The sequence below is a fragment of the Rhodanobacter glycinis genome, from assembly GCF_900114325.1.
Lineage (GTDB): Bacteria > Pseudomonadota > Gammaproteobacteria > Xanthomonadales > Rhodanobacteraceae > Rhodanobacter_A > Rhodanobacter_A glycinis.
This window is the reverse complement of the sequence record NZ_FOSR01000002.1, coordinates 1-55,776: the sequence shown is the minus strand read 5'-3', so window position 1 is coordinate 55,776 and position 55,776 is coordinate 1. Positions and strand designations below refer to the sequence as shown.

52 protein-coding genes and 1 riboswitch (1 of these 53 only partly in view) are annotated in these 55,776 nt (G+C 66.4%); of the genes, 22 read left to right on the top strand and 30 right to left on the bottom strand.

Annotated elements, in window-relative coordinates; genetic code table 11:
- On the bottom strand, window positions 1-183 hold the beginning of the coding sequence (gene cysI, locus BMY90_RS02605) for an assimilatory sulfite reductase (NADPH) hemoprotein subunit (protein WP_092701196.1). The gene continues 1,521 nt to the left of window position 1, outside the view; the window shows 183 of its 1,704 coding nt (coding positions 1-183); the start codon lies at window positions 181-183; the stop codon falls past the left edge of the window.
- Window positions 184-253: 70 nt separating this feature from the next.
- Window positions 254-2,080 carry an assimilatory sulfite reductase (NADPH) flavoprotein subunit gene (locus BMY90_RS02600; protein WP_092701193.1) on the bottom strand — a complete coding sequence of 609 codons (1,827 nt, stop codon included), beginning with the start codon at window positions 2,078-2,080 and terminating at the stop codon, window positions 254-256.
- 189 nt (window positions 2,081-2,269) lie between these two features.
- Here BMY90_RS02600 and glnE point away from each other — a divergent pair, with 189 nt between their 5' ends.
- On the top strand, window positions 2,270-5,119 hold the full coding sequence (gene glnE / locus BMY90_RS02595; protein ID WP_092701190.1) for a bifunctional [glutamate--ammonia ligase]-adenylyl-L-tyrosine phosphorylase/[glutamate--ammonia-ligase] adenylyltransferase: 2,850 nt from the start codon (window positions 2,270-2,272) through the stop codon (window positions 5,117-5,119).
- A 49-nt stretch (window positions 5,120-5,168) separates the two neighbouring features.
- Here the strand turns inward: glnE and BMY90_RS02590 are convergent, their stop codons facing one another.
- Window positions 5,169-6,167, bottom strand: coding sequence for a mitochondrial fission ELM1 family protein (locus tag BMY90_RS02590; RefSeq protein ID WP_092701187.1), 999 nt, complete (start codon window positions 6,165-6,167; stop codon window positions 5,169-5,171).
- A 131-nt stretch (window positions 6,168-6,298) separates the two neighbouring features.
- On the opposite strand from BMY90_RS02590, the gene BMY90_RS02585 reads away from it, so the two are divergent.
- From BMY90_RS02585 to BMY90_RS02555, 7 genes are all read left to right on the top strand, one after another.
- Window positions 6,299-6,892 carry a malonic semialdehyde reductase gene (locus BMY90_RS02585; RefSeq protein WP_008213881.1) on the top strand — a complete coding sequence of 198 codons (594 nt, stop codon included), beginning with the start codon at window positions 6,299-6,301 and terminating at the stop codon, window positions 6,890-6,892.
- A gap of 4 nt (window positions 6,893-6,896) precedes the next feature.
- Window positions 6,897-7,610: an MgtC/SapB family protein gene (locus BMY90_RS02580; protein ID WP_092701184.1), complete on the top strand. Its 714-nt coding sequence runs from the start codon at window positions 6,897-6,899 to the stop codon at window positions 7,608-7,610.
- A 14-nt stretch (window positions 7,611-7,624) separates the two neighbouring features.
- Complete coding sequence (locus BMY90_RS02575) at window positions 7,625-8,209, top strand: YceI family protein (protein ID WP_008209432.1); 585 nt, start codon at window positions 7,625-7,627, stop codon at window positions 8,207-8,209.
- 177 nt (window positions 8,210-8,386) lie between these two features.
- Window positions 8,387-8,596: a zinc-finger domain-containing protein gene (locus BMY90_RS02570; RefSeq protein WP_092701181.1), complete on the top strand. Its 210-nt coding sequence runs from the start codon at window positions 8,387-8,389 to the stop codon at window positions 8,594-8,596.
- A 97-nt stretch (window positions 8,597-8,693) separates the two neighbouring features.
- Window positions 8,694-9,818 carry a glycosyltransferase gene (locus BMY90_RS02565; protein ID WP_037098876.1) on the top strand — a complete coding sequence of 375 codons (1,125 nt, stop codon included), beginning with the start codon at window positions 8,694-8,696 and terminating at the stop codon, window positions 9,816-9,818.
- A 92-nt stretch (window positions 9,819-9,910) separates the two neighbouring features.
- A complete protein-coding gene (locus tag BMY90_RS02560) occupies window positions 9,911-11,236 on the top strand; it encodes an O-antigen ligase family protein (RefSeq protein ID WP_092701178.1) in 1,326 nt (441 codons plus the stop codon).
- A complete protein-coding gene (locus BMY90_RS02555) occupies window positions 11,226-11,996 on the top strand; it encodes a glycosyltransferase family 2 protein (RefSeq protein ID WP_092701175.1) in 771 nt (256 codons plus the stop codon). Before BMY90_RS02560 ends, BMY90_RS02555 begins: the two co-directional genes overlap by 11 nt.
- On the opposite strand, the gene BMY90_RS02550 is transcribed toward BMY90_RS02555, so the two are convergent.
- Both BMY90_RS02550 and lpxL read right to left on the bottom strand, forming a co-directional pair.
- Window positions 11,982-12,917 carry a VirK/YbjX family protein gene (locus tag BMY90_RS02550; protein WP_092701173.1) on the bottom strand — a complete coding sequence of 312 codons (936 nt, stop codon included), beginning with the start codon at window positions 12,915-12,917 and terminating at the stop codon, window positions 11,982-11,984. The two genes, BMY90_RS02555 and BMY90_RS02550, sit on opposite strands and share 15 nt — an antisense overlap.
- A gap of 97 nt (window positions 12,918-13,014) precedes the next feature.
- A complete protein-coding gene (gene lpxL / locus BMY90_RS02545) occupies window positions 13,015-13,932 on the bottom strand; it encodes an LpxL/LpxP family Kdo(2)-lipid IV(A) lauroyl/palmitoleoyl acyltransferase (RefSeq protein WP_008210117.1) in 918 nt (305 codons plus the stop codon).
- A 72-nt stretch (window positions 13,933-14,004) separates the two neighbouring features.
- On the opposite strand from lpxL, the gene waaA reads away from it, so the two are divergent.
- On the top strand, window positions 14,005-15,309 hold the full coding sequence (gene waaA / locus BMY90_RS02540; RefSeq protein WP_172624099.1) for a lipid IV(A) 3-deoxy-D-manno-octulosonic acid transferase: 1,305 nt from the start codon (window positions 14,005-14,007) through the stop codon (window positions 15,307-15,309).
- A 111-nt stretch (window positions 15,310-15,420) separates the two neighbouring features.
- On the opposite strand, the gene BMY90_RS02535 is transcribed toward waaA, so the two are convergent.
- From BMY90_RS02535 to BMY90_RS02525, 3 genes are all read right to left on the bottom strand, one after another.
- Window positions 15,421-16,755: a TolC family outer membrane protein gene (locus BMY90_RS02535; protein ID WP_008210111.1), complete on the bottom strand. Its 1,335-nt coding sequence runs from the start codon at window positions 16,753-16,755 to the stop codon at window positions 15,421-15,423.
- A gap of 31 nt (window positions 16,756-16,786) precedes the next feature.
- Window positions 16,787-17,446 (bottom strand): protein-L-isoaspartate O-methyltransferase family protein, encoded by a 660-nt coding sequence (locus BMY90_RS02530; protein WP_092701171.1) that lies wholly within the window; start codon window positions 17,444-17,446, stop codon window positions 16,787-16,789.
- A 134-nt stretch (window positions 17,447-17,580) separates the two neighbouring features.
- Window positions 17,581-17,931 carry a hypothetical protein gene (locus tag BMY90_RS02525; RefSeq protein ID WP_092701168.1) on the bottom strand — a complete coding sequence of 117 codons (351 nt, stop codon included), beginning with the start codon at window positions 17,929-17,931 and terminating at the stop codon, window positions 17,581-17,583.
- Window positions 17,932-18,014: 83 nt separating this feature from the next.
- Here BMY90_RS02525 and BMY90_RS02520 point away from each other — a divergent pair, with 83 nt between their 5' ends.
- Window positions 18,015-18,665 carry a TetR/AcrR family transcriptional regulator gene (locus tag BMY90_RS02520; RefSeq protein WP_008210106.1) on the top strand — a complete coding sequence of 217 codons (651 nt, stop codon included), beginning with the start codon at window positions 18,015-18,017 and terminating at the stop codon, window positions 18,663-18,665.
- Window positions 18,666-18,811: 146 nt separating this feature from the next.
- Window positions 18,812-18,906: riboswitch (TPP riboswitch) on the top strand.
- Between the two features lie 95 nt (window positions 18,907-19,001).
- Complete coding sequence (thiC, locus tag BMY90_RS02515) at window positions 19,002-20,879, top strand: phosphomethylpyrimidine synthase ThiC (protein ID WP_092701165.1); 1,878 nt, start codon at window positions 19,002-19,004, stop codon at window positions 20,877-20,879.
- Window positions 20,880-20,971: 92 nt separating this feature from the next.
- Here the strand turns inward: thiC and BMY90_RS02510 are convergent, their stop codons facing one another.
- From BMY90_RS02510 to lipA, 3 genes are read right to left on the bottom strand one after another with little or no spacing between them, the layout of a single operon-like run.
- Window positions 20,972-21,313, bottom strand: a complete 342-nt coding sequence (locus BMY90_RS02510; protein ID WP_008210103.1) for a carboxymuconolactone decarboxylase family protein — start codon at window positions 21,311-21,313, stop codon at window positions 20,972-20,974.
- A 25-nt stretch (window positions 21,314-21,338) separates the two neighbouring features.
- A complete protein-coding gene (locus tag BMY90_RS02505; RefSeq protein ID WP_092701162.1) occupies window positions 21,339-21,533 on the bottom strand; it encodes a hypothetical protein in 195 nt (64 codons plus the stop codon).
- A 58-nt stretch (window positions 21,534-21,591) separates the two neighbouring features.
- On the bottom strand, window positions 21,592-22,596 hold the full coding sequence (gene lipA / locus BMY90_RS02500) for a lipoyl synthase (RefSeq protein ID WP_245734826.1): 1,005 nt from the start codon (window positions 22,594-22,596) through the stop codon (window positions 21,592-21,594).
- A gap of 171 nt (window positions 22,597-22,767) precedes the next feature.
- Between lipA and BMY90_RS02495 the strand changes: the two genes are divergently transcribed.
- The gene (locus tag BMY90_RS02495) at window positions 22,768-23,382 is read left to right on the top strand and encodes a ferritin-like domain-containing protein (protein ID WP_008210100.1); all 615 of its coding nucleotides are present in this window, start codon (window positions 22,768-22,770) and stop codon (window positions 23,380-23,382) included.
- 63 nt (window positions 23,383-23,445) lie between these two features.
- On the opposite strand, the gene BMY90_RS02490 is transcribed toward BMY90_RS02495, so the two are convergent.
- Window positions 23,446-24,462 carry a zinc-binding alcohol dehydrogenase family protein gene (locus BMY90_RS02490; protein WP_092701159.1) on the bottom strand — a complete coding sequence of 339 codons (1,017 nt, stop codon included), beginning with the start codon at window positions 24,460-24,462 and terminating at the stop codon, window positions 23,446-23,448.
- 171 nt (window positions 24,463-24,633) lie between these two features.
- Window positions 24,634-25,842, bottom strand: coding sequence for an MFS transporter (locus BMY90_RS02485; RefSeq protein ID WP_092701156.1), 1,209 nt, complete (start codon window positions 25,840-25,842; stop codon window positions 24,634-24,636).
- A 99-nt stretch (window positions 25,843-25,941) separates the two neighbouring features.
- On the opposite strand from BMY90_RS02485, the gene BMY90_RS02480 reads away from it, so the two are divergent.
- Entirely contained in the window at window positions 25,942-26,916 is a 975-nt protein-coding gene (locus BMY90_RS02480) for a LysR family transcriptional regulator (RefSeq protein ID WP_092701153.1), read from the top strand.
- Window positions 26,917-26,969: 53 nt separating this feature from the next.
- Here BMY90_RS02480 and ppa read toward each other — a convergent pair whose 3' ends face one another.
- The 5 genes from ppa to BMY90_RS02455 form a co-directional block, all read right to left on the bottom strand.
- Window positions 26,970-27,506 (bottom strand): inorganic diphosphatase, encoded by a 537-nt coding sequence (gene ppa / locus BMY90_RS02475; RefSeq protein WP_008210090.1) that lies wholly within the window; start codon window positions 27,504-27,506, stop codon window positions 26,970-26,972.
- A 102-nt stretch (window positions 27,507-27,608) separates the two neighbouring features.
- Entirely contained in the window at window positions 27,609-28,466 is an 858-nt protein-coding gene (locus BMY90_RS02470; protein ID WP_092701150.1) for a 2OG-Fe(II) oxygenase, read from the bottom strand.
- Window positions 28,467-28,770: 304 nt separating this feature from the next.
- Window positions 28,771-30,891: a prolyl oligopeptidase family serine peptidase gene (locus tag BMY90_RS02465; protein ID WP_092701148.1), complete on the bottom strand. Its 2,121-nt coding sequence runs from the start codon at window positions 30,889-30,891 to the stop codon at window positions 28,771-28,773.
- 147 nt (window positions 30,892-31,038) lie between these two features.
- Window positions 31,039-33,123: a sodium-translocating pyrophosphatase gene (locus BMY90_RS02460; RefSeq protein WP_092701145.1), complete on the bottom strand. Its 2,085-nt coding sequence runs from the start codon at window positions 33,121-33,123 to the stop codon at window positions 31,039-31,041.
- Between the two features lie 188 nt (window positions 33,124-33,311).
- Window positions 33,312-33,707, bottom strand: coding sequence for an RcnB family protein (locus BMY90_RS02455; protein WP_092701142.1), 396 nt, complete (start codon window positions 33,705-33,707; stop codon window positions 33,312-33,314).
- Window positions 33,708-33,999: 292 nt separating this feature from the next.
- Between BMY90_RS02455 and BMY90_RS02450 the strand changes: the two genes are divergently transcribed.
- Entirely contained in the window at window positions 34,000-35,646 is a 1,647-nt protein-coding gene (locus BMY90_RS02450; protein WP_175481478.1) for a MutS-related protein, read from the top strand.
- Window positions 35,647-35,782: 136 nt separating this feature from the next.
- On the opposite strand, the gene BMY90_RS02445 is transcribed toward BMY90_RS02450, so the two are convergent.
- Complete coding sequence (locus BMY90_RS02445; protein ID WP_092701136.1) at window positions 35,783-37,051, bottom strand: 6-phosphofructokinase; 1,269 nt, start codon at window positions 37,049-37,051, stop codon at window positions 35,783-35,785.
- Between the two features lie 168 nt (window positions 37,052-37,219).
- Here BMY90_RS02445 and BMY90_RS02440 point away from each other — a divergent pair, with 168 nt between their 5' ends.
- On the top strand, window positions 37,220-37,804 hold the full coding sequence (locus BMY90_RS02440) for an adenylate kinase (protein WP_092701134.1): 585 nt from the start codon (window positions 37,220-37,222) through the stop codon (window positions 37,802-37,804).
- A gap of 210 nt (window positions 37,805-38,014) precedes the next feature.
- Complete coding sequence (mpl, locus tag BMY90_RS02435) at window positions 38,015-39,475, top strand: UDP-N-acetylmuramate:L-alanyl-gamma-D-glutamyl-meso-diaminopimelate ligase (RefSeq protein ID WP_092701131.1); 1,461 nt, start codon at window positions 38,015-38,017, stop codon at window positions 39,473-39,475.
- 36 nt (window positions 39,476-39,511) lie between these two features.
- Here the strand turns inward: mpl and BMY90_RS02430 are convergent, their stop codons facing one another.
- On the bottom strand, window positions 39,512-40,927 hold the full coding sequence (locus BMY90_RS02430; protein ID WP_008210077.1) for a hypothetical protein: 1,416 nt from the start codon (window positions 40,925-40,927) through the stop codon (window positions 39,512-39,514).
- Window positions 40,924-41,859, bottom strand: coding sequence for an ABC transporter ATP-binding protein (locus tag BMY90_RS02425; RefSeq protein ID WP_092701128.1), 936 nt, complete (start codon window positions 41,857-41,859; stop codon window positions 40,924-40,926). Before BMY90_RS02425 ends, BMY90_RS02430 begins: the two co-directional genes overlap by 4 nt.
- A 159-nt stretch (window positions 41,860-42,018) precedes the next feature.
- Here BMY90_RS02425 and BMY90_RS02420 point away from each other — a divergent pair, with 159 nt between their 5' ends.
- From BMY90_RS02420 to BMY90_RS02410, 3 genes are all read left to right on the top strand, one after another.
- A complete protein-coding gene (locus BMY90_RS02420; RefSeq protein WP_092701125.1) occupies window positions 42,019-42,621 on the top strand; it encodes an LON peptidase substrate-binding domain-containing protein in 603 nt (200 codons plus the stop codon).
- Between the two features lie 87 nt (window positions 42,622-42,708).
- On the top strand, window positions 42,709-43,527 hold the full coding sequence (locus BMY90_RS02415; RefSeq protein WP_092701122.1) for an SDR family oxidoreductase: 819 nt from the start codon (window positions 42,709-42,711) through the stop codon (window positions 43,525-43,527).
- A 204-nt stretch (window positions 43,528-43,731) separates the two neighbouring features.
- On the top strand, window positions 43,732-45,060 hold the full coding sequence (locus BMY90_RS02410) for a sigma-54 dependent transcriptional regulator (protein ID WP_092701119.1): 1,329 nt from the start codon (window positions 43,732-43,734) through the stop codon (window positions 45,058-45,060).
- Between the two features lie 196 nt (window positions 45,061-45,256).
- Here BMY90_RS02410 and BMY90_RS02405 read toward each other — a convergent pair whose 3' ends face one another.
- From BMY90_RS02405 to BMY90_RS02380, 6 genes are all read right to left on the bottom strand, one after another.
- Window positions 45,257-46,630, bottom strand: a complete 1,374-nt coding sequence (locus tag BMY90_RS02405; protein ID WP_245734824.1) for a transporter — start codon at window positions 46,628-46,630, stop codon at window positions 45,257-45,259.
- 46 nt (window positions 46,631-46,676) lie between these two features.
- Window positions 46,677-47,441: a hypothetical protein gene (locus BMY90_RS02400; protein WP_245734822.1), complete on the bottom strand. Its 765-nt coding sequence runs from the start codon at window positions 47,439-47,441 to the stop codon at window positions 46,677-46,679.
- 11 nt (window positions 47,442-47,452) lie between these two features.
- A complete protein-coding gene (locus tag BMY90_RS02395; RefSeq protein WP_008210516.1) occupies window positions 47,453-48,154 on the bottom strand; it encodes a C39 family peptidase in 702 nt (233 codons plus the stop codon).
- Between the two features lie 124 nt (window positions 48,155-48,278).
- Entirely contained in the window at window positions 48,279-49,166 is an 888-nt protein-coding gene (locus BMY90_RS02390; protein ID WP_139201668.1) for a serine-rich family protein, read from the bottom strand.
- Between the two features lie 50 nt (window positions 49,167-49,216).
- Window positions 49,217-49,873, bottom strand: a complete 657-nt coding sequence (locus BMY90_RS02385; RefSeq protein WP_008210511.1) for a hypothetical protein — start codon at window positions 49,871-49,873, stop codon at window positions 49,217-49,219.
- 11 nt (window positions 49,874-49,884) lie between these two features.
- Complete coding sequence (locus BMY90_RS02380) at window positions 49,885-50,433, bottom strand: hypothetical protein (RefSeq protein WP_008210510.1); 549 nt, start codon at window positions 50,431-50,433, stop codon at window positions 49,885-49,887.
- Between the two features lie 342 nt (window positions 50,434-50,775).
- Here BMY90_RS02380 and BMY90_RS02375 point away from each other — a divergent pair, with 342 nt between their 5' ends.
- Both BMY90_RS02375 and BMY90_RS02370 read left to right on the top strand, forming a co-directional pair.
- Window positions 50,776-52,011, top strand: a complete 1,236-nt coding sequence (locus tag BMY90_RS02375) for an acetylornithine/succinylornithine family transaminase (protein ID WP_092701113.1) — start codon at window positions 50,776-50,778, stop codon at window positions 52,009-52,011.
- Between the two features lie 159 nt (window positions 52,012-52,170).
- Window positions 52,171-52,590 carry a VOC family protein gene (locus tag BMY90_RS02370; RefSeq protein ID WP_092701110.1) on the top strand — a complete coding sequence of 140 codons (420 nt, stop codon included), beginning with the start codon at window positions 52,171-52,173 and terminating at the stop codon, window positions 52,588-52,590.
- Window positions 52,591-52,635: 45 nt separating this feature from the next.
- On the opposite strand, the gene hemL is transcribed toward BMY90_RS02370, so the two are convergent.
- Both hemL and thiE read right to left on the bottom strand, forming a co-directional pair.
- Window positions 52,636-53,919, bottom strand: a complete 1,284-nt coding sequence (gene hemL / locus BMY90_RS02365; RefSeq protein WP_092701107.1) for a glutamate-1-semialdehyde 2,1-aminomutase — start codon at window positions 53,917-53,919, stop codon at window positions 52,636-52,638.
- Window positions 53,916-54,548, bottom strand: coding sequence for a thiamine phosphate synthase (thiE, locus tag BMY90_RS02360; protein ID WP_092701104.1), 633 nt, complete (start codon window positions 54,546-54,548; stop codon window positions 53,916-53,918). The genes hemL and thiE overlap by 4 nt, the downstream gene beginning before the upstream one ends.
- Before the next feature lie 86 nt (window positions 54,549-54,634).
- Here thiE and BMY90_RS02355 point away from each other — a divergent pair, with 86 nt between their 5' ends.
- On the top strand, window positions 54,635-54,829 hold the full coding sequence (locus BMY90_RS02355; protein WP_037099400.1) for a rubredoxin: 195 nt from the start codon (window positions 54,635-54,637) through the stop codon (window positions 54,827-54,829).
- 226 nt (window positions 54,830-55,055) lie between these two features.
- On the opposite strand, the gene BMY90_RS02350 is transcribed toward BMY90_RS02355, so the two are convergent.
- A complete protein-coding gene (locus BMY90_RS02350) occupies window positions 55,056-55,517 on the bottom strand; it encodes a DUF192 domain-containing protein (protein ID WP_092701101.1) in 462 nt (153 codons plus the stop codon).
- Between the last annotated feature and the right edge of the window lie 259 nt (window positions 55,518-55,776).

Sequence of the window (55,776 nt, the reverse complement as noted above, 5' to 3'; positions counted from 1 at the left end):
CCGGCGTTCGTCGCGCAGGTCGCGGTCGTCCTGCATGTAACTGCCGTGGAACTTCAGCAGCTTGGTGTCGTCATCGCTGATGGCACCGGTGGTGCGATTGGCCAGGCTCTCGGCAATGGTGCCGCGCAGGTAGCGGCTGTCGGCCTTGAGCTGTTCCATCGCGGAAAGGGGCTTGTCGGTCATGGCGCGGGCTTCATGGGGAGGCGGCTGGCGTTGGGCGCCGGCCGTGATGGCCTTTCGGCAAAGTGGGGATTCAGTACACGTCGCGGACGTAGCGGCCTTCGTCCAGCAGGGATCTGAGCCAGGTTTCGGCGTCTTCGTGCGACTTGCCGCCGTGTGCCACGGCGATGTCGAGCAAGGTCGCATGCACGTCGGGGGCCATGCGGTTGGCATCGCCGCAGACGTAGAGGTGCGCGCCCTGCTGCAACCACGCCCACAACTCGCGGCCCTGCTCGCGCAGGCGGTCCTGCACGTAGACCTTGTCCGCCTGGTCGCGCGAGAACGCCACGTCGAGCCGGCTCAGCGTGCCGTTGCGCAGCGCCTGCTGCCATTCCAGCTGGTACAGGAAGTCGGTGCGCCGGTACGGGTTGCCGAAGAACAGCCAGTTGCGGCCGCTGGCGCCAGCGGCGGCGCGTTCCTGCACGAAGGCGCGGAACGGCGCCACGCCGGTGCCGGGGCCGATCATGATGATGTCGCGCGACGGCTCGGCCGGCAGCCGGAAGCGGTCGTTGGCTTCGATGAATACGGGTACCGTGTCGCCTTCGTCCAGTGCGGACAGATGATGCGAAGCCACGCCCCAGCGCTCCTCGCCGTCGCTGCGGTAGTGCAGTCGGTCGACGGTGAGGTGCACCTCGTTTTCGACCTGCTTCAGGCTGGAGGCGATGGAGTACATGCGCGGCGCCAGCGGGCGCAGCGCCGCGACCAGGGCATCGGCGTCCCACGCGGTGGGATAGCGGCGCAACAGGTCCAGCAGGGGCGTGCCGTCGAGCAGGGCGCCGAGTTCGGCGCGTGCATCGGGCTGCAGCAGGGCCTTGAGGGCAGCGTGGTCGCCGCGCTCGGCATGTGCGATCAGGAAAGGCCGGGTCAGGCCGGTCAGTTCGCGGCGCTGGCCGAGCCATTGCTGCAGCGGCAGGCGTTCGTCGTTGAAATCCACCTCCCGGTTGCCATCCAGGCCCAGCGTCGCCAGCACGGCATCGACCAGCGTGGGTGACTGCGTCGGCCACACGCCGAGCGCGTCGCCGGGCTGGTAGGTGAGGCCGCTGCCTTCCAGCGACAGCTCGATGTGGCGTACGTCCTTGCCGCTGTCGCTGGCGACGATGCGCTGGTTGGCCAGCACCTCGGCGTGGAAGGGATGCTGGCGCGACCACGCCTGGCGGGCCGGATGCAGCGGGGTCACCACGCCGCTGGTCGGCACAGGCGACGGCTGGCCCGGGGCCAGTTTCAACAAGGTACGGGCCTGCTCCAGGGCGTTGTCGGCCCAGGGCGTGGCCACCGTCTCGATATCCACGTCCGCTTCGCCACGTGCGAACAGGCTGGTGGCGCCCAGCGCTGACAGCCGTTCGTCGAGGCGTCGACCGATGCCGCAGAAGTCCGGGTAGCTGGTGTCGCCCAGCGCCAGCACGGCGTAGCTGAGTTCGGGCAGGCGCGGCGCGCGCCGGCTTTCGAGGTGCTCGAAGAAGCCGCGCGAATCGTCCGGTGGTTCAACCTCGTTGCCAGTGCTGTGGGTGCTGACTACCGCGTACAGCAGGCGTTCCTTCTTGAGCTCCTGCAGTGGATAGGCATCGGCACGCAGCAGGCGCACCTCCAGCCCCGCCGCGGTGGCACGCTCGGCCAACTGTTCGGCCACGCGCTTGGCGTTGCCGGTCTGGCTGCCGTACAGCACGGTAAGGCGCGCCTGTGCGTCCACGGCCTTGCGCGGCGCGCTTTCATTGCCGGCCGCCTTGCCGATGGGTCGCAGCGCGGCCAGGCCGGCGAGATAGCCCGAAAGCCAGTGCAGCGAAGGCGCATCCAGCCCCTCGGCGAGGCGGTTGGCCAGTTGCTGCTTGTCTTCGGAGAGCAGGGAAAGCGGGGCGGCGGTCATGACGATGGTCTTGTTGCGGGCGTTTGGACGTCCATTCGTAAGAGCATGCTAGGCGGGCCTTCGGCTGGCCGGAAAGGATGGGATGGCATGCGGTTATGCCGGGTCCTCATGGGCGCTGGCTGTCCGGTCAGGGCGTTCGCCCGCACGGCAGGCCAGCGGGGCAGGGGCGCGAGCCGGCATAATGACGGCATGACCCAGCCGTCTTCCGAGTCCAGCGCCTTGCGCACCCTGATCGATGACCGTTACGCCGAGCTGACCGCGCGTTGCCGCGCGGCCGGCGTGCCGTTGCACGACGACGCCGGCGTGGCCGAGCGTATCCGGCGCACGCTGATGGCCAGCGATTTCGCCTTCGAAGTGTGGCGTAACCAGCCGGCTTTGCTGTCACCGCAAGGGCTGGATCGATTGCGCTCCAATGCGGACGCCGCGGCGCGCATCGAGTCCTTGAAGTTGCCGGAGGACGAGATTCCCACGCTGGCGGCGTTGCGCCGCTTCCGTCACGCCGAGGCGCTGCGGCTGGTGTTTCGCGATGTCAACGGACTGGACGAGTTGCCGGAAACCCTGTCGGCCACCAGCGTGTTGTACGAGGCCTTGCTGGCGCTGGCGCTGGGCTGGTCCGAACGGCTGCTGGCGACGCGCTTCGGCCACGCTCGCGGCCGTGACGGCAGCGTGCAGCGGCTGATCGTCGTCGGCTTCGGCAAGCTCGGCGGCAGCGAGTTGAATTTCTCCTCCGACATCGACCTGGTACTGGTCTACCCGCACGGCGGCCAGAGCGATGGTGCGCGCGTGCTCGACAACGGCGAGTACTTCGTGCGGCTGGGGCGGCAACTGGTGCGCCTGCTCAACGAACCCACCGCCGACGGCATCTGCGCGCGCGTCGACCTGCGCCTGCGCCCGTTCGGCAATGCCGGCCGGCTGGCGTTGTCGTTCAGCGCGATGGAGCAGTACTACCAGCGCGAAGGCCGCGACTGGGAACGCTACGCCTGGATCAAGGCCCGCCCGGTGGCCGGCGACCAGCACGCCGGCAAGGAGCTGCAGGAACTGCTGCGCCCGTTCATCTATCGCAAGTACCTCGACTACACCGCCTTTGCCGGCTTGCGCGAAATGAAGTCGCTGATCGACGCGGAAGTCGTCCGCAAGGACCTGGCCGACAACCTGAAGCTCGGGCCCGGCGGCATCCGCGAAATCGAATTCATCGTGCAGCTGACCCAGCTGATCCGCGGTGGGCGCGAGCCGAGCCTGCGCGTGCGCGGCCTGCTGCCTGCGCTGGCGGCGTGCGAGGCGCGCGGCCACCTGCCTTCGGCGCGGGCGAAGGTATTGCGCGAGGCCTATGTGTTCCTGCGCAAGCTGGAAAACCGCGTGCAGATGCTGCGCGACGCGCAGACCCACGACATTCCGGACGATGCGCTGAGCCGCGAGCGGATTGCGCGCGGGCTGGATTACCCGGCATGGGAGCCGCTGGCCGAGGAGCTGGCAAAGCATCGCGAGATCGTCGCCAACGAGTTCGCCGCGGTGCTGATGCCGCAAGGTGGCCGCACCGCCAGCGTGCCGGCCGAGGATGCCGCCTTGTGGCGGCAGGCCTGCGACGAGGAGCTGGATGCCGGCACGCTGGAAGCCAGCGGTTTCGTGCCCGGGCCGGAGGCGGCCGAAGCGCTGTTGAAACTGCCGAAAGCCTCGCCGGTGCGCGCCATGTCGGCGCGTTCGCGCGAACGACTCGATCGCCTGATGCCGCAGTTGCTTGCCGCCGCGCGCGCCACCGATGCGCCGGTGCCGTGCCTGCTGCGCCTGTGCCGTCTGACCCAGGCCGTGGCGCGGCGTTCATCCTATCTGGCGTTGCTGGAGGAGCAGCCGGCGGCGCGCAAGCGGCTGGCCAAGCTGTTCGCCGACAGCGCCTTCCTGGCCGAGCGAGTGATCGCGCAGCCGCTGCTGCTGGACGACGTGCTCGATCCGCGCATCGAGCAACTGCCGCTGAAGCGTTCCGACATCGGCGCCGAGCTCACCCGCGTGCTGGCCACGCTGGACGAGCGCGAGGCCGAGGCCGAGCTGGAACGCATCACCGAATTCAAGTCGTCCATCGCGTTCCGGCTGGGGCTGGCCTTCAACGACGGTCGTGCCGATGCGGTCGCCACGGCGCGACGGCTGGCGATGCTGGCCGAATCGGTGATCATTGCCGTCACCGCGCTGGCCGAGCGCGAACTGGTGACGCAACACGGCCGCCTGCCGGGCGAAGGCTCCGGCTTCGCCGTGCTGGGCTACGGCAGCCTCGGCGGCGAGGAACTGGGCTTTGCCTCCGATCTCGATCTGGTGTTCGTCTACGACGGCAAGCGCACGCAGGCGATGAGCAATGGTCCGCGCCCGCTGGAAGGCTCGCGCTGGTACCAGCGGCTGGCCCAGCGCGTGATGAACTGGCTGACCGTGCAGACCCGCGCCGGGCGACTGTACGAAGTGGATACGCGCTTGCGCCCGGATGGTTCCAAGGGCCTGCTGGTCGGCAGCCTGGATGCCTTCATCGCCTACCAGCAAAGCCGGGCATGGACGTGGGAGCACCAGGCGCTGTTGCGCGCGCGGCCGGTGGCCGGCGATGCCGTGCTCAATGCCGCGCTGGCCGGGGTGCGCCGCGACATCCTGGCAGTGCCACGCGAGGCGACCGCCGTGTTCGATGCGGTAAGCCAGATGCGTCGCCGCTGGCGCGCCGAACGTGATCGTTCGGACACCGCTCGGCTCGATCTGAAGCAAGGCCGCGGCACCCTGCTCGACATCGAATTCGCCCTGCAAGGCCTGGTGCTGGCACATGCCGCGCAGCAGCCGCAATTGCTCGGCGTCACCGCCAATGCACGGCTGATCCCGGCGTGTCGCGATGCCGGCCTGCTGGATGCCACGCAAGCGGCCACGCTGGTGCGGGTCCACGCCGAGCTGTTGCAACGTGCGCTGGCCTGCACGCTGGACCTGCGTTCGCGCGTCGCGCCCCGCGATGCCGCGCTGGAAGGCCTTTGCGAGGAAGTGACGGGTGTGACTCGTGCGTTGGGTTTCGCGTTCGACTGAAGGCGTGGCCAGGCCGTCTACCCGCTCAGGACGTCTGCCGACCTGATCGTTACCGCCGAGGCTGGTGGTCGTCGTGGCCGGGTGCCGATGCTGCCAGGCGCTTGCGTAATTGGGCCGCGATATCTGCCGTTTCGCGCAATGGCGGTTGCGAGGCCGGGACAGGGTCACCCAATGCGTGCAACAGGCCGGCCTGATGCAGCGACCGGTGAAAACGCTCCAGTTTCGCCGGCAAGGTCGCGTCGACCAGTGTCTCGACCGGGCAACCGACGGCGCAGGCCTCGCTGAGCATGTTCACCGAATCGGGCGTGACGACGAGGCGATCGGCCCAGCCGAGCACACCGGGGTAGGGGTTGCGGCCGTCGTCGGGGCCGGCCCAGCGCAGGCCGGGGATACCGTCGAGCGCAGTACGCAGCGTGTCCATGACCGCATCGGGGGTGCGCCGCGAGGCGAGTACCAGCAGGCTGCCGCCTTCGTGCTGCCAGCGTGCGCGCAGGCGCTCGGCGAGGCGTCCGGCGTAGCCGCTGTCGATGGCGATGCCGCGACGTGGACCGCCGATCAGCACACCGCTGCGCGGCTGCGGCAGTTCGTCGAATTGCGGGCAGGATTCGCGGCCATCGGCCAGCCAGTCGTCGTCGACCCCGTTCAGCGAACCCAGCGGGTTCAGCACATTGGGGCCGGTGAGCCCATCATGGCGCGGGGCGATCACCGTATCCCAGTGGGCCGGGTCGATGCGCGGGTCGAGGATCTGCACGGTGTGGCAGCGGCCACCGGACAGCTCGCGCAGCATCCGCGTGAACAGTGCGGCGCTGCGGCCGCAGCCGATGGCGAGTCGCGGCCACGGTGGCGCGAAGGCGACGCGTTGCGCCAGCGGCAATGCGCGGTCGCTGCCGGGCAGCAGGCGCGGGGCGAACCAGGACCACGGCGCGCGCGGTTCCAGCACCAGATGGCGTACCGGCATGTCCATCCGCTCGGCCAGCGCCAGCGCCTGGCGCTGGTTGCCGGCGGCATGGTCGGTGATCGCCCAGCACTCGTGGCGCGGGTTCAGCATGCGGAGGTAACCGCTGGCATTGTTTCCGCGAATGGCACGCTGCGTTCCCCTGTCGAGACCCTGCCGGATGGCGCCTGCGTTTACACTGGTGCCGTTGCGCCACGATAACGCCAAGCCAGCAAAGGATACCCATGAGCGAGTTGCTTTCCGATACCGCCCTCGACCAGTTGTTCCGCGAAGCCCGCACCTTCAATGCGTGGCTGCCCAAGGACGTCAGCGACGAGCAACTGCACCAGCTCTACGATCTGGCCAAGTTCGGCCCGACCAGCGCCAACTCGTCGCCGATGCGGGTGGTGTTCGTGAAGTCGAAGGCGGCCAAGGAAAAGCTGTCGCCGCTGATGTCCGACGGCAACCGCGCCAAGACCATGGCGGCACCGGTGAACGCGATCGTCGCCACCGACCACGCCTTCCACGAGAAGCTGCCGCAGCTGTTCCCGCATGCGGATGCGAAGAGCTGGTTCGACGGCAACCAGCCGCTGATCGACATCACCGCGTTTCGCAATGCCTCGCTGCAGGGCGCTTACCTGATGCTGGCCGCCCGCTCGATCGGGCTGGATTGCGGGCCGATGTCCGGCTTCGACAACGCCGGCGTGGACGCGGCGTTCTTCGCCGGCACGCAGATCCGCTCCAATTTCATGATCAATATCGGCTACGGCGATGCCAGCCGCGACCTGTTCCCGCGCAGCCCGCGGCTGACGTTCGACGAGGCCTGCCGGGTCGAATGAGTCGATGATCAGCCCACTCGACATGCTGTGGCGCCTGGCGCTGGCGGCCGTGCTTGGCGCGGTCATCGGCATCAATCGCGAACGCCACGAGTGGGCCGCCGGCATGCGCACGCACATGCTGGTGAGCGTGGGCGCGGCGCTGGCGATGATCGTGTCGGCGTTCGGTTTCAACGATGTGCTGATGCATGAGCACGTGGTGCTCGATCCGTCGCGCATCGCGGCGCAGGTGGTCAGCGGCATCGGCTTTCTCGGCGCCGGCACCATCTTGTTCCTGCAACGCGAACAGGTGGTGCGTGGCCTGACCACGGCGGCCGGCTTGTGGGCTACCGCGGCGATCGGCCTGGCTGCCGGCAGCGGTCTGTATCTGGCGGCGGCGATGGCCACGGCGGTGATCTGGCTGATCCTGGCCGCGCTGAAGCCGCTGGAGCGACGCCTGTTCGCGCGTCGCCTGCGTGGCGTGCCGCGGTTGCGCCTGCGATTGGGAGCCGCGGCCCCGCTGGCGGCGGTGGAGGCGCTGGTCGCCCGCCAGCATCTGCCACTGCGCAAGATGATCCTGCGCCGGCACGAGGATGGCGAGGACCGTCTGGACCTGCTGTTCGATACCGCCGTGCGCGACACCCAATTGCTGGCACTGGCCGAGGAATTGCGCAAGCTGGAAGGCTTGCAGGCCGTGCTGCTCGAACCCGCACCGGGCACGGTGCATCCCCCCGCTGATTAGTTCTGGAGATTCCCATGCGCACGCTTCGTTATGTACTTCTGGCCGGGTTGCTCGGTGCCGCGTTGTCGGTGCAGGCCGCACCGGTGACCTACAAGCTGGACCCGAGCCACACCATGGTGCTGTTCAGCTGGAGCCACTTCGGCTATTCCCATCCCACCGCCGACATGGGCATCTCCGCAGGCACGCTGGTGTATGACGCGCAGGATCCGGCCAAGTCGTCGGTCGACGTGAGCATGCCGATGAGCCTGCTCGATACCCACGTGCCGGCGCTGGACAAGCACCTGAAGGAAGCGGACTTCTTCAATGCCGCGAAGTATCCGGTGATCACCTTCAAGAGCACCCGCGTGCAGCCGGTGGACGCGACCCATTTCAAGGTCACCGGCAACCTCACCGTGCACGGCGTGACCCGGCCGGTGACGCTGGATGCCACCTTGAACAAGGTGGGCCCGCACCCGATGAGCAAGGCGCAGTCGATCGGCTTCGATGCCACCGGCACGCTGATGCGCAAGGACTTCGGCGTGGGCGCCTACGTGCCGATGGTCAGCAACGAGATCCAGTTGCGCATCACCACTGAGGGCTCGGTGCCGAAGGCGAAGTAAGGCTGGTACCTGGCGGTTTCCGAAGGCCCGTGTCGGCGACGATGCGGGCCTTCGCGTTGCCAGGTCCGGCGAGTGTCTTTCCGGGCTCGGGTAGCCATCCGAGGCCTGCCACGGGGCGCTGGCGAAGGCCTCGGCCTGCTATGATCGTCGGCCCCAGTCCTGTTCGGAGCCCAGCCCATGTCGGGTCCTCTTCCCGCGGCAGCAAAGCCGATCCCGGCAAGTGCCGAAAATCGTTACGAAGTGACGCGCGCGGATCTTCCGTTGTCCTGCCCGATGCCCGGCATGGCCCTGTGGAATGCCCACCCGAAGGTCTATCTGCCGATCGTCGATGACGGCGGCGAGAGCACTTGTCCTTACTGTGGCGCGCATTACACGCTGCGCGACTGATCCCGACCGGGTCGACGCACGGCTTGCGCCGAACTGACGGGCGTGACGGCACGATTACTGCTTGTGTTCAGGGATGAAGATGTTCAATCAGGGGCCGATGTCGATCATGGCCACGCCTATCCGAACGCTGACCGTTGTCCAGCTGCTGCCCGCGCTGCATTCAGGCGGCGCGGAGCGTTCGGCGCTGGAAGTGGCGCGCGCGCTGGTGCAGGCGGGACATCGCTCGGTGGTGATTTCGGCCGGCGGGCGGCTGGCCAGCCAGCTGGAAGCCGAAGGCAGCGAACACATCACGCTGGATATCGGCCGCAAATCCCTGCGTACCCTGGGGCGGATCGGCGCGCTGCGTCGTACGTTGCGCGAACTGAAGCCCGACGTCGTGCACGCGCGCTCGCGCCTGCCCGCATGGCTGGGCTGGTGGGCGATTCGCGGCCTGACGCCGCGGCCGCACTTCGTCACCACCGTGCACGGGCTGAACTCGCCCGGCTCCTATAGCGCGATCCTGCTGCGCGGCGAGCGCGTGGTGGTGGTGTCGCAGACCTTGCGCGATTACGTGCTGAGCCATTATTCGTGGCTCGATCCGGCCCGCGTGAAGGTGATTCCGCGTGGCATCGACCCGGAGGCGTTTCCCTATGGTCATCGCCCGGATGATGCCTGGCGCAAGGCCTTCTTCAACGAGTATCCGAGCCTGGCGGGCGCGCCGCTGCTGACGCTGCCGGCGCGCGGCACGCGGCTGAAGGGGCACCACGATGCGATCGAGCTGGTCGCGGCGCTAAAGCACCGTGGCATCGACACGCGCCTGCTGCTGCTGGGCGTGATCGAGCCCGGCCGCGAGGCTTATGCCCGGGAACTGCAGGATCTGGTGCATGCCTGCGATGTCGCCGACAAGGTGGTGATGACGCCGCCGCGCACCGACGTGCGCGATATCTACGCGACTTCGGCACTGATCCTGCAGTTGTCGAACAAGCCCGAATCGTTCGGTCGCACCGTGGTCGAGGCCTTGTCGCTGTGCCGTCCGGTGCTGGGCTATGCGCACGGTGGCGTGGGTGAATTGCTGGCCGAACTGTACCCCGCCGGCCGCGTGGTACCGGGCGATCGCGAGCGGCTGGTGGAACGCGCCGCCGAGCTGTTGCGCGTGGCGCCACCGATCGCGCCGCTGCAGAGCTACCGTCTGGACGACATGCAGGCCGCCGTGCTGGCCTTGTATACCGACGTGGCCGGCTGAGTCGGTATCCGCTTGCCAGGCTACCGGCTTCGGCGCGACGTGCACGCTGAGTAGCTCCCCTACAATGCCCGGGTATCTCATTCGGGCTCCGCATGACTTCCTTCGCCGCCACGTCCAGGGCCATCCTGTGCTCGCCGCTGACGCCGTTTTGGCTGGTGGTAGCACTGCTGCCGTTCGGGCGTAGCGCCGAGCTGGGCACCTTGCTGTGCCTGATCGGCCTGCTGTGGCAGTGCCGGCATGGGATGGCGCCGTGGCGCGACCGGCGCGGGGCCACCCTGCTGCTGGTATTGCTGGCCGCGTATGTCGGGGCGGCGCTGTGGTCGGCGTTCGACGCGGTGGCGCCGGCCAAAAGCTGGTCCAGCGTGGCCGGTCTGCTGCGCTATGTGCCGCTGGGACTGTACGCCTGCCTGGTGATTCGTCGCACCGATCGCCTGTATGCGCTGTACGCCGGCGTGGCCGTGGTGCTGGCGTTGTGGGTGCTGGTGGCGTGGCTGCAGATCGTGACGGGCTGGAGTCCGCGTGGTGTGGCCACCGGCGAATACCTCACCGGCCTGTTCGGCAATGATCTGAAGTTCGGCCCCACGCTGGCCGTGCTGTCGCCGTTCGCGCTGTGGGCGGCGCGGATGCGTTGGGGCGGGCGCGGCTTGCTGGTGGCGTTCCTGCTGTTGCTGGGGCCGGTGTTGCTGGCCGGCTCGCGCTCGGCGTGGCTGTGTTACGCGCTGGTGGCGCTGGCGTTTGCCTGGCGCGAGGCCGGCACGACACGGCGCTTCCTCGGGTTGTGCGCCGCTGGTGCCGTGCTGCTGGTGCTGGCGGGTGGCGTGGCGTGGAAGACGTCGGCGCGTTTCGATGCCCGCATGCAGCGCACGCTGGACGTGTTCCATGGCGGCGAGCAAGGCCTGAATGCGGCGTTGACCGGACGGCTGGACATCTGGCGGGTCAGCGCGCGGATGATCGCGGCGCATCCGTTCAATGGCGTGGGCGTGCGTGGCTTCCGCTACGCCTATCCGCATTACGCGCCGGCGAACGACCACTTCGTGGTGGCCGAATCGTGTGGCGTGGGTCAGGGGGCATGCCATCCGCACCAGTGGATGCTGGAGGTCCTCGCTGGCACCGGCGTGGTTGGCCTGCTGCTGTGGCTGGCCGGATTGGCATGGGCCCTGCGCGCGTGGCGTCAGGCGGGAACGGCTGCGCGGATGCACGCGTTTCCGGCGACGTTGGCGCTGGGCGTGATGCTGTTCCCGTTGAACAGCCATTTGGCCTTCTATTCGGCGTGGTGGGGATTGTTGTTCGCCTGGCTGCTGGCACTGTGGTGTGCAGGTTTGTTTGTTGCCGGCATCCCTGCCGGCAAAGCAGAGCCCGGCATCCATGCCGAACTTTTCAAGAAAGCACTTCCCTTGGAGCATCGCGATGCCGCGTGAGCCGCTGTCGGTGGTGTTGATCACCTTCAACAATGCCGACACCCTGGACGCCTGCCTGCGCGAGGTGGATTGGGCCGACGAGATCGTGGTGCTGGATTCGGGTTCCAGCGACGACACCGTGGCGATTGCACGGCGACACGGCGCGCGCGTGGCGACGCACCCGTTCGACGACTATGGCCCGCAGAAACAGCGCGTCATCGACATGGCCAGCCACGACTGGATCCTCAACCTGGATGCGGACGAGATCCTGTCACCGGGCACGCGTGCGGTGATCGAGCAGGCACTGGTCGATCCGCGGCACGCCGGTTTCCGCCTGCCGCGACGCGAGCGGATGTTCTGGACGGTGCAGCATCGCTGGAGCCATCGCAACGGCCATTTGCGCCTGTTCGACCGCCGCCGTGGCGGCATGAACGACGTGGACGTGCATGCTGCGGTGGAAGTGCGCGGTCCGACCAGGACGTTGCGCCGCGCGGATTTCGTCAACGATGGCGACGGCGACATCGCCACCCGTGTGGAAAAGATCAACCGCTACACCTCGGGCATGGTGGCGTACAAGTTGCGCAAGGGTCAGCGCTTCACCGGCCTGCGCATGGTGCTGTATCCGCCGCTGTTCTTCCTGCGCCAGTACCTGGTGAAGCGCTATTTCCTCAACGGCTGGGCCGGCTTCATCGCCAGCGTCACCGGCGCGTTCTACGCGTTCCTGAAATACGCCAAGCTGCACGAGGCACGGCGGCGCGAATCACGGTCAAGCCGCCACTGACGGCCCGTACTCGGTGTTTGCAGCGTCCTGGCGGGTGCCATTCACGGCCTGGACGAGCAGGCTGCATGCCGTGTGCCGCAGGGCTTCGCGCTTGCGGAAGGCCGAGCGGTGTTTGCTTTCCACCAGGCTTTCGTCGCGGGCGGGCTCGTGCAGTGGCAAGGCGTGGAAGCCGTCCGGGCGGGGTTGGGCCAGACACTCGGCCCAGAAGCCGTCATAGTCCGCCTTGATCTTGCCCTTGTTGCGCGAAAACGGATGGGCACGGTTGCCGACGCCGAGCATTTGCGATGCGCCGATGGCCTGGGCCAGCGCGTACAGCATCGACAGCAGCAGGTTTTTCGGGCGCAGGCCGTGTGCCTGCTTGGTGAATTCGCGCACGGCCTCCCGTCCCAGTCCGGCCGCGGCACCTTGCAGGCAGCCGATCAACACGGTGCGGCCTTCGTCGGCAAGGGTAAAGATCACCGACGACAGGGGGCGCCCCTCGGCGTCGAGCAGATAGAGCGCCAGCTCGCCTTCGCGGCCGCGGCCCAACGGGCGGCGCAACTGCAGTTCGGCCACGCTGTCGTTCTTGAGCACGAGCCGACCCAGCGAGGCCGCGCCTTCGCGGTACACCCGATCGATCAGGTGCGCAGGCCAATGCGCCAGGAGATAACGGTAGTGGCTTTCGATGATGGCGTAGCGACGCGCCAGCGGGAGCAAGCGGTTGATGTAGGCGTGCAGCGGCCTTTCGTGCAGGCGCGAGTCGTGCGGGAGCATGGCCGACATGCGCGGCGTCTCATGCAGGAATCGCAACCATGCGGATTGGTGCCGCCAGTGCAGGGCACAGCGGAATACATACTTGGATGCCGTCAGGGCGCGCTTGACCAGGCCGCCACTCCAATCGCGGCGGGCATGCAGTGAACGGCGGAAATACGGTAGCGACATTGGGGATGGCACCTCCATGGGCCTGTCGCACTTTCTAGCGGTCGACGCTGACGCTGGCCTGTCACGGGCAACGCGGGGTCATCAGCGGTTCAGTATTTCAATACACGTCCGGTGCGCCTTCCGGCCGGGTCTTGAAGCGCTTGTGCACCCACAGGTATTGCTCGGGGGCGGCGCGCGCCATCTGCTCGATGCAGGCGTTGACGCGGGCGGTGTCATCCAGCACGTCGGCGCTGGGCAGGTTTTCCAGAGGGGCACCCAGACGCAATGCGTAGCCGGCATTGCCGGGCAGGCGGCGATGGAAGAACGGGATCACCACGGCGTTGCCCATGCGTGCCAGGTGGTGGGTGGCGGTGATGGTGGCCGCCGGGATTCCGAAGAACGGCACGAACACGTTGTCCTTGCTGCGCATGTCCTGGTCCGGCGCGTACCACAGCGTACCGCCGCTGCGCAGGTACTTCACGGTGCCCCGGATGTCGTCCTTGTCAAACATCGCATCGGCGTAGTCCAGGCGCGCGCGCAACACGGCCCATTCGAACACGGTCGAGTCCATGCGCCGATACATGCCGGCGATGCGGATGCGCTGCGAGACCAGCCGGGCGCACAGCTCCAGGTGCGAGAAGTGACCGCCAACCAGCAGCACGCCGCGACCCTCGGCGCGGGCGGCTTCCAGGTGCTCCAAGCCCTCGAGGGTGATTGGCGTGCGGGCGATGGCGCGCTTCGAACCCATCCAGCCGAGTGCGAATTCCACCATCATCAGGCCGATGTCGCGCAGGTGGGCGTCGACCAGGGCGGCCTGGGCAGCGGCATCCAGCTCGGGGAAACACAGCGCGATGTTGGCTTCGGCGATGCGCCGGCGTGGCGACGGAAAGCGTTGCACGATGGCGCCGAGCAGTCGCCCCAATCCCATCAGCGCGGGTCGCGGCAGGCGGGCGATCAGGTGCAGCGCGCCCACGCCCAGCCAGGCCGGCCAGTGACGCGGGGCGAGCAGGGAACGGGAGAAGGTGGGGCGTGGCATGCCGGGCATCGGCCCCATTGTAGTGGAGGCGGCAAAGCGGGACGAGAACGCGCCGGATCTGGCCCCGCAGGCATGCTCTCGTATACTGCCGCGTCAGTCAGGGAGTTCGTGTTGCGCTATCTCTACATACTGGTGATGTACCTGGTCACGCCGTTGATCGTGTTGCGGCTGCTGACGCGGGGCATGCGCTATGGCAACTACCACCGGCGCTGGCCGGAACGCTTCGGTGTGTTCGAGCCACCGGCGGGAATGCCCGGCTGCCTGTGGGTGCATGCGGTGTCGGTGGGCGAGGTGAATGCTGCCGAGCCGCTGGTCAAGGCGTTGCGCGCGGATTATCCGCACGCGCCGCTGGTGGTGACCACGGTGACGCCGACCGGCTCGGCGCGCGTGCACCAGCTGTTCGGCGACGAGGTGTTCCACGTCTACCTGCCCTACGACCTGCCATTCGCGGTGGAGCGCTTCCTGCAACGCCTGCGCCCCCGTCTGGCGCTGATCGTGGAGACCGAGATCTGGCCGAACCTGTATTTTGCCTGCCGCGGGCGCGGGATTCCGCTGATGATCGTCAATGCGCGCCTGTCCGAACGCTCGCTGCGCGGCTACAGACCCTTGATGCCGTTGTTGCGCTCGGCGTTGCGTGGTGTGCGGGTGGCGGCGCAATCGCGCACCGATGCGGCGCGCTATCGCCTGCTGGGCGCCGATCCCGAACTGATCACGATCAGCGGCAACCTGAAGTTCGACATGCCGGTGCCGTACGATGCGGTGCGCATTGGCGAGGAGTTGCGCCAGGGGTGGGGACGATTGCGGCCGGTGTGGATTGCCGCCAGCACGCACGAAGGCGAGGAGCAGGCCGCACTGGAGGCGCACCTGAAGGTGCTCGAACGCCTGCCGGATGCGTTGTTGCTGATCGCGGCACGGCACCCCGAGCGTTTCCGGATGGTCGAGCATGCGGCGCGCGGCCTCGGCTTCGCCACCGCCTCGCGCAGCGCCGACGGCGTGCCCGGTGTCGCGCACCGGGTCTTCGTGATCGATTCGATGGGCGAGTTGATGCCGTTCTTCGCCGCTTCCGACGTGGCCTTCGTGGGCGGCAGCCTGGCGTCGATCGGGGGGCACAACGTGCTGGAGCCGGCGGCCTTGTCGCGGCCCGTGCTGGTAGGCCCGAACACCTACAACTTCGAGGAGATCACGTTGACCCTGGTCCGTGAAGGCGGCGGCGAGCGCGTGGCCGATGGCCCCGATCTTGCCGCCAAGGTGCTGGGCCTGCTGAGCGATCGCGCGCGGCGCGAACGCATGGGGCGACGCGCGCGGATGGTGTTCGACAGCGAGCGCGGTGCCGTGGGTCGGGTGATGCGGCTGGTGGATGGCTTGCTGGAGGAATAGCCGTCGCTTCCGGCAGGGCGGCCGGAAGGGCCGCGCCACAACGAAACAGGCCGGGCTTGCGCCCGGCCTGTTTCGTTGCAACGTCGAGGCGGCGCGATGCGCGCCAGCGACTTACTGCAGCAGTGCGTTGATCTTTTCCAGATCCTTGAGGTCGGCGGTGCCGGCAGCCTGTTCCAGCAGCAGCTTGTCCAGGATGAACTGGTGGCGGTTCTGCGAGTAGGTGCTCTCGGCCGAGGTCAGGGTCTGGATCGCCAGCAGCACGTCGGTCATGGTCTGCGTGCCGACCTGGAAGCCGGCGCGAGTGGCGTCCAGCGCCTTCTCGCCGGATTCCACCGCGGCCTTGCCCGACTGCACCTGGCTGATCCCGGCGAGCACGGAGCGGTAGTAGTTGAGCGTGGCACGGCGGACCTGGCGACGCTGGCTTTCCAGCGAGTCCTGCGCCGAATCGCGCTGGTCGATCGACTGGCGCACCACGGACTGCGTGTAGCCACCGGAGAAGATCGGCACGGTCAGGGTCAGGCCGACGGTGGTGCCGTAGCGGCCGTTGCCGGCGATGCCGGCGGCAGAGCCGTGTTCGAGCCAGGTGGTGTCCTTACCGCGCGACAGCGAGGCGCTGAGCGTGGGCAGGTGGCCGGCGCGGGCGGCGTTGATGCTGTGGTCGGCGGCGGCGACGTTGTCCTGCTGCGACAACACGTTGGGGTTGTTCTGCAGGGCCTTCTGCACCCATGCCGTCGGATCGGCCGGCACCGGGGCCTTCAACGGCAGCTCGTCGCGCAGCTTTTTCAGCGTCCCTACCGGTTTGCCGGTGATCTGGGTCAGCGCCTCGCGCGCATCGTCCAGGGTGTTCTGGGCACCCAGCGTCTGGGCCTTGGCGCCTTCGTAGTAGGACTTGGCCTGGTAGACGTCGGTGATCGCCGAGAGACCGACCTTGAAGCGCTGGTCGGCCTGCTCGTACTGCTGCTTGTACGCGTCCTCGTTGGCCTGGGCGTAGGACAGCTGATCCTCCGCCGTCAGCACGTTGAAGTAGGCCGTGGCCACGCGGACGTAGAGATTCTGCTCGGCCGCGGCATACAGCTCGTCCTGCGCGCTGGCGCTGGAATGGGCGGCGCGCAGGTTGGCGATCTGGCTGAGGTTGAACACGCTCTGGGTCAGCGTGGCGGAGATGCTGCGATCACGCGTGTGGCCGCGGCCATCACCTTCCAGGCCGGCGTTGAACGAACCGCCCGAGCTGGCCTGGCTGAGCTTGGCGCCGGCCGAAATCTGCGGCAGCAGCGCCGAGCGTGCCTGGTTGATGCCTTCATGGGTGCCCAGGCGCTGCGCATCGGCCTGCGCCAGCACGGGGTCGTTGGCACGCGCTTGACGGTATGCGTCCATCAGGTCCTCGCCATGGCTGGGCAGGGACACTGCAGCCAGGGTCAGGGCAAGGGTCAGAAGCTTCAAGCGCATGGGTTCGCCTCGTGGGGTCGGGGATCGGAAATCAGAAAACGAAGGGGCGGGGCGGTTTGGCGTGGGCAAGGTACGGCAGGTCGGTCTCGAACAGGGTTTCCTCGCGGAAACGGCCTTCGCCTTCGCGGGTGATCAGTACGGCCTGTTGCGCCGGCGATTCGCCGCGCACGGCCAGCAGACGGCCGCCGGGCTTGAGCCAGCCGAAGAAACGTTCGGGAACGCTGGACACCGCTCCGGTGACCACCACAACATCGAACTGGCCTTGCGGCTGCCACTCGATGACGGCTTCGCCGGTCGCCAGCTCGACGTTGCCGATGCCGGCCGCGCGCAGGCGCTCACCGGCCGTGGCGGTGAAGTCGGCATGCATGTCCACGCTGACCACCGAGCCGGCCAGGCTGGCCATGCAGGCGGCAAGGAAACCCGAGCCGGTGCCGATTTCCAGCACGCGATCCTCCGGCTTCAACTCCAGTGCCTGCAGTACGCGACCTTCCACCACCGGCTTCATCATCACTTCGCCATGGCCCAGCGGCAGGCACAGGTCGGCGAAGGCCAGTTGCTGGTGTTCGGTGGCAACGAAATCCTCGCGGCGCACGCGGCCGAGCACCTCGAGCACGCGGGCATCGAGCACTTCCCAGGGGCGCACCTGGTTTTCCACCATGTTGATTCGCGCCTGATCGAAGTTCATCGCCATTGTGCTCATGTCCCGTACGGATCGAAAAAGGTCAGATAGGATAAGGGTTTGTGACCTGTCCCGACAATGACTAGCCTGCGGCCTGACCGGGGCCGCACGAAGTGCCGGAAGTCATCGCGGCGACCTGACGCAAGTCATGCCCCCAGCCGCGTGGGCATGCTCCAATGCTCGCGCGGAAGGCTGCGGGCTGGCGCGAAACCACCGGGAAGCTGGGTCACTGCGGCGGCCGTGGCATCGCCCAGGGCGCCATCGAGATGATGGATGCGCACCAGCGGCGCGGCACCGCGCTGCCCGGTCGAGGCACACAACCATGCCAGCCAGCGCGCGAGACGGTGCCGCTCGACGGCGGTCAGGCCCGCGACAGCGGCGCGCGCGGCAAAGGCAGTGCGTCGCGCTTCGCGGTGGTTGCGCTCCAACCATGCGGCCAGTGTACGCTGGGCTTCGCGATAGGTTGCGCTGAGGACAAGTTCTGCGGCAGTGGCCATAAATACGTAGTGGGTAGCGTTCAGCAAATAATTGAACTCTGCCGTATAATAAAGTCGAATCCCCGATTTGTGAAGGTGCTTCCATGAACTCGATCCCGCAAACCAAGCCGCACGGGCCCGGCCGCCCCAAGGACATGGAGAAGCGGGCGGCTATTCTTGAAGCGGCCAAGTCGCTGTTCATCCACAACGCCTTCGCCGGCACCAGCATGGATGCCGTCGCGGCCGAGGCCGGGGTGTCCAAGCTCACCGTCTACAGCCACTTCGGCGACAAGGACAACCTGTTCCGCGAAGTGATCCGTTCGCATATCCAGGATCTGCTGCCGGAAGACACCTACCGCTTCGAACCCGCCGCCGACGTTCGCGAGACCTTGCTGCGCGTGGCGCAGGCACATGCCAGCCTCGACTGCGACCGGCAGACCGTCGGCACCTTCCGCGCCATCCTCAGCGATTGTCGCCAGGGCAATCCCCGTTACGGCCGGCTGATGTGGGAAGAGGGCTCGATGCGTACGCACGCCCTGATGGAACGCCTGCTGCAACACTCGGTTGACGCTGGCCAACTGGAGATTGCCGACGTGCCGCGTGCCGCCGTGCAATTCATGGCGCTGATCAAGGGCAACCTGATGATGCGGCGCATGTTCGGTTGCGTGGAGTGCGACGAAAGTTACGCCGCGGAAATCGAGGCCAATGCGCGCGCCGGCGTGGACATGTTCCTGCGCGCTTATCAGCCGCGCTGATTGACTGGCGGGTGGCGTGGTCGTCGCGGTGGCTCGCCTGCCGCGGGCTTTCAAGCGTCAGCCGCGCCCGAATCACTTGATGGCATTGCCGCCGCCGGTTCGGGTGGCCGCACTCGATTATCCCGGTGCTTTCATGCTTGAATGGTGGCTTGGAGCGGGGGTGCCGGCGGCAGTCGGCTGAGAGAGTCCCTTCGAACCTGATCCGGTTAGTACCGGTGTAGGGAGCTTCGATGCACGGAGTCCATCCGTGTGTCCGGTGCCGTCGCTTCTGTGCGCGAATCCTCGCGCAAACCGCACGTTGCGTGCGGGTCTGCCACAGAAGCCGGATATCCCACCATGAATGCCCAGCTGACCGATCTTGCGCGTGCCGCGCAGGAACTTTCCGAAGCCGTTACCCGTCCGATTCCCGGCTCGCGCAAGATCCATGTGCCGGGCAGTCGCGATGACTTGCGCGTGCCGTTGCGCGAGATCGCGCAGGCCGACACGCCGGCGATGTTCGGCGTGGAAAAGAACCCGCCGATTACCGTCTATGACACCTCCGGTCCGTACACCGATCCGGCGCATCGGGTGGACCTGGCCGCCGGCCTGCCGCCCTTGCGCGCGGCGTGGATCGCCGAACGCGGCGACAGCGAGCCGCTTGAAGGACGCAGTTCCGAATTCGGCCGGCGCCATGCCGCCGCACCGGAACTGGCGGCGATCCGCTTTCCGCAACTGCCGGTGCCACGGCGAGCGAAGGCTGGCGCCAATGTCACCCAGATGCACTACGCCCGGCGCGGCATCATCACGCCGGAGATGGAATACATCGCGATCCGCGAGAACCAGCGCATCGAGGCGCTGGGCGACAGCGCGCTGCGCACGCAGCATCCGGGGCAGTCGTTCGGCGCGTCGCTGCCGAAGCTGATCACGCCGGAATTCGTGCGCGACGAGGTGGCCCGCGGCCGCGCCATCATCCCGGCCAACATCAACCATCCGGAAAGCGAGCCGATGATCATCGGCCGCAACTTCCTCACCAAGATCAACGCGAACATCGGCAACAGCGCGGTGAGCTCCGGCATCGCCGAAGAAGTGGAAAAGATGGTGTGGTCGATCCGCTGGGGCGGCGACACGGTGATGGACCTGTCCACCGGCAAGCACATCCACGAAACGCGCGAGTGGATCATCCGCAACTCGCCGGTGCCGATCGGCACGGTGCCGATCTACCAGGCGCTGGAGAAGGTGGGCGGCGTGGCCGAGGACCTCACCTGGGAGCTGTACCGCGACACCTTGATCGAGCAGGCCGAGCAGGGCGTGGACTACTTCACCATCCACGCCGGCGTGCTGTTGCGCTTCGTGCCGCTCACGGCCAAGCGCGTCACCGGCATCGTCAGCCGCGGCGGCTCGATCCTCGCCAAATGGTGCCTGGCGCACCACAAGGAAAATTTCCTTTACACCCACTTCGAGGACATCTGCGAGATCATGAAGGCGTACGACGTTTCCTTCAGTCTCGGCGACGGCCTGCGCCCCGGTTGCGTGGCCGACGCCAACGACGCGGCGCAGTTCGGTGAGCTCGATACGCTGGGCGAGTTGACGCAGATCGCGTGGAAGCACGACGTGCAGACCATGATCGAAGGCCCCGGCCACGTGCCGATGCAACTGATCAAGGAGAACATGGACCGCCAGTTGGAGAAGTGCGGCGAGGCGCCGTTCTACACGCTGGGGCCGCTCACCACCGACATCGCGCCCGGCTACGACCACATCACCAGCGCAATCGGCGCGGCGATGATCGGCTGGTTCGGCACCGCCATGCTTTGCTACGTGACGCCGAAGGAACACCTGGGCCTGCCCGACAAGCAGGACGTGCGCGACGGCATCATCGCCTACAAGATTGCCGCGCATGCCGCCGACCTGGCCAAGGGACATCCCGGTGCGCAGGTGCGCGACAACGCGTTGTCGAAGGCGCGCTTCGAGTTTCGCTGGGACGACCAGTTCAACCTCGGCCTCGATCCGGAGAAAGCCAAGGAATTCCACGACGAGACGTTGCCGAAGGATGCGCACAAGAGCGCGCACTTCTGCTCGATGTGCGGTCCGAAGTTCTGCTCGATGAAGATCACCCAGGACGTGCGCGACTACGCCGCCGAGCACGGCACCGGCGAGATCGAGGCGCTGGCCGAAGGCATGGAGGAAAAGGCCGCCGAATTCCGCGCGCAGGGCGCGGAGGTGTATCGCAAGGCCTGATGGCGGCGAAAGGCCGGCCGCCTGTGCGGCAAGGCTCGGCGCACTGCGCGCGCGGCGTGGCCGATCGGGCATGTGACGGCGCGCGCGGCGTGTCAATCCTCGCCGTGCGCGTGCCGCATGCTGTCCAGGGCCAGCGTCGAATGGGCGTAGGCGCCGCCGGCGCGCATCTCGGCGGCCACCCAGATCGCTTCCATGATCTGCGCTTCGCTGGCGCCCTGTTTCAGCGCCTCGGCGGTATGCCCCTTGATGCAGTACGGGCATTGGGTGACGTGCGCCACCGCCACCGCGATCAGTTGCTTGGTGACGTTCGGCAGTGCGCCGTCGGCAAAGACCGCCGCGCTGAATGCCTTGAACGCCTCCAGCGGTTTGGGTGCCAGTTCGCGGCGCATGCGCGCCAGCTCCGCGCTCGACGGCGGATACATCGTATGGTCCATGGTGGTTCTCCTCGAAAGTCGACGTTCAGTCCTGTGCCGATACCGTGCCGTGCACCCAGCTCGGCGGGTCACTGGCCGGGAAACTCTGCGCGAGTTCGGCGTCGATACGCTGCTCGCGCGCACGCACGGCGGCGGCGTCATCCGGCACGGGGGCGGTGGCAACGGGTGCGGGGCTGACCAGTGTGTGGCGGGGAACGTGTTGCGGCAGCGAGACGTACATGGCAGTTCCTCCTGATGTCGTCCGACATCCGAAAATCGGCTGCCCCGTCGCGCGCGGGTTACAGCCCCAGGTTGTTGTGCTCCAGCACGCGTTCGGCGCGATAACTCGAACGCACCAGCGGTCCGGCGACCGCTTCCACGAAGCCCTTGCCCAGCGCCAGCTGGCGGTACTCGCGAAACTCGTCCGGGGTGACGAAGCGCTGCACCGCGAGATGATGCGGGCTGGGACGCATGTACTGACCCAGGGTAACCACGTCGACGTTGGCACCGCGTATATCGTCCAGCGTGCGTTCGATCTCGGCGTCGGTCTCGCCCAGGCCCAGCATCAGGCTGGTCTTGGTCAGCGTCTGCGGCGCGTGCCGCTTGGCGAACGCCAGCACGTCCAGCGTCTGCGCGTAACCGGCGCGCGGATCGCGCACCGGATGGGTCAGCCGCTCCACCGTCTCCAGATTCTGTGCATAGGTGGTCAGGCCGGCGTCGAGCACGTGGGCCACCGCGTCATGGTTGCCGGCGAAATCGGGCGTCAACGCTTCCACCGCGGTTTGCGGCGAGCGTTGATGGATTGCCCGCACGCAAGCGGCGTAATGGGCGGCGCCGCCATCGGGCAGGTCGTCGCGGTCGACCGAGGTCAGTACCACGTACTTCAGTCCCATCAAGGCCACCGCATCGGCGACCTGCAGCGGCTCCATGGGATCGAGCCAGCCCTGCGGATTGCCGGTGCTGACCGAGCAGAACCGGCACGCGCGCGTGCATACCGAACCCATCAGCATCAGCGTGGCCGTGCCGCGGCCCCAGCATTCGGCAATGTTCGGACACTTCGACTCGGCGCAGACGGTGTTCAACTTGTGGCTGCGCACGATCTCGTGCACGGCTTCGTAACGTGCCCCGCTGGGCAGCTTGATGCGCAACCACGGCGGCTTGCGCTCCACGTCCGGCAAACCGCTGCCGGCGTTCGGGCGAATGCCGCCCTTGATTGCACGGGTGCCCTGCGGGCTGATGAACTTGCTGCCGTCGTGAATGGAAGAGTGGCTGGACATGAGACGCGTGCCGGGAAGGATGGCCATCAGTCTCCCGCAGCCGGCGCCCGATCGCCCTGATGCATGTCAGGAAGTGGCCGGGGCATTTTGCGGCGGCTTTCCTTCACCTGGCCTTTCCACCGCTGTTTCTAGGCTGTGCGGACTTCACATCCGCAGCGGCCAAGCGTCGCTGTCCGACCCAGCCCGCAGGAGCCAGCCATGCCGAAAGCCAAGCCCTTCGTCAGCGATATCGAGAACATCCGCAAGCGTGCGCGCCAGGACATCGACAAGGGCGCAATGACGGCCGGCTACAAGGCCGACCGCACCACCGTGATCAAATTGCTCAACCACGCGCTGGCCACCGAGATCGTCTGCGTGCTGCGCTACAAGTACCACTACTACATGGCCTCGGGCATCCATTCGCAGGCGATCAAGGAAGAGTTCCTGCAGCATGCCAACGAGGAGCAGGGGCATGCCGACCTGATCGCCGAACGCATCACCCAGCTCGACGGCAAGCCCAACCTGTCGCCCGAGGGCCTGCTCTCGCGCAGCCATTCCGACTACGTGGAAGGCGAGGATATCGTCGACATGATCAAGGAAGACCTGGTCGCCGAGCGCATCGCCATCGACAGCTACCGCGAGATGATCGACTACGTCGGCAGTGCCGATCCGACCACGCGCCGCGTGCTGGAAAGCATCCTGGCGATGGAGGAAGAGCACGCCGAGGACATGAACACCTTGCTGGAGCAGTTGGGCAAGAAGGGCGAGCCGGCCAAGTCGGCGCCGCAGCGCAAGACCACCGGCGGCAAGACCGCCGCGCACAAGCGCAGCTGATCGCGTTCTGTCGATGACAGCCCGGCGGGGCGGCTCAAACCGCCCCGCCGGGATTTTTCGCGGTTACCAGCCGGCCAGCACCAGCTTGCCGATCGTGCTGCCCGACTCCAGCCGGCGATGCGCTTCGCGCATATTGGCTGCGTTGATCGGCACCAGTTGCTCGCGCTGGATGTTCTTCAGTTCACCGGCATCGATCAGCTCGGCCACGCGGGCCAGGATGCGTCCCTGTTCGGCCATGTCCGGCGTCTTGAAGCGCGGACGCGCGAACATCATTTCCCAGTGGATTCCGATGCATTTGAACTTGTACGGATCGCCGATCTTCAGCGCCTCCGACGGCTCCACGATCAGGCCGACATGGCCTTGCGGGATCAGCAGTTCGCCGAGCACGTCCCAATAGCGTGAGGTGTCGGCCAGGTTGATGGCCGCGTCGATCTGCGCAAAGCCCAGGGCTTGCAGTTGTGCTGCCAGCGGTTCGCGATGGTTGATCACGTGCTGCGCGCCCATCTCCTTGCACCAGGCCACGGTTTCGGGGCGCGAGGCGGTGGCGATCACGGTGAAACCGGCGCGTCGCGCCAACTGGATCGCGATGGAACCGACGCCGCCGGCACCGGCGATCACCAGCAACGATTTGCCCTTGCCGCCGTGTTCGCTGTCGAACGGCATGCGCTGGAACAGCAGTTCCCACGCCGTGATCGCGACAAGCGGCAGCGCAGCGGCCTGCGCGGCATCGAGCGAGCGTGGCGCCACCGCCGCCACTCGCGCGTCGACGAGGTGGTACTCGGCATTGCTGCCCGAGCGGGTGATGTCGCCGGCGTAATACACGCGGTCGCCGGGACGGAAACCCTCGACGCGGCTGCCCACGGCCTCGACCACGCCGGCGGCATCGTAACCGAGCACCTTCGGCTGCGCCTCGACCTGCGGCTTGGGCGAACGCACCTTGGTGTCGACCGGATTCACCGACACGGCTTCCACGCGCACCAGCAGGTCGTGTTCGCCGGGTTGCGGCTGCGGCAGCTCCACGTCGAGCAGCGATTGCGGATCGTCGATGGGCAGGTAACGGGTGAGGGCGACGGCTTTCATGGGTTCGACTCCGTGGGGGCGGGATGGATGGCGTTCATCGGTGGCGGATCGCGTTCGACGAACGAATCGTTGCAGCAAGCGTAGTAGGGATAGAGCGGCACGATGTTGCTGGTGGTGACTGCAGAGTGACATGCCATGCACGTGCTCTGCGATGATTCGGGCAGAGGCGGGTCAGGCTTGCGGGCAGGCTACCGTGGCCGTCAGCCGCGCCGCGCGCGCGTTGCGCAGCGCGTACAGCGCCAGTGCGAATCCGGCCACGCCCACCAGCGCAGCGGCCCACGGCAGCGCGGTGAGGCCGGCGCCGTGCGCGATCACCACGCCGCCCAGCCACGCACCCAGCGCATTGCCCAGGTTGAACGCGCCGATGTTGAGGCTGGACGCCAGGCTGGGGGCGCCGGCCGCCTGTTGCAGCACCCAGAGCTGCAAGGGCGACACGGTGGCAAATGCCGCCACGCCGAGCAGGCCGGCGAACAGCACCATCAGCGTCTTGTCGTGCAGCACGAAACCCATTGCGCCAAGCACCACCACCAACGCCGCCAACGTGACCAGCAGCGAGGACGGCAGGTGGCGATCAGCCAGGCGTCCACCCAGCATGTTGCCCGCGATCATGCCGACCCCGAACACCAGCAGGATCGGCGACACCGCCGTATCCGCGAAGCCGGTGACGCGGGTCAGCAGCGGCTCGATGTAGGCGTACACCAGGAACACCCCGGCAAAACCCAGTACCGTCATCGCCAGGCCCAGCAGCACCGGCGCTCGGCTGATCGCATGCCATTCGGCGCGCAGCGCCATCGGCGTGGCATCGCCTTTTTCCGGCGGCACCAGCAGGGCGACGACGCTGGCCGCGAGCACGCCGATGACGGCCACCGCCCAGAACGTGGAACGCCAGCCGAAATGCAAGCCCAGCCAGGCACCGGCCGGTACGCCAAGCAAGGTGGCCACGGTCAGGCCGGTGAACATGATCGAGATCGCCGAGGCCTTGCGATCCTCGCTCACCAGCGAGGTGGCCACCACCGCGCCCACGCCGAAGAAGGTGCCGTGGGCCAGCGAGGTGAGCACCCGCGCCGCCATCAGCGTGGCGTAGTTTGGCGCGATGGCACAGGCCAGGTTGCCCAGCGTGAAGATCGCCATCAGCGCCAGCAGCACGGCCTTGCGCGGCATGCGGTGGGTGGCCAGGGTCAGCAGCGGCGCGCCCACGAACACGCCCAGCGCATAGCCGGAGATGAGCAGGCCGGCGGCACTGATGCTGACGTGCAGGTCGGCGGCGACCTGTTGCAGCAAGCCCATGATCACGAACTCGGTGGTGCCGATGCCGAAGGCGCCCGCGGTCAGCGCATACAGCGCCAACGGGGTGCGTGGTCGGGCGGGAGGGGAGTGCATGGCGGCAATCCTGAAGAAACGAGGCGCCAGCTTAAGGATTTGCCTTTTATTCAAAAACCATCAACATGGCTAATCATTATCAACAAATAATTGATAGTCATGGACCGTATCGGTGACCTCAGGCTGTTCCTGCGCGTGCTCGATCTTGGTTCGATCAGTGCGGCCGCGCGCAGCCTCGACCTGTCGGTGGCGGTGGCCAGCCAGCGCCTGAAGCGGCTGGAGCGCGAACTGGGCGTGCGCCTGTTGCACCGGACCACGCGTCGGTTGCACGCGACGCCCGAAGGCATGCTGCTGGCCGAGCAGGGCCGGGCGCTGGTGGAGGACCTGGAATCGCTCACCGGCGGCCTGCGCCAAAGCGCCACCGAAGTCAGCGGTACGCTGCGGGTGACCATGTCGGCCGCATTCGGGGGCCGCTACATCTCGCCGCTGCTGCCGGAATTCCTGGCCTTGCATCCGCGCGTGAAGCTCAGCGTGAATCTCGACGACCAGATCGTGGACCTGGTCGGCTCCGGGTTCGACCTGGGCATCCGCGTCGGCGCGCTGGGCGACTCCGGCCTGGTGGCGCGCCAGCTGGCGAGCAACCGGCGCGTGCTGTGCGCATCGCCGGACTACCTGCAACGACATGGCACGCCACGTACGCCGGCCGAATTGGCGACACACGATTGCCTGCTGCTGGTCGGCAGCCAGGGACGGCAAGACATCTGGCATTTCAGCGACCGCCGGGGGCGCGAGATCGTCCAGCGGGTGCAGGGGCGCTTCGAGAGCAACCAGGGTGCGTTGTTGCGGGATGCGGCGATGGCCGGGCTCGGCATCGCGATGCATTCGGTCTGGCATGTCCACGAGCAACTGTCCCGTGGCGAGTTGCAGGTGCTGCTGCCGGACTATCCGATCGCCACGACCGGCATCCACGCAGTGATGCCGCAGCGTCGCCTGGTGCCGCCACGGGTGCGCGCGTTCGTGGACTTTCTGGCCGAGCGGCTTGGCGATCCGTCGCCGTGGGAACGTGGTCCGGCGACACGCACGGCGCAGCCCGTGCGACCAGGACGACCGGCATCCGCCAAGCGCGGCGCATGAAAACGGCGCGCCGCCTTGCAGCGACGCGCCGTGGATTCACCCGGGTACGGGGATTACGCCTTGTTTGCCACGTGGCGCGCGATACCGGCGGTGATTTCGGCCTTCGCCTCGTCGGCGCCGACCCAGCCCTCCACCTTCACCCACTTGCCCTTCTCCAGATCCTTGTAGTGCTCGAAGAAGTGGCCGATGCGCTCCAGCCAGTGCGGCGAGACGCCCTTCATGTCGTTGATGTGGGCGTAGCCCGGGAACACCTTGGGCGAGGGGATCACCACCAGCTTCTCGTCGCTGCCGGCTTCATCGGTCATCTTCAGCATGCCGACCGGATGGCAGCGGATCACCGAACCCACGGTCAGCGGCAGTGGCAGGATCACCAGCGCGTCCAGCGGATCGCCGTCGCCGCCCAGCGTGCCCGGCACGTAGCCGTAGTTGCACGGGTAGCGCATCGGCGTGGACAGGATGCGGTCGACGAAGATCGCGCCCGATTCCTTGTCGACTTCGTACTTGACCGGCTCGGCATCCTTGGGGATTTCGATGATGACGTTGATTTCGTCCGGCACGTTGCGGCCGGCTTTGACCTGATCCAGACCCATGGATTGTCCTTGCGCGATTTCGGTGGAGGAAAAACCGCAAGGATACGCCACTGGCTGTTGCGTTGCAGCAGCAGAGGCTGAATGCCGGTGCCGCAGCGCAGTTCAACGTGGGCCGGCAGGTTCCCGGTAAGGCCGTTCGCGCAGCCACTTGGTGGCGATCCATTTCTCGCCGCGGGTCACCGGCAGGCCGGCGTGCAGCGAGGCCGCGTCGCCACTTTCGTAGGTGAAACAGACGGCCGAACCGCGCAGGGCGGTGACGGTGAGCCCGATCTCGGGGAACGCGGTGCCACCGCCGGCGTCGGGCGTGTTGAGGTAGATCACCAGGCTGGCGATGCGCTGGCCGCCGGTGGCGGTGATCGCGGCGTAGCCGGGCTGGGTGGGATCGAACCAGTCCTGGTGTGGCTCGTATTGCTGGCCCGGCAGGTAGTGCAGCACCTGCAGGCCCTCGCCGTGGTCGACGGGCATGCCGAGCAGGGCGGCGATGCGCGCCTCGATACGCTCGATCAGCGGTTGTTCGCCCAACCCGAAGAACATGCCGTCGCTGGTGCGATGCTCGTCGATCTGCTGGGCGCCATCCTCCGCCACGGTGCGCGCGCGTTGCAGGCGCGGCTTGGCCAGTTCGATCAGCGCCGCGCATTCGTCGTCGGACAGCAAGCCATCGAACACGCGCAGCGGCGGCGTTTCGGCGGCCAGCATCACGCGCACACTGCGCTCGCCAATCACGACATGTGGTCCGTCCGGCAGAAGGACGTGGGCGCCGTTCGGGCGGTGCGGGCGCAGACGTGCTTCCAACGCGGTCATCGGCATGTCCAGCACGGCGGCGACGATGCGTCGGCTGTCGTGCTGCGAATAGCCGCTGTCGTGCATCAAGCGCAGCACGTCGCCGAGGCTGTGGCCGGTGCGGGTGGTCTCGAGGATCCACTGGCGCAGTTCGGGAGTGATCGGGGTGTGGGAGCGCATGGGAAAGCGGATGGCCTGCAGATGATGGGGCGGCGCCGCAACGCCGTTCGTGCGCAGACCAGCTTACTTCAGCGTGGTCCTTCGAAAAACCGTGCACTAGGCGTGTCTGCTTGCACCAGGCGGCATCAAATGCTGCTGGAATCGAGCGGCTGTGCAGCCATCCATCCCGAAAAAGATGCCGAACAAGATGCATGCCAGTGCAGCGGCTGGAAGCATTCCGTCGACGGGTAGCCGAGGCTTCGCCTGAAAACGACGCGAGCCGGCATCGAGCCGGCTCGCGCGTGTGCTGCCTCTCGGCGGCGACTTACTTCAACTCGTTCCACAGGAAGTCGTAGACCATCGCGTGCATGTGTGCCGATTGCTTGTTGTCGGCGCCGGCGCCGTGGCCGCCTTCGGTGTTTTCGTAGAACCACACCTTCTTGTAGCCCATGCCTTCCATCTTCGCGGCCATCTTGCGTGCCTGGGCCGGGCCGACGCGGTCGTCGCTGGTGGTGGTGTAGAACAGCACCGGCGGATAGTTCTCGCCGAGCTTGACGTTCTGGTACGGCGAGAAGGTCTTGATGAAGGCCCATTGCTTTGGATCGTCCGGATTGCCGTATTCGGCGATCCACGACGCACCGGCGGACAGGTGGGTGTAGCGCTTCATGTCCAGCAGCGGCACTTCGCAGGCGATCGCGCCGAACAACTGCGGATACTCGGTGAGCATGTTGCCCATCAGCAGGCCGCCGTTGCTGCCGCCTTCGGCACCGAGGTGCTTCGCCGAGGTGACGCCACGCTTGACCAGATCTTCGGCCACCGCGGCGAAGTCCTGGTAGGCCTTGGGTCGATTCGCCTTCAACGCGGCCTGGTGCCAGCGCGGACCGTACTCGCCACCGCCGCGGATGTTGGCGATGACGTAGACGCCGCCGCGCTCCAGCCACGCGCGGCCGATGCTGCCGCTGTAGAACGGCAACAGCGAGACTTCGAAGCCGCCATAGCCGTACAGCAGCGTGCGGTTGCTGCCGTCCAGTTTGATGTCCTTCGGCGCGATCTCGAAATAGGGCACGCGGGTGCCGTCCTTCGAGGTGACGAAGTGCTGGCTGACGTCGAATTTCGCGGCATCGAAGAACGCCGGCTCGTGCTTGATCGTCTCGGCCTGGTGCTTGCCCAGCACGCCGCGTTCAAGCGACGACGGGGTAAGGAAGCCGGTGACCGAAAGCCAGTACTCATCGCTGTGGTCCGGATCGGTGTCGACCACGCTGACCGTGCTGAAGCTGGGCGCCCCGGGCAATGCCTTGCTCGGCCATGCGCCGGTGTCCTGCGGCGTGAGCACGTCGAGGCGGCTCTTCACGTCATTCAGCACGTCGAGGATCAGATGGTGCCGGGTCCATGCGTAGCTGGACAGCGCGGTGTGCGCATCCGGTTCGAACAGGGCGGTGAAGTGGCGCTTGCCGGCCATGAAGTCGTCGAACTTCGTTACCAGCAGGGCGCCGGATGGCCAGGTTGTGCCGCCCACCGTCCACGGCGAGCGCGTCTGCACCAGCAACCACTGGCGATGCGCGTCGAAACTGGCGTCGCTGGGAATGTCCAGCTTCACCTGCTGGTTACCCTTGCGGAGGAAGTTTTCGGTGTGGAAGAAATCCTTGGCGACGGTGATGAAGTCGCGTTCGAAGCCCGGCGTGCGGTCGTGGTAGGCACCGACGGCCAGGTCGGTGGGTTTGCCCTCGTAGATGGTGACGGCGGACGAAAGTGGCGTGCCGCGCGTCCACTCCTTGGCGATGCGCGGGTAGCTCGACTTGGTCATCGAGCCGGGGCCGAAATCGGTGCCGACGTAGAGGTGGTTCTGGTCGATCCAGCCGACCTGGGTCTTGGCGACGGGCAGCTCGAAGCCACCCTTCACGAACGCGCGCGTGGCGGTGTCGAATTCGCGCACCTGCACCGCGTCGCCACCGTCCGGCGACAGCGAGATCAGGCAGCGCGTATAGGCCGGCTTCAGGCATTGCGCGCCCTTGAACACCCAGCGCTTGCCCTCGGCCTTGTTCAATGCGTCCACGTCCAGCAGCACGTCCCACTTCGGCTCGGCCTTGCGGTACTCGGCCAGCGTGGTGCGGCGCCAGACGCCGCGCGGGTGCGTCTTGTCCTTCCAGAAGTTGTACAGGAAATCGCCCATGCGCTCGACGTAGGGAATGCGTGCGTCCGAGTCGAGCACCTGCAGCACCTGGTCGTAGGTGTGGGTGAACTCGGGCGAGCTGGCAAAGGCCTTTTCGGTGATCGTGTTCTGCGCCTTCACCCAATCCATCGCGCGTGGCGCGTGGGTGGCTTCAAGCCACAGATAGGGATCGTCGCTGGTCGCTTGGGCGCCGGTGGTGGCTGCGTGGGTCGGAGTCATGCCGCCCAGTGTGGCGCCCAGCGCCAGCGCGAGCCAGAGGGAAGTCTTCGAGGTCATGGAGAGTCCTTGCCGGTTGACGAGCGAGTGGGGTCAGAGTCAGTTTTCCATACACCAGGATTTTCGCCGGAAACGTCGAAAACTGACTCTGACCCCGGTTTTCCCGGGGCCAGTACCGTTCGGCCCCGGCCCCGTTGCCCAACGAGTTCAGTGCACCGCCAGCAGCGGAATGATCAGCAACGCCACGATGTTGATGATCTTGATCAGCGGGTTCACCGCGGGACCGGCGGTGTCCTTGTACGGGTCACCCACGGTGTCGCCGGTGACGGCGGCCTTGTGCGCCTCCGATCCCTTGCCGCCGAAGTTGCCATCCTCGATGTATTTCTTGGCGTTGTCCCAGGCGCCGCCGCCGGTGGTCATCGAGATGGCCACGAACAGGCCGGTGACGATCGTGCCGATCAGCACACCGCCCAGCGCCTTCGGCCCCAGGATCAGGCCGACCAGGATCGGTACCACCACGGGCAGCAGCGACGGGATGATCATTTCCCGGATCGCCGACTTGGTCAGCATGTCCACCGCCTTGTCGTATTGCGGCTTGCCGGTGCCTTCCATGATGCCGGCGATGTCGCGGAACTGCCGGCGCACTTCTTCCACCACCGCACCGGCGGCGCGGCCGACCGCTTCCATCGCCATGGCGCCGAACAGGTAGGGAATCAGGCCGCCGATCAGCAGGCCGATGATCACCATGTGGTCGGACAGGTCGAAGGTGAACGGCTGGTACGCCACGCCGGCCGCGGTGGCGCTGGCGCGCGCCGCCACGTCGAGGTTGTGCGTGTAGTCGGCGAACAGCACCAGCGCGGCCAGTGCCGCCGAGCCGATCGCGTAGCCCTTGGTCACCGCCTTGGTGGTGTTGCCCACGGCGTCGAGCGGATCGGTGATGTTGCGCACTTCGGCGGGCAGTTCGGCCATTTCGGCAATGCCGCCGGCGTTGTCGGTGATCGGGCCGTAGGCGTCCAGTGCCACGATCATGCCGGTCATCGACAGCATCGCGGTCACCGCGATGGCAATGCCGTACAGGCCGCCGCAATGGTAGGCGCCCCAGATCGCCGCGCAGATCGCCAGCACCGGCCACGCGGTGGCCTTCATCGAGATGCCCAGGCCGGCGATGATGTTGGTGCCGTGGCCGGTGGTGGATGCCTGTGCGATGTGCCGCACCGGCTTGTAGTCGGTGCTGGTGTAGTACTCGGTGATCCACACGATCAGACCGGTCAGGACCAGGCCGATCAACGCGCAACCGAACAGCGCGTTGCCGGCGATCAGGTTGCCGTCGTCGCCGGTCAGGCCCTGCGGGAACAGCGCGCGGGTGATGAACCAGAACGCGATCGCCGCCAGCACCGCCGACACCAGCACGCCCTTGTACAGCGCGCCCATGATCGAACCGCCGCCTTGCTTCACCCGCACGAAGAAGGTGCCGATGATCGAGGCGATGATCGAGGCTGCACCCAGCACCAGCGGATACAGCACTGCATCGGGATTGCGGGTGAAGGCCAGTCCGCCCAGCAGCATGGTGGCGATCACCGTCACCGCGTAGGTCTCGAACAGGTCGGCGGCCATGCCCGCACAGTCGCCCACGTTGTCGCCCACGTTGTCGGCGATCACCGCGGGATTGCGCGGGTCGTCCTCGGGAATGCCGGCTTCGACCTTGCCCACCAGGTCGGCGCCCACGTCGGCGCCCTTGGTGAAGATGCCACCGCCCAGGCGCGCGAAGATCGAGATCAGCGACGAGCCGAAGGCCAGCCCCACCAGCGCGTGCAGTGCGCGCTCGCCGGTATAGCCGAAGTGCGGCAGGATCATGTAGTAGCCGGCCACGCCCAGCAGGGCCAGGCCCACCACCAGCATGCCGGTGATCGCGCCGCCGCGGAACGCCACGTTCATCGCGGCACTGATGCCACTGCGCGCCGCCTCGGCGGTGCGCACGTTGGCACGCACCGATACGTTCATGCCGATGTAGCCGGTGGCGCCGGACAGCAGCGCACCGATGGCGAAACCGATCGCCGTCGCCCAGTTGAGAAAGAAGCCGATCAGCACGAACAGCACCACGCCGGCGATGGCGATGGTGCCGTATTGTCGATTGAGATAGGCGCGTGCGCCTTCCTGGATGGCGGCGGCGATCTCCTGCATGCGCGGGTTGCCTGGCGATTGCGCCAGCACCCAGCGTGTCGAGATTGCCCCGTAGATGATTGCCACGACCGCACAAGCCAACGCGATCCACAAGCCGTATTGCTGCAGCATCGGTGCCTCCCCATGAGTTGTGACGGCCGCCCAAAACGGGCGGCCGTCACGAGTATAGGCAGACCTTGCCGTGCAGCCTGTTGTGCGGCGCAGCGGATGGGACTGGGGTCAGAGTCAGTTTTCTGGGGCCTCTCGCGAAAGCGCCATCGCATGGAAAACTGACTCTGACCCCGTGGCGGCGACGCGCCTCAGTGCGTGGCGATGTCCAGGATTATCCCGGTGGCGATGGCTACCAGCAGGTAGTTGTCGGCATCGCCGCGCACCCAGTGATAGCCGCGCGGCGGCCGGCGCAGGTGGTAGTAACCGTAATCGCGGACGACGTAGACCGGGCCGCCATAGCGACGGCCACGCTCCCAGCGGTGCCAGCGCTCGCTGCGGCGCCAGCCTTCATGACGGCCGCGGTCGTGGTGGTCGTAATGGCCGTATCCGCGGTCGTGGTGGTCGTGGTCGCGGTGGTCGTAGTGCCCATGGTGATCATGATCATGGCCGTGGTCATGGTCGTAGGGAGCCGGAGCAGCCAATGCCAGGCTGCTGGCGCCACAAAGAACCAGCGCGATGCCCAGGTTGCGTAGTGTCTTGTTCATGGTCGTCTCCGTCAGCGGGCAACATGGTGCCCGATGCAGCCAGCGTAGGAATCCATGGCTGAACGGCAGTTGCGCGCCGTGCAGCGTATTTTCATGCGAGAGTCAGGATATTTTGAGGCCGGCCTGCAGGTTCTTGATTGCATGGGGTTTTCGCGAGGGAGGTGGGATTTCGCCAGAGTGACCCCATCATCGAGTTTCGCGTGTGTCGATGGCCGCCGCCATTCACGCTGACATGGAGGGGGAATCGAATGAAGCCGCATATCAACAGCGTGGCGCCACGGCAGTTCACGCCATGAGTCTGCTGGTACTGGGCATGCAATGCCGTGACGAGCTCATCGATCGCCTCCTGCCGGGCCGGAAGTTGCAACGCGAGCTGCATGCGAACTGGGGGCAGCCGGGTGCCGGGGAGCGAAGCTTTCTTGCCAGCTGGTACTTCGACCGGGTGCGCGATGCGCCGGATGCAGTGCATGTCGACGATCGCACCTGGGGCGACCTGGAGTTTCCGCGGATCTTCGCCCGCTTCGATACCACGCTGACGCCGATCGGCAGCCAGGTGCTGTTCAAGCAGTTGCGTACGTATGCGCGAACGGCGGACGAATCCGCCCGGCGTTATGCGCTGTGCGATCGACTGCGTTCGGAGCAGGCCTTGCGCGAACAGATCCAGCAGCAGCTGATGGCGTTGAAGGAGGAAACCCACGCCAATATCGCCGACTTTGTCTTCGGGCCGGAACCGGCGCCACCGAAACACCGCTGGCTGCTGGCGCTGTGGGGACTGGCCTCCATCGCCGTGCTGGCCGCAACCATCGCCTTGGCGTGGCCGATCTGGATCTGGCTGGGCATGCTGGCCGTCAATGCCGTCATTGCGTATCGGTCGATGTGGCGCATCTTCCGCAACACGGCCACCTTGAAGTCCTGCGTGCGCATGCTGCGGGTAGGGAATGGCCTTGCCCGCTTGCGCGGCACGGGGTTGTCGCCGCTGGAACAATTGGCGGATCAAGCCCCGCAGCGGACGCAGGCGCTTGGCGCATTGCGCTGGATGGCGTTGCTGCAGAAAAAGGCGCTGGAGGAACTGGGCATACCGATGTGGCTGACCCTGCTCTTTCTGGCCGAGCCGATTGCATACGCCTTTTCGATCGGACGGTTTGCGAAGATCCGCCCGGCGCTGGCGTCGACCTTCGAGCTGATCGGCGAGCTCGACGCGGCGATCGCCACGGCCTCGTATCTCCAGCAATACCCGACCCATTGCCAGCCGACGATCGCGGATCGTGCGTTGCTGCGGATAGTCGATGGTTACCATCCGCTGATAGCGCATCCGGTCAGCAATTCACTGGAACTGGATGGCCAGTCGCTGCTGATCACCGGCTCGAACATGGCCGGCAAGACCACCTTCATCAAGATGGTGTCGATCAACCTCATCCTGGGCCGGACCATGGGTTTCTGCCTGGCGTCGGAAGCTACTTTGCCGCTGACTCAGGTGATGACGTCGATCCGCAGCGAGCATTCGGTGGAATCCGGCAAGAGCCATTACTTCGCCGAGGTCGAGGCGATCCGTTCGTTCATCACGACGGCGGAGAAAGGTGGCCATCCGGTGTTCGTGATCGATGAATTGTTCCGCGGCACCAACACATGCGAGCGCGTGGCGCTGGCCCGGGCCGTGCTGGAACATCTGGCGCGGCATGCGCTGGTGCTGGTGACCACGCACGATGTCGAGCTGCAGCCCGCCCTCAAGCAGCACTACGCACTTTGCCACTTCCGCGAAAACCCCGAGATCGAGGGCTTTTTCGACTACCGGTTGAGGCCGGGAGCCAGCCGCGAACGAAACGCGATCCGCGTGCTGGCGCGGATGGACTTCCCCGAACGCATCGTCGCCGCAGCCATGGATTATTCGATGCAGGATCAGCAGTGGCAGAAGGATCGCGATCGCGAGAGCGCGGCCTGACGCGCATGGTCGAAGCCTTGCCGGCCCCATGTAGGAGCGCACCCTGTGCGCGAATGCTCTTCAACAGGCTCCATCCAGCAAGAGCATTCGCGCACAGGGTGCGCTCCTACAAAAGAGCGCGGGTTCGAGATTCTGATCAGCGCCCGAACGCAGGCAGCCTGGTCGGCACTCCCGCGTTCTTCAGTCGCACGTAACGCGGCAGCCCGTCCTTGCCGTACGGCAACGGCGCCTCGCCGGCGATCAGCGGCGCCAGATAACGCCGTGCCGCTGCAGTGATGCCGAAGCCGTCGCGGCTGATGAAGCCCTTCGGCATCTTCTTCTCGCGATTGGCGACCTTCGCCAGCGGTGCGGGCTCGATCTTCCAGCGATACGGTGCGTCGGACGTACGCACGATCACCGGCATCACCGAATTCATGCCGGCCAGCGCGTACTCCACGGCCGCCTTGCCGACGGCATACGCCTGCTCGGCATCGACTTGCGAGGCGGCGTGTCGTGCCGAACGCTGCAGGTAGTCGGGCAGCGCCCAGTGGTATTTGTAGCCGAGCTTGTCCTTCACCAGGGCGGCCAGCACCGGGGCCACGCCGCCGAGCTGACTGTGGCCGAAGGCGTCGCGCGTGCCGGCTTCGGCGAGGAAGCGGCCCTCGGCATTGCGGATGCCTTCGGAAGCCACCACGGTGCACCAGCCCACGCGTTCCACCGTGGCTTTCACCTTGGCCAGGAACGCGGCTTCGTCGAATACGTTTTCGGGGAACAGGATCAGATGCGGCGGTGCATCGGCGCCTTCGCCGGCGAGACCCGCGGCGGCGGCGATCCAGCCGGCGTGGCGGCCCATCACTTCCAGGATGAATACCTTGGTTGAGGTTTCGGCCATCGAGGCCACGTCGAGGCTGGCTTCCAGGGTGGAGATGGCGGTGTATTTCGCCACCGAACCGAAGCCGGGACAGCAGTCGGTGACGGCCAGGTCGTTGTCCACCGTCTTGGGCACGCCGATGCAGCGGATGTCGTAGCCCAGCGTCTTGCCGATCTGCGAGAGCTTCAGCGCGGTGTCGGCCGAATCGTTGCCGCCGTTGTAGAGGAACCAGCGGATGTCGTGGGCGCGGAACACCTCGATCAGGCGCTCGTACTCGGCGCGGTTGTCGTCCAGCGATTTCAGCTTGTAGCGGCAGCTGCCGAACGCGCCGCCCGGAGTGTGGCGCAGCGCGGTGATGGCGCTCTTCGATTCCTTCGAGGTGTCGATCAGGTCCTCATGCAGTGCGCCGAGGATGCCGTTGCGGGCCGCGTAAGCCTTCACTCCCCTGGCGCGGGCCGCCTCGATCACCCCGGCTGCCGTGGCGTTGATCACGGCGGTGACGCCGCCGGACTGGGCGTACAGCAATTTGCCTTGGACGGGTTGGCGTGAGGGCATGGCGGCAGATCTCCGAAAGATGGCGCAACAGTATCGCGCGGATGGGCGCCAGCGGCCGTGCCAGCGCGCTATGGCGCGATCATCGTTTGACTATAACTGGCCGCAAACGCTACCGTGGGCTCCATTTTTCATGGAATCGTCGGCATGCTGCCGGCAATGCGGAGCCATATGCGACTCGTGCTACTCGGTGCACCCGGTTCAGGCAAGGGAACCCAGGCGGCTCGCCTCAAAAGCGATCTGGGCGTTCCCCATATTTCCACCGGCGACATGCTGCGTGCAGCGGTCGCTGCGGGTACGCCCACGGGGCTCAAGGCCAAGGCGGTGATGGATGCCGGCCAACTGGTTTCCGACGACATCCTGCTTGCCATGCTGGAAGAACGCCTGGCCCAGCCCGATGCCACCACCGGCTTCATCCTCGACGGCTACCCGCGCAACCTGGCGCAGGCCGACGCGCTCGACCATCTGCTGACCCGCATCGGCCAGCCGCTGGATGCGGTGATCAAGCTGGAGGTGCCGAACGAGGCGATCATCGGTCGCTGCGAAATCCGCTTCAAGGCGGAAGGCCGCGCCGACGACAACCCCGACACCGTGCGCAAGCGCCTGGCCATCTACGCTGAGCAGACCGCGCCGGTCGCTGATTTTTATGCCCGCCGCGGCAAGCTGCAGGTGGTGGATGGCGTGGGCGAGCTGGCCGACGTCACCGCGCGGGTGCGCCGCGCGCTGGAAGGCGAATCTGCCGCGGCCAACGGCTGAGGCTGCTTTCTCCTCTCCCCGCGAGGAGGCGCCATGAATGGCGCCGACTGCAGAGCTGCGAGGCGAGGATCGGGCGAAGCGGGGGCTACCTCGTTTCCAAGCCTTCTTTCCGCTTTTTTTTGAAAGCCCGCGAGAGTCCCGCATTTTCGCCTCCGCCCCTCCCGGCGGGAACGGGAAGAGCAAAGAAGCGGTACGAAGGAACTCACTGTCATGCGTCTGCACATCCTTGGCATTTGCGGCACCTTCATGGGCGGCGTCGCCGCACTGGCGCGCGAGCTTGGACTCACCGTCGAAGGTTCCGACGCCAATGTCTATCCGCCGATGAGCACGCAGCTCGAAGGGCTGGGCATTCGCCTGATGGACGGCTACGCCGCCGAACACCTCAAGCCGGCGCCGGACCTGGTGGTGGTGGGCAACGCGATGACGCGCGGCAACCCTTCAGTGGAATACATGCTTGACGCGCAGCTGCGCTACATCTCCGGTCCGCAGTGGCTGGGCGAGACCGTGCTGGCCGGGCGCGAAGTGCTGGCGGTGGCCGGCACCCACGGCAAGACCACCACCAGCAGCTTGCTGGCGCATCTGCTCGAGAGCGCCGGCATGGCGCCGGGTTTCCTGATTGGTGGAGTGCCCGGCAACTTCAGCGTGTCCGCGCGGCTGGGGAAAAACCGGGGTCAAAATCGGGGTCAGAGTCAGTTTTCTGCACGATCCGACTCTCACCGAGGAATTCGGAAAACTGACTCTGACCCCGGTTTTGACCCCGACCCCGGTTTTTCCCCGTTCGTGATCGAGGCGGACGAATACGACACCGCGTTCTTCGACAAGCGCAGCAAGTTCGTGCACTACCGTCCGCGCATCGCGATCCTCAACAACCTCGAATACGACCACGCGGACATCTTCCCCGACGTGGCGGCGATCCAGCGCCAGTTCCATCACCTGGTGCGCACGGTGCCGGGCAATGGCCGGCTGATCGTCAACGCGCACGACGAGCGCCTCGCCGAAGTGCTGGCGATGGGCTGCTGGACGCCGGTGGAAAGCTTCGGTATCGGTCGCGGCGATTGGCAGGCCGAGCTGATCGAAGCCGATGGTTCGGCCTTCAAGGTCAGTCGTGGTGGCGAGTTGGTCGGCGAAGTGCAGTGGTCGCTGCTCGGACATCACAGCGTGATGAATGCCCTGGCCGCACTGGCCGCGGCGACGGCCGCCGGTGCCGATCCACGCGCGCTGTTGCCGGCCTTCACCGACTTCGCCAGCGTGAAGCGGCGCATGGAAGTGGTGGGCGAGGTGCACGGCGTGCGCGTGTACGACGATTTCGCGCATCACCCCACCGCCATCGCCACCACCCTGGCCGGCTTGCGCGCCAGCGTGGGCGAGGCGCGCATCCTGGTGGCGCTGGAGCCGCGCTCCAATTCGATGCGACTGGGCGCGCATGCCGACGCACTGGCGCCGTCACTGGCCGACGCCGATACCGTGGTGTTCCTGCATCGCCCGGAACTGCCGTGGGACGCGCATCGCGTCACCGATGCGCTGGCGGGGCGTGGCCGCACCGAGCCGAGCGTCGACGCGTTGCTCGCAGCGCTGCGTAGTGAAGCAAAGTCCGGCGACCACGTGGTGTTCATGTCCAACGGTGGTTTCGAGGGTGCGCCACGGCGGTTTGTCGAGTTGCTCGGCATCTAAAACCCCCTCTCCCCTTTGGGGAGAGGGAGAAAAGCATCAAGTCAGCGGCGCGTCGAAGCATGGCGGCCGGCGCTGGTATTCGCGTTGCGCGGCAACCCATACGGTCAAGCCGAAACTCATCGTGACGATCACCAACACGAGACCGCCGAGGGCGAAGCCGAGCGCGCCAAGCAGCCAGTAGCCACCCCAGTACACGGCCATCGCGCCGAGTGTCACCACGATGTCGACCAACGAACGGCCCAACGTGCCTTCCGGACCGATCAGGTGTACCGCCAGCGCGACCAGACTGGCCGGTGCCGCCACGATGGCGGCGTCGACCAGCATGCGTGCCGGCTCGGTCGCGTGCACCAGTACCACCCCCAGCGCGGTGTACGCCAGCGCGCTGAGCACGCTGATCGGCACCAGGATCAGCAGCGCGTCGATCAGCGTCTTCTGGTAATCCGCGCGGGTTTGCGGGGCCAGCGTCAGGTAGAGGTCGGCCAGGTTCGGTTGCATCCGGCGCATGCCGCGGCCCAGTTGGGGGAAGCGTGACAGGCACAGCAGGATGGCGTAGGCGCCGACGATCTCGGCGTTGAAGCGCTGGCGATGCATCACCGCAATGACGTAGAACGACACGATCACCGCCACCAGCAACAGGCGCAGCGCGATTGCCTGCGGATTGTCGTGTGGCAGCAGCAGGCGGCGCACCAACACTGCGCGCAATCGCCACGATGGCCGCTGCCGATAGCGGGCCAGTGCGGATTCCATCGCGCGTTGCGAGGTGCCGTCGAACCAGGCAGTGATGACCTTGGTCAGTTTGCCGCGGCGCGCCGGTCTGCCGTCCACGGGGCGCATGCGCGAGCGTCCGAGCTGGGTGTTCGACAGCGGCGAAACATCTGCCTCGCGATCCTCGATACGCAGCATCGATCGCAGCGTCAGCCGTACGAGCAGCACCGCCACGAGCAACAGCAGCGGTATCGTCAATGGCGATGCAGCGGCCGCGCGCGCGATTTGCGACGCCAGCCCGGGCTTCCAGCCGGCCAGCACGAAGACGCCCCAGATCATCAGGTTGATGTAACGCTCGGTGCCGGAGGCCAGTCCGATCGCCGCCAGCAACAGGATCAGCGTACCGGCCAGCCACACGTGTGGTGCGCCGAGCACAGCCGCAGCCAGGGTCGGCAGCAGCACCCATTGCGCCAGTTCCAGCGCGCCGCCCCAGGCCAAGTGGCGGCGGAAATCCGGCAGCAGGAAGCTTTCCGGTCGGCACAGACCGCGCAGGCACTGTCCGATCATCATGAACCACAGCCACGTGCCACCGCCGAACAGTATCGCGGCGCCCGAAGCGGCGGCATTGCCCATGGCCGGCATCAAGCCCAGCGCCACCGCGCCACCCAACCACATCAGCTGAACCAGCACCGCGATCAGCGTGGTCTGCCGGCACGGCTGCAGCCACAGTTGCCAGACCGCCTTCATGCCAGCTCCACGAACAGGTCTTCCAGCGTGGGCGTTTCGATGCGCAGCTCGGCGCCTTCGCGTTCGGCCAGCGCGTGCAGGCTTTCCACACTCGGATCTTCCACCAGTAATTGCGCCTCACCGCCTTTCACCGTGGCCTTGAGCAGGCCGGCGACTACCGGCGCTTCGGTCCAGCCGCCCGGACGGCTGAGTACCACGCGGCGCATCCGCTGGCGCAGTTCGGCCAGCGGGCGGGTGAACTGGATCGCGCCGTCGCGCAGCAAGGTGATGTCGGCCTCGGCGCGTTCCAGGTCGGCGGTGATGTGGGTGGAGAAGATCACCGTCTTGCCCGGTTGGCGCATCAGTTCCAGCAGCTCGCCCATGAAGGCGCGGCGCGCCTGCGGGTCGAGGCTGGCCACCGGTTCGTCCAGCACCAGCAAGTCGGGCTCGGGCGCGATCGCGCGCACGATCGCCAGCTTCTGCCGCTGGCCCTGCGACAGCTCGCCGATCTTCTGCTTCGGGTCGAGTTGCCAGTCGGCGAGCAGGCGGTCGGTCAGCGCGTGGTTCCAGTTCGCGTAGAACGCCGCGGTGAAGTCGAGGTAGGCGCGCACTTTCATCCACGGGAACAGGTCGAAAGTCTGCGGCACGAAACCGATGCGGTGCATGCGTTCGCCACCCGGCTCGGTCATCGGTTCGCCGAACAGTTCCACGTTGCCGCCATCGATCGGTGACAGACCGAGCAGACAGCGCAGCAGGGTGGTCTTGCCGGCGCCATTGCGGCCGAGCAGGCCGATCACGCGACCGGCCGGCACGTCCCAGTCGATGCCGCACAGCACCTCGCGCTTCTTGAAGGATTTGCGCAGCGCACGCACGCGAACCACCGGCGCGGTATCGGTCGATGGCGGTCGAGCGAGATCGGTGGCGAGTGTCGATTCCTGGTCAAGCACGGGCATCTCCGAATTCCCTTTGGCTGGAAGTCGCCAATGTGACGCCGGCGCCCGGTCGGCGTCCAGTCTTGCGCGTGCTGCATGTCCGGTGGACAGCCTCCGGCCCGAGTCGGAAGCGTGAACGCTGCCGGGACGGGGCATGTCGTCGACGGATACACTTGGCCGATGGCTGGCCCTTCCAACCTCGTCGAACTGCCCCTGTTCCCGCTGTCCAGCGTGCTGTATCCGGGCGGCCAGTTGCAGCTGCGCATCTTCGAACCGCGCTACCTGGACCTGGTGCGCGAATGCACGCGCAACGATTGCGGCTTTGGCGTGTGCCTGATCCTGGAAGGCCACGAGGTGGGCGCGCCGGCGGTTCCGGCTGCGGTGGGGACGTTGGCGCGGATTACCGATTTCCACCATGGTGCGGACGGCTTGCTCGGCATTTCCGCCGAAGGCAGCCGGCGCTTTCGCGTCAGCCGTACGCGGGTGCGCGCCGACGGCCAGTTGCGCGGCGACGTGGAATGGCTGCCGGAGGAACTGGCGCAGTTGGTGCCGGTGGAGTTTGCATTGTTGCAAACGATTCTTGAGCGGCTGATCGAGACGATGGCGCCGCAATGGAAGGATGCGCCGCGCGAGGCCTACGAAGACGCCAGCTGGCTGGGTTTCCGCCTGGCCGAGCTGCTGCCGTTGGCGGGGGACGAACAGCAGCGGATGCTGGAGCTGGTCGACCCCCTGCATCGCCTGGCCGAACTGCGCGATATCCTGCCGCGTTTCCAGAAAGCCTGAGCGCCACCGATCGCTTCGGGCTGCGCGCGTGGCGGTGGCCATCGTCCCGCGTAGACTGGGCGTTCATCCTCGGCGACGGAACCTGGCATGCAAACCCTGGCTGGCAAAACCCTGTTCATCACCGGTGCCTCGCGTGGCATCGGCCTGGCCATTGCGCTACGCGCGGCGCGTGATGGCGCCAACGTGGCGATTGCCGCCAAGAGCGGCGTGCCCAATCCGAAATTGCCAGGCACCATCCACACGGCGGCGGCCGAGGTCGAGGCCGCGGGCGGCAACGCGCTGGCGTTGAAGACGGATATCCGGGATGAGGAGCAGGTGCATGCCGCAGCGGCCCAGGCGGCGGAGCATTTCGGTGGCATCGACATCGTGGTGAACAATGCCAGCGCGATCTGGCTGGCCGGTACCGAAGACACGCCGATGAAGCGCTTCGACCTGATGCACCAGGTCAACACCCGCGGCACCTTCCTGGTCACCCAGGCTTGCTTGCCGTACCTGAAAAAAGCGGCCAATCCGCATGTGCTGATGCTTTCGCCGCCGCCGAACCTCGACCCGAAATGGTTTGCGCCGCACACCGCCTACACCATTGCCAAGTACGGCATGAGCCTGTGCGTGCTGGGCATGAGCGCCGAGTTCGCGCCGCTGTGCATCGCGGTGAATGCGTTGTGGCCGCGTACGGTGATCGCCACCGCGGCGATCGGGATGATCGACGGGGTAAAGCCCGAACATTGCCGGACCCCCGACATCGTGGCCGATGCCGCGCACGCCATCCTGACCCGCCCCGCCCGCGATTACACCGGTCATTTCGCCATCGACGACGAAGTGCTGCGCGAGGCCGGCGTCACCGACTTCGGGCATTACGCCGTGCAGGCGGGTTCCCGCCTGTTGCCGGACCTGTTCCTGGACTGATTCCGGCTGTTGCCCCCTTGCGTGAGGCGCTGGCATACGGAGGGAATGCGGGTGTATAAAGTGTGATGTACATCACACTTTTGACATGTTTGGAATGCATCGTCAAAGGCAAACCACCCTGTGCGGGGTGGGAGTTATGCCGGGATTCGCAGCCGTCCGGCGGTCTCGCCGGATGGATCGCGGAAACAGGGACAGGGGGCAAGCATGGCCAGCAAGACACCCCAACATTGCGTGGTGTGGTTCGGGCAGCCGTCGGCGGGAGAGGTCGATGGCGTGGCGCAGGCGGGTTGGCGCGTGCGGGTTACCGACGCGCAGGACGGCAACGGCATCGGCATGCGCCACGGCGACATCGTGGTAGCGATCGCCGATCTGCGACGATGCGATGCCGAAGTGTTGCCGGCCTTGCGCAACCTGGTTGCCGACCATCCCTGGCTGCCGTGGCTGTTGCTGATGACGGACGCCGATCAGGTGCAGGACCCGCTGGTGCAACCGGTGCTTTCGGCCTGTACGGCATCCTTCACCGCGCCGTTCGAGATGAAGCAGTTGTCGACGACGTTGCAGGCGATTCGCGACGGTCGCTGGGCCGTCATGATGCCCTGCGTGGCCGGCCTCACCGGGCACAGCCAGGCCATCCAGCTGGTGATGGCCAGCATCCTCAAGTACGCGCCGGTGGACCTGCCGGTGTTGATTACCGGCGAAACCGGGACCGGCAAGGAATTGGCCGCCTGCGCGCTGCATCAGCAGTCGTCGCGCCGCGAGCGACCGTTTGCGGCGATCAACTGCGGCGCCCTGCCGCTGAACCTGGTGCAGTCCGAGTTGTTCGGCCACGAGCGCGGTTCATTCACCGGCGCGAATGCGCGGCATGCCGGGCGCTTCGAGGCGGCGGCGGGTGGCACCGTGTTTCTCGATGAAGTCGGCGACCTGCCGGCGGAGGCGCAAACCAGCCTGCTGCGCCTGTTGCAGGAAGGGACGCTGGAGCGGGTCGGTTCCACCCAGCCGATCCGGCCCGACGTACGGGTGTTGGCGGCGACCCATGTGGATCTGGAAAAGGCGGTGGCGCAGGGCCGCTTTCGCGAAGACCTGTATTACCGGTTGAACGTGCTGCGCCTGCGCATGCCCGCCTTGCGCGAACGCGAGGATGACATGGAGTTGCTGGCACAGCAGTTCCTCGAAGGTTTCCGGGCACAGCATCGTTGCCTGGCGCGCGGCTTCAGCCGCTCGGCCTTGCAGGCGATGCGCGGGTTCGCGTGGCCCGGCAATGTGCGCGAGTTGCTCAATCGCGTGCAACGCGCCGCCGTGCTGGCCGAGGACGCACTGATCAGCGTGGCCGATCTCGATCTGTCCGCCACCGATCCGTCACCGCTTGCCGGGCTTGACCGGGCCCGGGTGGAGGTGGAGCGCGAGACGGTGGTGGCGTGCCTGCGCGCCAGCCGTTTCAACATCAGCGAGTGCGCGCGACGGTTGAAGGTGTCGCGCGTCACCGTGTACCGCTTGTGCAAGAAGCATCGCCTGGCGCTGGCGGAAATGCGCTAGGAGCGTGGGCGGCAGAAATCTTCCGGGCTGCAAAAGTGGCTGCGTGGTCCATATGTCCGTCGCTTCTTGGCCCATAGAACCACTATGGGCCGGCGAATCGTCGAAAATCTGTCCTCACACAGCCACTTTTTCGCCTCGAAAGTTTCTACCGCCCACGCTCCTGGTCGGCCATGCCGGATGATGGCCTGGCCATGTCTCACAAGGTGTAGGGAATCTTGAAGGTCAGGGTGAAGTTGGGCGCATCCGGTGTCAGGCCGATGCCCAGCATGGTGACCAGTGTCGTATGGCGACTGAGAGCGTACGTCACCCCCATGTTGAACGCAGCGGCATTGGCGTCACTGCCGGTCACCTTGGCCCAGCGACCCTTCGGCGCGCGCAACGAGGCCTTGGCGCTGAGCTTGTCGCTGAAAGAAAGGCTGAGGCTGGTGCGTTCGTTGAAGGCGAACGCCACGCCCGCGCCATACGTGTAGGCGTCGCCCAGTTTCACGCTGCCGGGGGTGGTGGTCTGCGGGTCGGTGTCGATGTCCGCGAAGCTGCGCGGGAACGCATGCGTGTAGGCCAGGTTGGCGAACACGATGGCCGGATCCATCGTCTTGACCACCGAGACGCCGAACGTGGCCTGCCACAGTCCGTTGCCGGTCGGCTGCCGTACCGGCACGGCGAATTTTCCATGGGTGGCATTGTCGCTGCCCGGGCCGCCGGGGGTACTCCAGTCGATGCCGTAGGGCGCGCGCCCGGTGGGCGCCACGACACCGAACGTCAATACCGTACCCGGGCGATGCGCCGTCTCGGTGAACAGCTCGTAGTTGGCGCTGAAGCTGACGTCGCCGATGCCCTTGCCATCGGTGGCTTCCTCCTGGGTGGCCGCGGCCGAACCACCGGCACCTCCCTGGAAATAGGCGGTTCGGCGCGCGAGGTAGGGCACATCCAGACTCAGCGTCATGCGCTGGCTGACGCCGTAGCGCGTGGTCAGGTCGTAGGTCAGCAGATCGGACTTCACGTCTTGCAGCGCGATATTGCCGAGGAAGATGGCATCCAGCGCCAGGAAGCCGTTGAGCGTGAGTTGCTTGCGGTCGTACCAGGCGTAGGTGAGGCCGTTTTCGATCGTCAGCTTGCGCGTGAAGACCGAGGTGTTCTGCTGCAGGGCATCCTGCAGGCTGCGCGTGGATGGACTTTGCCTGGCCTGTTGCTCGGCGGCGTGGCTACCGGCCTGTCCGTTTTCCGCGGCGGTTGCGTTGGCTTGTGGCTTGATGGTGTTTTGCGGCGGCGACGGGTTGGGTGTGGTCGATCCGGAAGCGGACGCCACGGCGGGTATCGGGATGGCTGCGGTTTTGCCGGCGATCCGTGCCTGCAGTGCCTGCACCTGCATGTCCAGTTCGCGCAGTTGGCGTACCTGCTGCGCGTAGCTTGCCTTCAGCGTTTGCAGTTCGCGATTGAGTGCCTGGACGTCGTTCCGGTCTTGCGCCGACGGTGTGGCCTGCGCGGCCTGGGTCTGCTGGGCCAGGGCGCAAGCGGGCATGCCGATGGACAAGCTGCAGGTCACCGTGGTGACCAGGAGTTTTCTTTGCATGATGATGGTTCCCCTGTTGCGGAAGAATCGCCGGGCGGTGCGATCCTCAGCGGTTGCCGATGCCTCGGGTGAGTCCGAGGGCTTGCGTCACGCCTTGCATGAGCTGGAGGTTGCCGGCTGTCGTCTGGCGGATCAGTTCGATCTGCATGGTGTTGCTCACCCACTGGTTGTCGGAGGTGAGCTGCACGCTCTGGCCGAGGCTGCCGGGCTGTATCCATTGCCGCAGGCTGCCTTGACCGGGAATGTCGAGCAGCACCTGCGCCACGCCGTTGGCGTAGCCGGCACTGACGGTGGCGCCATCGGCGCTCGTGCCGAGCGGGATACCGCTGCCGGAACTGCCGCCTGGCGGCGTGCCGCCGTCGCGGATGACCAGGCTGGTCAGGTTGCTGGCAAGGTTGCCGTCGCCGGCTACCTGCACGCTTTGCACCATACCCCCGATATTGGCCAGGCCTTGGTTGCTTGCGCTGCGGTTCGGGTCGTTGGGCGAGCCCGCGGGTAGTGCTTGGGCGGCCGTGATGCTTACCGTGGGGGTGAAACTGACTTGCGGTTGGTCATGCCTGAAATCCATGCCCAGCGTGAGCGTGCCCTGCAATAGCTGGCCGGTGCTGCTGCGCCAGGTGGAGATCATGCTTACGCCGAACCACGCCACCGCATTGTTGCCGATGGTGTAGCGGCCGCGCATGGCGCCGAGGTCGGTGTCGGAGACTTCCTGCAAACTGCGGTGGCCGTGGGTATCGGCGGCAAACGCCGGGGCACCCCAGTGGAGCAAGCCCACGCCGATCATCGTCACAAGAAAATGCTTGCCGTTCATGGCGGGCGTCCTCAGAAAAGATCGGCTTGGGTGAAGCCGAAGTCGAGCAGTTCGGCATTGGTGACCGGTCCCTGGCGAGCGAACAAGGCGCGCGCACTGGGCTTGTCCAGTGGACGCAACAACACGGTGTTGCGGTCGAAATCGCTGCCGATCACCACGAACACGACGCGGGATGGCCAGCTCTTGATGAAATCGGCGAGCGGCACGCTGCGATTGCCGAGCATGGGGTCGGCCAGTTCCGCGCTTCCGTCGCGCACCTGCTTCAGCACCACGAAATGGGTGAAGCCGTTGACGTTCATCAGCACAAGCGCCGGGATGCGCAGCGTACGCAAACGCGCCTCGTCGACGCGATAACCGTGGCCGCGCATGCCAAGCGCTTCCACGTAATGCTTGATGTCGAGCATCGAAAAGCCGCGTTGCCTGACGATCGCGGGGTTGGCCACGCCCATCATGCCCTGGATCACCGTGGTCTCATCCACGTTGAGGTCGTAGGCATAGCGCAGGATGGTGGCGAGTGCCGCGGCGCCACAGCTGTAGTCGGTGTGCTGGCGCACCATGTAGCGATAGCGCGATTCCTGCATGCTCTCGACATGGCTGATATACGGGGCGCCGTTGGGCAGCACGCCATCGAAGCGCACGTTTCCGGCACGTACACCGGCACTGCAGGCAAGGCCAAGGCCCAGCAGGGCAAGGAGTGGTTCGAGGTGTCGCATCACGGACATCCTGGTGCAAGGGAAGACCCCCGGCCCGCAGGGGCCGGGCCGGGGGCTCCACAGGTGCCCCGGCAAAGGAGTGCCGGGATACCGCCCTCGTTGCCGCGTTCGGCGGCGTTGATCCTTATTGGCCCGCGACGGCCATCGACAGGGTGTTGGCCTGCATGTTGCCGGTGCCGGCCGCCACGTTCACGCCGATGTTGCCGCTGGCATTGGCGAAGGCACTGCCTGACAGGCTGGCCGTGTTCGTGGTGCTCTGCTCGTCGCAGTAGTTCAGGCCGCCGGCTTCGTTGGCAGTGAAATTGCCGAGCGAATGCTGGTCGGTCGATGCGGTAGCCGTGGCGTACACGTTGTTCAGCGTGGTCGATGCCGCAAGGCCGTTCAACTGCTGGTTGTCATCGCCGGATGCCACGTTGACGCCGATGTTGCCCGAGGCTCCCTTGAAGGCGTTGCCGCCGACATGCGAGCTGTTGGTGGTGCCCGCGTTGCCGCTCATGTCGAAGGCGGCCGCCTGGTCGGCAAACGCTTCGGCATCAGCCATGCCGCCGGAGTTGGCGGACGGATCGCCACCGTTGTTGCAGTCGTGGCTGGTGCAGTTCTGGGTCGAGAGCGTGCTGGTACCTGCCCCCGCCCCGGCCGCGGCAATCGCGGCGGAGTTGGCCTGGGCGTTGTTGTCGCCGGATGCGACGTTCGCGCCGATGTTGCCGGAACTCTTGCTGCCCACCTTGCCATTGATCGTGCTGGTGTTGCTGGTGGCATCCTGGTTCAGCACCGCGTTGCCGACGCTGGATTGCGAGCCTTCCTCGATCGCCACGGCCGCTGCGTTGATGTTCAATGCACCGCTCAGCTTGGGATCGCCACTGATGCTCACGTCCGAGCCCAGCGAGACATGCTTGCTGATCGTCACGCTGTTGCTGTGCGAATTGCCCTTGCCGTGGTCGTCGTTGTGCGCATACACCGCAGAGGTGCCGAACAGGGCGGTAACTGCCAGAGCCATCAGGGTCCGTTTCATGTTTGCGTTCATGGTGTTTCCTCAGTTCATGTTTTGACTAGCGACTGCGCTCAACGCGGGGCGGACGTGGCCGAGAGCAACAAGCTGTTGCTGGTGGCGTTGCCCGATCCCGCGATCTGGTTGAGTTGCAGCAAACCCCGAAATCCATGCATGGCGGACGATTCGACCGCGACGCTGCGCGACCCTTTCGGCGACGTGCTGCCTGGATTGGCGGGGGGCTGCCCCCCTGCAGACGCAGAGACGGATGCGGACAGGGAACTGTCCGTCGCCTCGCGTATGCCCGGTGATGCCAGCGCGGTGCTGACGGCGTTGAATTCGGCGTTGCCGTTGCCGCTGGCTTGATTGATGGAAACGATGCCGCGCCCGTTTTCGAACGCGTGATCGCCGATGCGTGCGCTGGCATCCAGTGGTGCGGCGGTCACGTCGCCACGTTGCAACTGTCGCACCCGGATCATCGTCTGTGCCGTGGCGCCCACGGCGAACGCACGCAGATTGGATTGCTGGTTGAGCGTGCCGGCCGACAGGTTGATGGCCGTGGCCCCGCTCACGCCCTGGAAGGCTTGTCCGCCGATGCGGCTGTTGTCGAGATAGCCGAGCATCGACGCATAGCTGGCGCCATCGGCTTTGCCGTCGTCGCCGGCGTAAGCCACGCTGCAGGTCAGCAGCAACAGCAGTGCGAGCATTGCGAAGGTGCGGTGCGCGTGCATCGTCCGCAACCTCAATGCCCGATGCCGGCTGCGGCGGTCGACAGCGGCAATTGCGACAGTGCGCTGGTGACTTGCTCGCCGATGCCCCGGGTGGCGGGGCCGATCGACCCGGTCGAACCGTCGACCACATTGCTCACGCCGTTGCGGGCCACCATGCCGCTATTGCCACTGGCCGAATGGCCGAGGTTCGTGCCAAGTGCCCGATCAAGCACGCGACCGATCGCCGTGTTGCCTTGTCGCGGCGTGGCGCCGAGGTTGGCGACATCCGCGTCGGAGAGTTCGCCCTGGCCGAGTCCGAGCGAGTTGTCGATCTGCTGGCGTGGGGACGGATTGACGATAAGGGCCATACCTGGCGACAGCGGTTGCCGATAGGCCGGGCGCGTCGCCACGTCGCGCAACAGCACAATCTCGCCAGGCTTGGCCTTCACGCCGGCACGTGCGCCGAGATCGTCGCCGGCAAATGCCATGGCGGAAGGCAGCAGGGCGATGGCCAGTGCGATCAACCGCCCGGGGAAACGGCCCGTACCGATGTTCAACTGATGGCGAGTGCGAAATTCCATGGAGCGTTCCTCAATCCCTGGACCTGACTCAGCAATCGACGTGCCAACGAGAGCAAATGGGGCAGGACAAGGGTTTGCGGGCCGTTGTTGCGTTGTTGTCCCGGGCGTGGCGCGTTGCGCGGTGTTACATCCGCGGCGACGAAGCTTGCCGACATGGCGGTTGGAGCCTTGTGGTTGCGCGGGCTGCCCGGGGGTGTAACGGTGCTGATACACCCGGTGTGCCATGCAACAGGTGTTGCGGTGGAATCTGGTGTTTCGACGGGGGGCTGGCTAGGATGCGCAACACTCGCTGATTCACGTTTTCCCATGGCATGGCCGTTGCGGTGATGCCCGGAGCACACCATGCATTCGCAGGATTCGTCCGTGTCATCCCTCACCGCCCTCGGCAAGCGCTACTGGCTGCCGGTGTACAAGCCGCGCGAGCTGGTGCTCGACCATGGCAAGGGTGCGCGCGTGTGGGATACCGACGGCCGCGACTACATCGACTTCGGCGCCGGCATCGCGGTGAATGCACTGGGCCACCAGGACCCGGACCTGCTGGAAGCGTTGACCGCCCAGGCGGGCAAGCTGTGGCACGCGAGCAACGTGTTCTACACCGAGCCGCCGCTGCGCCTGGCCGAGGAGCTGGTGAATGCGTCGGATTTCGCCGAGCGCGTGTTCCTGTGCAATTCCGGTGGCGAGGCGAACGAGGCGGCGATCAAGCTGGTGCGCAAGTGGGCCGCAGCGCAGGGGCGGCCGCCGGAGCGGCGGGTCATCGTCACCTTCAAGGGCTCGTTCCACGGACGCACGCTGGCCACCGTCACAGCTACCGCGCAACCCAAGTATCAGGCTGGCTACGAGCCACTGCCCGAAGGTTTCCGCTATCTCGCATTCAATGACGCCGAGGCGCTGGAAGCGGCCTTTGCCGCAGGCGATGTCGCCGCGGTAATGCTGGAGCCGGTGCAGGGCGAAGGCGGCGTGGTGCCGACGGCACCCGGTTTCCTCAAGCGCGTGCGCGAATTGTGCGATGCGCATGAGGCCTTGCTGGTGCTGGACGAGATTCAGTGCGGCATGGGTCGCACCGGCGCGCTGTTCGCGCACAGCCACGATCATGTGAAGCCGGATATCGTGACCCTGGCCAAGGCGCTGGGTTGCGGTTTCCCGATCGGCGCGATGCTGGCCGGTCCGAAGGTGGCCGAGGTGATGCAGTACGGCGCGCACGGCACCACTTTTGGTGGCAACCCGATGGCCGCAGCGGTGGCGCGGGTGGCGCTGCGCAAGCTGGCGTCATCCGAAGTGCTGATGAACGTGGAGCGGCAGGCGAACGACTTGCGCGAGGGACTTGCCCGGATCAACCACGATCTGCACCTGTTCGACGAGGTGCGCGGGCGCGGCCTGATGATCGGTGCCGTGTTGGCCGCGGCGTACAAGGGCAGGGCCGGCGAGATTCTCGATCACGCCGCCGCCCACGGCCTGCTGCTGCTGCAGGCTGGCCCGGACGTGCTGCGTTTCGTGCCGCCGCTGACGATCGGTGACGAGGAAATCGCCGAAGGCCTCAAGCGCCTGCGTGCGGCATTGACCGCTTTCGTCGCGGCGTAAGCGCGGCGGGCTGCCTGCTCGGCGAGATTGCAGCGGGAGCCCGTCGGCTGATCGCCGATGGCGACACGCTGGCCGGGGTGTCGCGTCAGCGCTTGCAGGGTTGATGTTCGGCGGGGTTGGTATCATGGCAGCCCCCATCGAAGTCACCGGTGAATCCCCATGAAATATCTGCACAGCATGGTGCGCGTGCGCGATCTCGACGCCTCGTTGCGTTTCTATTGCGAGGGCCTGGGCCTGCGCGAAGTGCGCCGCAAGGAGGTGCCCGAAGGCAAGTTCACGCTGATCTTCCTTGCCGCGGATGAAAGCCCCGAGGCGGAAGTCGAACTGACCTGGAACTGGGGTTCGACCGAGGATTACGGCAGCGCGCGCAATTTTGGCCACCTGGCATTTCGGGTGGAGGACATCTACGCCACCTGCGCGCGCCTGCAGTCGATGGGCTACACCATCCACCGGCCGCCGCGTGACGGCCACATGGCTTTCGTGCGCTCTCCCGACCTGGTCTCGGTCGAACTGCTGCAGGACGGCCATCTGCCACCGCAGGAACCGTGGGCCTCGATGCCGAATACCGGCAACTGGTAAGCGTTGCGGCGAGCGCCACCCATGTCGGGTGACGCTCGCCGCGGATCAGCCTTTCGCCTCGCGCAGCGCTTCGCGTGCGGCCTGCAAGGTATCGGCGATGTCCTGGTCGGAGTGGGCGCTGGACATGAAGCCAGCCTCGAAGGCGCTGGGTGCCAGATACACGCCGCGCTTCAGCATGCCATGGAAGAAACGGTTGAACAGCGCCGTGTCGCAGGCGGTCGCCTGCGCGAAGCTTTCCACTTTCTGCGCGCTGAAGAACAGGCCGAACATGCCGCCGACACGGTTGGTGCTGAACGGCACGCCCTCGCCGTCGGCGACCGACTGGAAGCCATCGGCAAGCAGTCGCGTACGCGCGGCCAGCGTGTCGTGGAAACCCGGCGCCTGGATCAGCTCCAGCATCGCCAGTCCCGCGGCCATCGCTACCGGATTGCCGCTGAGCGTGCCGGCCTGGTAGATGGGGCCGGCCGGGGCGATCTGTTCCATCAGGTCGCGCCGACCACCGTAAGCACCCACCGGCATGCCGCCGCCGATGATCTTGCCGAAGGTGGTGAGGTCGGGCGTGACGCCGTACAGCGCCTGCGCCCCGCCCAGTGCCACGCGGAAGCCGGTCATCACCTCGTCGAAGATCAGCAAGGCGCCGTATTGCGTGCACAGGGTGCGCAGGCCTTGCAGGTAACCGTCCTTCGGCGGAATGCAGTTCATGTTGCCGGCAACCGGCTCGATGATCAGGCCGGCAATGTCTTGGCCGTGTTCGGCGAACAGGGCTTTGGCGGCGTCTAGGTCGTTGTAGGGCAGGGTGAGGGTGAGGTCGGCATTCGCCTTGGGCACGCCTGGCGAGGTGGGTACGCCGAAGGTGAGCGCACCGGAGCCGGCTTTCACCAGGAAGCTGTCGCCGTGGCCGTGGTAGCAGCCCTCGAACTTCACGATCCGCGCGCGGCCGGTGGCGCCGCGGGCAAGCCGGATCGCCGACATGGTGGCCTCGGTGCCCGAGTTCACCATGCGCACCATTTCCATCGACGGCACCAGTCGGGTGATGGTTTCGGCCATCGTCACCTCGGCCGCGCACGGCGTGCCGAACGACAGGCCGTTCCTGATCGCCCGCTCCACCGCTTCGCGCACGGCCGGGTGGTTGTGGCCGACGATCATCGGTCCCCATGAACCCACGTAGTCGATGTAGCGTGTGCCTTCCACGTCCCACAGATAGGCGCCGTCGGCGCGTGCGGTGAAGAACGGTTCGCCGCCGACCGACTTGAACGCGCGTACCGGCGAGTTCACGCCGCCGGGCATCAGGGGTAGGGCGCGCTGGAAGAGTTCGTGGTTGGTGCTCATCGGGGATCTCGATCAGATGGGTAGAAATGGGCAAAGCGTTGCGCGGCGGCGCGGACATCGGGCGCACGGAAGACCGCCGAAATCACGGCCAGGAAATCCGCGCCGGCGCTAACCAGCGAGGGGGCATTGTCCGGCGTGATTCCGCCGATCGCCACCCGCGGCACGCCAAACGTGGCGCTCTGTCGCAGCAGCTCGGGCGTGGCGCGTGGGGCATGGGGCTTGGTCGGGGACGGAAAGAACGCACCGAACGCGATGTAGTCGGCGCCGGCGGCAACCGCCGCGCGGGCACGATCGATGGAGTCATAGCAGGAGACGCCGATGATGGCCTGGCTGCCCAGTGCAGCGCGGGCAGCAGCCAGCTCGCCGTCTTCCCTGCCCAGATGCACGCCATCGGCGTGAATGGCCTGGGCCAGCGCGACATCGTCGTTCACGATCAACGCCGTGCCACAGCTACGGCAAAGCCGCTGCAGGGCGCTTGCTTCGGCGCGGCGCCGGGCATGGTCCGTGGTCTTGTCGCGGTATTGCAGCAGGCGCGCACCGCCGGCAAGCGCTTGGGTGACGACATCGAGCAAGTCGTCACGCGGACCGTCGGTGATGGCATACAAGCCGCGAGTGGCAAATGGGGTCATGCTGCGGAAGATGGGGTGTGGAGGCTTTCGCCGAAAGGGATGAGTTGCGAGAATGGCGCATTCACACCGATCAAGCGACACTGCTAATGAGTCCGAGCACCACCGATACCACCCTGCGCAAATGGATGTGCGTGGTTTGCGGCTACATCTATGACGAGGCGCTGGGCGTGCCCGAGGAAGACATTGCACCAGGTACGCGCTGGGAAGACGTGCCTGACACCTGGACATGCCCGGATTGTGGCGCGACCAAGGAAGATTTCGAGATGGTCGAAATCGACTGAATGCCCCCGGCATGCCCGCAAACGGCCCGATTCCATCAGCGTGGTGGCCGGGCCGTTTGCTTTGATGCTACCGAGTTCCGCCAACGGCACGAGGAGGCATCATGCAGCAGTTCATTCCCTTCGAGGACGACTGGGACGCGCTGGACAAGCTGGATCTGTCGGCGCTGATCCCCTTCCATATCGAGCTGGCTGACGCGCAGAAGCCACTCCCGGCCGCCGCGCCGGTTCAGCGCACTGCGCCGAGGTCGGCGTCGATCGCCAGCACGTCGCCCACCCGCGCACCCATGTGCCTCGCTTCGCCCGCGGCCAACTCCAGTACATAACGAGCCGGCATGTCACTGGGATAGGTGGCACACGGGTCAGCCTTGCACGGCGGCACATCCAGCTGCATCGACACCAGCTTGCGGTGGCCGTCGAAATAGAGGATGTCGAGCGGGATCAGCGTGTTCTTCATCCAGAACCAGCGCGGCTGCGTGTCGGGAAACACGAACAGCATGCCGTGGTCCGGTGCAAGCCGGGTGCGCCCCATCAGACCATGCTCGCGGCTGGCCGCATTCGTGGCCAACTCCACCGTGATGCGGGTGTCGTGCAGGGTGGCAGATGCCGTGGGCGCATCTGGCTGCTTCGCATGTGCGCAGGCGCATGCCGCCATCGCAAGTAGCAGGGAAAGCATCGGTCGCTTCGACATGATGGGTGTCCGACAGCTGATGATCGCTCGAGTGTAGCGCCGGGCCCTCGCGGCAAGACCGCGACTCTTCCAGCCCGCGTCATGCCGGTGCGTCTCACGGCGTCCTGACCGTGGCGGGCGAGCGACACGGTTGTTGCGGAAGAGACGAAGCGAGCATGCTCAATGACTTGCGTGGAAGAAGAAAAAAACTTCACGAAAGTGCTTGCCAAAAAGCGGGGTGGTGCCTAGTATTCGCCCCCCGCCGCTGGAGATCTTCAGC

Coding starts and splice junctions, on each gene's coding strand:
- BMY90_RS02600 (WP_092701193.1), bottom strand. CDS start 2,080: ATGACCGCCGCCCCGCTTTCCCTGCTCTCCGAAGACAAGCAGCAACTG.
- glnE (WP_092701190.1), top strand. CDS start 2,270: ATGACCCAGCCGTCTTCCGAGTCCAGCGCCTTGCGCACCCTGATCGAT.
- BMY90_RS02590 (WP_092701187.1), bottom strand. CDS start 6,167: ATGCTGAACCCGCGCCACGAGTGCTGGGCGATCACCGACCATGCCGCC.
- BMY90_RS02585 (WP_008213881.1), top strand. CDS start 6,299: ATGAGCGAGTTGCTTTCCGATACCGCCCTCGACCAGTTGTTCCGCGAA.
- BMY90_RS02580 (WP_092701184.1), top strand. CDS start 6,897: ATGATCAGCCCACTCGACATGCTGTGGCGCCTGGCGCTGGCGGCCGTG.
- BMY90_RS02575 (WP_008209432.1), top strand. CDS start 7,625: ATGCGCACGCTTCGTTATGTACTTCTGGCCGGGTTGCTCGGTGCCGCG.
- BMY90_RS02570 (WP_092701181.1), top strand. CDS start 8,387: ATGTCGGGTCCTCTTCCCGCGGCAGCAAAGCCGATCCCGGCAAGTGCC.
- BMY90_RS02565 (WP_037098876.1), top strand. CDS start 8,694: ATGTCGATCATGGCCACGCCTATCCGAACGCTGACCGTTGTCCAGCTG.
- BMY90_RS02560 (WP_092701178.1), top strand. CDS start 9,911: ATGACTTCCTTCGCCGCCACGTCCAGGGCCATCCTGTGCTCGCCGCTG.
- BMY90_RS02555 (WP_092701175.1), top strand. CDS start 11,226: ATGCCGCGTGAGCCGCTGTCGGTGGTGTTGATCACCTTCAACAATGCC.
- BMY90_RS02550 (WP_092701173.1), bottom strand. CDS start 12,917: ATGTCGCTACCGTATTTCCGCCGTTCACTGCATGCCCGCCGCGATTGG.
- lpxL (WP_008210117.1), bottom strand. CDS start 13,932: ATGCCACGCCCCACCTTCTCCCGTTCCCTGCTCGCCCCGCGTCACTGG.
- waaA (WP_172624099.1), top strand. CDS start 14,005: ATGCTCTCGTATACTGCCGCGTCAGTCAGGGAGTTCGTGTTGCGCTAT.
- BMY90_RS02535 (WP_008210111.1), bottom strand. CDS start 16,755: ATGCGCTTGAAGCTTCTGACCCTTGCCCTGACCCTGGCTGCAGTGTCC.
- BMY90_RS02530 (WP_092701171.1), bottom strand. CDS start 17,446: ATGGCGATGAACTTCGATCAGGCGCGAATCAACATGGTGGAAAACCAG.
- BMY90_RS02525 (WP_092701168.1), bottom strand. CDS start 17,931: ATGGCCACTGCCGCAGAACTTGTCCTCAGCGCAACCTATCGCGAAGCC.
- BMY90_RS02520 (WP_008210106.1), top strand. CDS start 18,015: ATGAACTCGATCCCGCAAACCAAGCCGCACGGGCCCGGCCGCCCCAAG.
- thiC (WP_092701165.1), top strand. CDS start 19,002: ATGAATGCCCAGCTGACCGATCTTGCGCGTGCCGCGCAGGAACTTTCC.
- BMY90_RS02510 (WP_008210103.1), bottom strand. CDS start 21,313: ATGGACCATACGATGTATCCGCCGTCGAGCGCGGAGCTGGCGCGCATG.
- BMY90_RS02505 (WP_092701162.1), bottom strand. CDS start 21,533: ATGTACGTCTCGCTGCCGCAACACGTTCCCCGCCACACACTGGTCAGC.
- lipA (WP_245734826.1), bottom strand. CDS start 22,596: ATGGCCATCCTTCCCGGCACGCGTCTCATGTCCAGCCACTCTTCCATT.
- BMY90_RS02495 (WP_008210100.1), top strand. CDS start 22,768: ATGCCGAAAGCCAAGCCCTTCGTCAGCGATATCGAGAACATCCGCAAG.
- BMY90_RS02490 (WP_092701159.1), bottom strand. CDS start 24,462: ATGAAAGCCGTCGCCCTCACCCGTTACCTGCCCATCGACGATCCGCAA.
- BMY90_RS02485 (WP_092701156.1), bottom strand. CDS start 25,842: ATGCACTCCCCTCCCGCCCGACCACGCACCCCGTTGGCGCTGTATGCG.
- BMY90_RS02480 (WP_092701153.1), top strand. CDS start 25,942: ATGGACCGTATCGGTGACCTCAGGCTGTTCCTGCGCGTGCTCGATCTT.
- ppa (WP_008210090.1), bottom strand. CDS start 27,506: ATGGGTCTGGATCAGGTCAAAGCCGGCCGCAACGTGCCGGACGAAATC.
- BMY90_RS02470 (WP_092701150.1), bottom strand. CDS start 28,466: ATGCGCTCCCACACCCCGATCACTCCCGAACTGCGCCAGTGGATCCTC.
- BMY90_RS02465 (WP_092701148.1), bottom strand. CDS start 30,891: ATGACCTCGAAGACTTCCCTCTGGCTCGCGCTGGCGCTGGGCGCCACA.
- BMY90_RS02460 (WP_092701145.1), bottom strand. CDS start 33,123: ATGCTGCAGCAATACGGCTTGTGGATCGCGTTGGCTTGTGCGGTCGTG.
- BMY90_RS02455 (WP_092701142.1), bottom strand. CDS start 33,707: ATGAACAAGACACTACGCAACCTGGGCATCGCGCTGGTTCTTTGTGGC.
- BMY90_RS02450 (WP_175481478.1), top strand. CDS start 34,000: ATGAGTCTGCTGGTACTGGGCATGCAATGCCGTGACGAGCTCATCGAT.
- BMY90_RS02445 (WP_092701136.1), bottom strand. CDS start 37,051: ATGCCCTCACGCCAACCCGTCCAAGGCAAATTGCTGTACGCCCAGTCC.
- BMY90_RS02440 (WP_092701134.1), top strand. CDS start 37,220: ATGCGACTCGTGCTACTCGGTGCACCCGGTTCAGGCAAGGGAACCCAG.
- mpl (WP_092701131.1), top strand. CDS start 38,015: ATGCGTCTGCACATCCTTGGCATTTGCGGCACCTTCATGGGCGGCGTC.
- BMY90_RS02430 (WP_008210077.1), bottom strand. CDS start 40,927: ATGAAGGCGGTCTGGCAACTGTGGCTGCAGCCGTGCCGGCAGACCACG.
- BMY90_RS02425 (WP_092701128.1), bottom strand. CDS start 41,859: ATGCCCGTGCTTGACCAGGAATCGACACTCGCCACCGATCTCGCTCGA.
- BMY90_RS02420 (WP_092701125.1), top strand. CDS start 42,019: ATGGCTGGCCCTTCCAACCTCGTCGAACTGCCCCTGTTCCCGCTGTCC.
- BMY90_RS02415 (WP_092701122.1), top strand. CDS start 42,709: ATGCAAACCCTGGCTGGCAAAACCCTGTTCATCACCGGTGCCTCGCGT.
- BMY90_RS02410 (WP_092701119.1), top strand. CDS start 43,732: ATGGCCAGCAAGACACCCCAACATTGCGTGGTGTGGTTCGGGCAGCCG.
- BMY90_RS02405 (WP_245734824.1), bottom strand. CDS start 46,630: ATGCAAAGAAAACTCCTGGTCACCACGGTGACCTGCAGCTTGTCCATC.
- BMY90_RS02400 (WP_245734822.1), bottom strand. CDS start 47,441: ATGAACGGCAAGCATTTTCTTGTGACGATGATCGGCGTGGGCTTGCTC.
- BMY90_RS02395 (WP_008210516.1), bottom strand. CDS start 48,154: ATGCGACACCTCGAACCACTCCTTGCCCTGCTGGGCCTTGGCCTTGCC.
- BMY90_RS02390 (WP_139201668.1), bottom strand. CDS start 49,166: ATGAAACGGACCCTGATGGCTCTGGCAGTTACCGCCCTGTTCGGCACC.
- BMY90_RS02385 (WP_008210511.1), bottom strand. CDS start 49,873: ATGCACGCGCACCGCACCTTCGCAATGCTCGCACTGCTGTTGCTGCTG.
- BMY90_RS02380 (WP_008210510.1), bottom strand. CDS start 50,433: ATGGAATTTCGCACTCGCCATCAGTTGAACATCGGTACGGGCCGTTTC.
- BMY90_RS02375 (WP_092701113.1), top strand. CDS start 50,776: ATGCATTCGCAGGATTCGTCCGTGTCATCCCTCACCGCCCTCGGCAAG.
- BMY90_RS02370 (WP_092701110.1), top strand. CDS start 52,171: ATGAAATATCTGCACAGCATGGTGCGCGTGCGCGATCTCGACGCCTCG.
- hemL (WP_092701107.1), bottom strand. CDS start 53,919: ATGAGCACCAACCACGAACTCTTCCAGCGCGCCCTACCCCTGATGCCC.
- thiE (WP_092701104.1), bottom strand. CDS start 54,548: ATGACCCCATTTGCCACTCGCGGCTTGTATGCCATCACCGACGGTCCG.
- BMY90_RS02355 (WP_037099400.1), top strand. CDS start 54,635: ATGAGTCCGAGCACCACCGATACCACCCTGCGCAAATGGATGTGCGTG.
- BMY90_RS02350 (WP_092701101.1), bottom strand. CDS start 55,517: ATGTCGAAGCGACCGATGCTTTCCCTGCTACTTGCGATGGCGGCATGC.